At 68.4% G+C, this 53800-nt stretch carries 49 protein-coding genes, 8 tRNA genes, 1 other RNA gene and 1 pseudogene; 25 read left to right on the plus strand and 34 right to left on the minus strand.

Annotation, left to right across the window (positions count from 1 at the left end):
- The 3 genes from ABZT06_RS40205 to ABZT06_RS40215 all read right to left on the minus strand — a co-directional run.
- Window positions 1–1820, minus strand: a 1820-nt coding sequence (locus ABZT06_RS40205; RefSeq protein ID WP_355752621.1) for a DEAD/DEAH box helicase, incomplete at its 3' end; no start/stop codon positions are given.
- 233 nt (window positions 1821–2053) lie between these two features.
- Window positions 2054–2575: a hypothetical protein gene (locus tag ABZT06_RS40210; RefSeq protein WP_355752623.1), complete on the minus strand. Its 522-nt coding sequence runs from the start codon at window positions 2573–2575 to the stop codon at window positions 2054–2056.
- A gap of 90 nt (window positions 2576–2665) precedes the next feature.
- On the minus strand, window positions 2666–3016 hold the full coding sequence (locus ABZT06_RS40215) for a metallopeptidase family protein (RefSeq protein ID WP_037722149.1): 351 nt from the start codon (window positions 3014–3016) through the stop codon (window positions 2666–2668).
- An 85-nt stretch (window positions 3017–3101) separates the two neighbouring features.
- Here ABZT06_RS40215 and ABZT06_RS40220 point away from each other — a divergent pair, with 85 nt between their 5' ends.
- The 8 genes from ABZT06_RS40220 to ABZT06_RS40255 all read left to right on the plus strand — a co-directional run bounded on the left by ABZT06_RS40220 (window position 3102) and on the right by ABZT06_RS40255 (window position 10020).
- Window positions 3102–4631, plus strand: a complete 1530-nt coding sequence (locus ABZT06_RS40220; protein WP_355752625.1) for a metallophosphoesterase — start codon at window positions 3102–3104, stop codon at window positions 4629–4631.
- Between the two features lie 199 nt (window positions 4632–4830).
- Window positions 4831–4903, plus strand: a tRNA-Glu gene (locus ABZT06_RS40225).
- Between the two features lie 38 nt (window positions 4904–4941).
- Window positions 4942–5016, plus strand: a tRNA-Asp gene (locus ABZT06_RS40230).
- 24 nt (window positions 5017–5040) lie between these two features.
- Window positions 5041–5114, plus strand: a tRNA-Phe gene (locus tag ABZT06_RS40235).
- 74 nt (window positions 5115–5188) lie between these two features.
- Window positions 5189–5473 (plus strand): hypothetical protein, encoded by a 285-nt coding sequence (locus ABZT06_RS40240; RefSeq protein WP_355752627.1) that lies wholly within the window; start codon window positions 5189–5191, stop codon window positions 5471–5473.
- Between the two features lie 71 nt (window positions 5474–5544).
- Window positions 5545–9504: an ATP-dependent RNA helicase HrpA gene (hrpA, locus tag ABZT06_RS40245; RefSeq protein ID WP_355752629.1), complete on the plus strand. Its 3960-nt coding sequence runs from the start codon at window positions 5545–5547 to the stop codon at window positions 9502–9504.
- A gap of 94 nt (window positions 9505–9598) precedes the next feature.
- Window positions 9599–9673: transfer RNA gene (locus ABZT06_RS40250), tRNA-Asp, on the plus strand.
- Window positions 9674–9825: 152 nt separating this feature from the next.
- Complete coding sequence (locus ABZT06_RS40255; protein WP_355752631.1) at window positions 9826–10020, plus strand: DUF6274 family protein; 195 nt, start codon at window positions 9826–9828, stop codon at window positions 10018–10020.
- 391 nt (window positions 10021–10411) lie between these two features.
- Here ABZT06_RS40255 and bldC read toward each other — a convergent pair whose 3' ends face one another.
- Entirely contained in the window at window positions 10412–10618 is a 207-nt protein-coding gene (bldC, locus tag ABZT06_RS40260) for a developmental transcriptional regulator BldC (RefSeq protein ID WP_003949541.1), read from the minus strand.
- A gap of 515 nt (window positions 10619–11133) precedes the next feature.
- Window positions 11134–11976, minus strand: coding sequence for a hypothetical protein (locus ABZT06_RS40265; protein WP_355752633.1), 843 nt, complete (start codon window positions 11974–11976; stop codon window positions 11134–11136).
- 222 nt (window positions 11977–12198) lie between these two features.
- On the opposite strand from ABZT06_RS40265, the gene ABZT06_RS40270 reads away from it, so the two are divergent.
- Window positions 12199–13299 (plus strand): Glu/Leu/Phe/Val dehydrogenase dimerization domain-containing protein, encoded by a 1101-nt coding sequence (locus ABZT06_RS40270; RefSeq protein WP_355752635.1) that lies wholly within the window; start codon window positions 12199–12201, stop codon window positions 13297–13299.
- Window positions 13300–13580: 281 nt separating this feature from the next.
- A complete protein-coding gene (locus tag ABZT06_RS40275) occupies window positions 13581–13835 on the plus strand; it encodes a DUF3073 domain-containing protein (protein WP_123990237.1) in 255 nt (84 codons plus the stop codon).
- Between the two features lie 67 nt (window positions 13836–13902).
- Here ABZT06_RS40275 and purM read toward each other — a convergent pair whose 3' ends face one another.
- The 7 genes from purM to purS all read right to left on the minus strand — a co-directional run bounded on the left by purM (window position 13903) and on the right by purS (window position 21918).
- A complete protein-coding gene (gene purM, locus ABZT06_RS40280; protein WP_355752638.1) occupies window positions 13903–14970 on the minus strand; it encodes a phosphoribosylformylglycinamidine cyclo-ligase in 1068 nt (355 codons plus the stop codon).
- Between the two features lie 46 nt (window positions 14971–15016).
- Window positions 15017–16543, minus strand: a complete 1527-nt coding sequence (gene purF / locus ABZT06_RS40285) for an amidophosphoribosyltransferase (RefSeq protein ID WP_355752640.1) — start codon at window positions 16541–16543, stop codon at window positions 15017–15019.
- 57 nt (window positions 16544–16600) lie between these two features.
- Entirely contained in the window at window positions 16601–17410 is an 810-nt protein-coding gene (locus tag ABZT06_RS40290; protein WP_355752642.1) for an META domain-containing protein, read from the minus strand.
- 50 nt (window positions 17411–17460) lie between these two features.
- Entirely contained in the window at window positions 17461–18258 is a 798-nt protein-coding gene (locus ABZT06_RS40295; protein ID WP_355752643.1) for a sterol carrier family protein, read from the minus strand.
- A gap of 464 nt (window positions 18259–18722) precedes the next feature.
- Window positions 18723–20981 carry a phosphoribosylformylglycinamidine synthase subunit PurL gene (purL, locus tag ABZT06_RS40300; protein WP_355752645.1) on the minus strand — a complete coding sequence of 753 codons (2259 nt, stop codon included), beginning with the start codon at window positions 20979–20981 and terminating at the stop codon, window positions 18723–18725.
- A complete protein-coding gene (purQ, locus tag ABZT06_RS40305) occupies window positions 20978–21658 on the minus strand; it encodes a phosphoribosylformylglycinamidine synthase subunit PurQ (protein ID WP_062025387.1) in 681 nt (226 codons plus the stop codon). The genes purL and purQ overlap by 4 nt, the downstream gene beginning before the upstream one ends.
- On the minus strand, window positions 21655–21918 hold the full coding sequence (gene purS / locus ABZT06_RS40310; RefSeq protein ID WP_007383088.1) for a phosphoribosylformylglycinamidine synthase subunit PurS: 264 nt from the start codon (window positions 21916–21918) through the stop codon (window positions 21655–21657). The genes purQ and purS overlap by 4 nt, the downstream gene beginning before the upstream one ends.
- A gap of 269 nt (window positions 21919–22187) precedes the next feature.
- On the opposite strand from purS, the gene ABZT06_RS40315 reads away from it, so the two are divergent.
- The 8 genes from ABZT06_RS40315 (at window position 22188) to ABZT06_RS40350 (ending at window position 26623) form a co-directional block, all read left to right on the plus strand.
- Window positions 22188–22505, plus strand: a complete 318-nt coding sequence (locus ABZT06_RS40315) for an Lsr2 family protein (protein ID WP_328639513.1) — start codon at window positions 22188–22190, stop codon at window positions 22503–22505.
- 124 nt (window positions 22506–22629) lie between these two features.
- A tRNA-Gly gene (locus ABZT06_RS40320) sits at window positions 22630–22701 on the plus strand.
- Between the two features lie 80 nt (window positions 22702–22781).
- Window positions 22782–22854 (plus strand) — tRNA-Gly (locus tag ABZT06_RS40325).
- Between the two features lie 125 nt (window positions 22855–22979).
- Window positions 22980–23918: an ABC transporter ATP-binding protein gene (locus ABZT06_RS40330; RefSeq protein ID WP_355752648.1), complete on the plus strand. Its 939-nt coding sequence runs from the start codon at window positions 22980–22982 to the stop codon at window positions 23916–23918.
- Complete coding sequence (locus ABZT06_RS40335; protein ID WP_355752650.1) at window positions 23915–24688, plus strand: ABC transporter permease; 774 nt, start codon at window positions 23915–23917, stop codon at window positions 24686–24688. The genes ABZT06_RS40330 and ABZT06_RS40335 overlap by 4 nt, the downstream gene beginning before the upstream one ends.
- A 14-nt stretch (window positions 24689–24702) precedes the next feature.
- Entirely contained in the window at window positions 24703–25917 is a 1215-nt protein-coding gene (locus ABZT06_RS40340; protein WP_355752652.1) for a histidine kinase, read from the plus strand.
- A 2-nt stretch (window positions 25918–25919) separates the two neighbouring features.
- Window positions 25920–26528: a response regulator transcription factor gene (locus ABZT06_RS40345; protein WP_355752703.1), complete on the plus strand. Its 609-nt coding sequence runs from the start codon at window positions 25920–25922 to the stop codon at window positions 26526–26528.
- Window positions 26529–26550: 22 nt separating this feature from the next.
- Window positions 26551–26623, plus strand: a tRNA-Gly gene (locus ABZT06_RS40350).
- A gap of 44 nt (window positions 26624–26667) precedes the next feature.
- Here ABZT06_RS40350 and ABZT06_RS40355 read toward each other — a convergent pair.
- The 6 genes from ABZT06_RS40355 to ffs form a co-directional block, all read right to left on the minus strand.
- Window positions 26668–27567: a phosphoribosylaminoimidazolesuccinocarboxamide synthase gene (locus ABZT06_RS40355; RefSeq protein ID WP_355752654.1), complete on the minus strand. Its 900-nt coding sequence runs from the start codon at window positions 27565–27567 to the stop codon at window positions 26668–26670.
- A 93-nt stretch (window positions 27568–27660) separates the two neighbouring features.
- Window positions 27661–29205, minus strand: coding sequence for a N,N-dimethylformamidase beta subunit family domain-containing protein (locus ABZT06_RS40360; protein WP_355752656.1), 1545 nt, complete (start codon window positions 29203–29205; stop codon window positions 27661–27663).
- Between the two features lie 214 nt (window positions 29206–29419).
- On the minus strand, window positions 29420–32338 hold the full coding sequence (locus ABZT06_RS40365) for a hypothetical protein (RefSeq protein ID WP_355752657.1): 2919 nt from the start codon (window positions 32336–32338) through the stop codon (window positions 29420–29422).
- A gap of 304 nt (window positions 32339–32642) precedes the next feature.
- Complete coding sequence (gene purD / locus ABZT06_RS40370; RefSeq protein WP_355752659.1) at window positions 32643–33896, minus strand: phosphoribosylamine--glycine ligase; 1254 nt, start codon at window positions 33894–33896, stop codon at window positions 32643–32645.
- Between the two features lie 109 nt (window positions 33897–34005).
- The gene (locus tag ABZT06_RS40375; protein ID WP_355752661.1) at window positions 34006–36489 is read right to left on the minus strand and encodes a DNA polymerase III subunit gamma and tau; all 2484 of its coding nucleotides are present in this window, start codon (window positions 36487–36489) and stop codon (window positions 34006–34008) included.
- Between the two features lie 45 nt (window positions 36490–36534).
- Window positions 36535–36633: signal recognition particle sRNA small type (gene ffs, locus ABZT06_RS40380), an RNA gene on the minus strand.
- A gap of 72 nt (window positions 36634–36705) precedes the next feature.
- Between ffs and ABZT06_RS40385 the strand changes: the two genes are divergently transcribed.
- Window positions 36706–36793: transfer RNA gene (locus ABZT06_RS40385), tRNA-Ser, on the plus strand.
- Between the two features lie 79 nt (window positions 36794–36872).
- Here the strand turns inward: ABZT06_RS40385 and ABZT06_RS40390 are convergent.
- From ABZT06_RS40390 to ABZT06_RS40450, 13 genes are all read right to left on the minus strand, one after another.
- Window positions 36873–38105: a site-specific integrase gene (locus tag ABZT06_RS40390; protein ID WP_355752663.1), complete on the minus strand. Its 1233-nt coding sequence runs from the start codon at window positions 38103–38105 to the stop codon at window positions 36873–36875.
- Window positions 38105–38344, minus strand: a complete 240-nt coding sequence (locus tag ABZT06_RS40395; RefSeq protein ID WP_355752665.1) for an excisionase family DNA-binding protein — start codon at window positions 38342–38344, stop codon at window positions 38105–38107. Before ABZT06_RS40395 ends, ABZT06_RS40390 begins: the two co-directional genes overlap by 1 nt.
- A gap of 237 nt (window positions 38345–38581) precedes the next feature.
- Window positions 38582–39964, minus strand: a complete 1383-nt coding sequence (gene repSA, locus ABZT06_RS40400; RefSeq protein ID WP_355752667.1) for a replication initiator protein RepSA — start codon at window positions 39962–39964, stop codon at window positions 38582–38584.
- Window positions 39961–40167 carry a hypothetical protein gene (locus ABZT06_RS40405; protein ID WP_355752669.1) on the minus strand — a complete coding sequence of 69 codons (207 nt, stop codon included), beginning with the start codon at window positions 40165–40167 and terminating at the stop codon, window positions 39961–39963. The genes repSA and ABZT06_RS40405 overlap by 4 nt, the downstream gene beginning before the upstream one ends.
- Before the next feature lie 88 nt (window positions 40168–40255).
- Window positions 40256–40576, minus strand: coding sequence for a SpdD-like protein (locus tag ABZT06_RS40410; protein WP_355752671.1), 321 nt, complete (start codon window positions 40574–40576; stop codon window positions 40256–40258).
- Between the two features lie 12 nt (window positions 40577–40588).
- Window positions 40589–40744 carry a hypothetical protein gene (locus ABZT06_RS40415; protein ID WP_007382116.1) on the minus strand — a complete coding sequence of 52 codons (156 nt, stop codon included), beginning with the start codon at window positions 40742–40744 and terminating at the stop codon, window positions 40589–40591.
- 33 nt (window positions 40745–40777) lie between these two features.
- The gene (locus tag ABZT06_RS40420) at window positions 40778–40972 is read right to left on the minus strand and encodes a mobile element transfer protein (RefSeq protein ID WP_355752673.1); all 195 of its coding nucleotides are present in this window, start codon (window positions 40970–40972) and stop codon (window positions 40778–40780) included.
- Between the two features lie 19 nt (window positions 40973–40991).
- Window positions 40992–41651: a DUF2637 domain-containing protein gene (locus tag ABZT06_RS40425; protein ID WP_355752675.1), complete on the minus strand. Its 660-nt coding sequence runs from the start codon at window positions 41649–41651 to the stop codon at window positions 40992–40994.
- Between the two features lie 74 nt (window positions 41652–41725).
- Window positions 41726–41920 carry a hypothetical protein gene (locus ABZT06_RS40430; protein ID WP_355752707.1) on the minus strand — a complete coding sequence of 65 codons (195 nt, stop codon included), beginning with the start codon at window positions 41918–41920 and terminating at the stop codon, window positions 41726–41728.
- Complete coding sequence (locus tag ABZT06_RS40435) at window positions 41917–42153, minus strand: hypothetical protein (protein ID WP_355752677.1); 237 nt, start codon at window positions 42151–42153, stop codon at window positions 41917–41919. Before ABZT06_RS40435 ends, ABZT06_RS40430 begins: the two co-directional genes overlap by 4 nt.
- Window positions 42141–42287 carry a hypothetical protein gene (locus ABZT06_RS40440; protein ID WP_355752679.1) on the minus strand — a complete coding sequence of 49 codons (147 nt, stop codon included), beginning with the start codon at window positions 42285–42287 and terminating at the stop codon, window positions 42141–42143. The genes ABZT06_RS40435 and ABZT06_RS40440 overlap by 13 nt, the downstream gene beginning before the upstream one ends.
- Window positions 42288–42368: 81 nt before the next feature.
- Window positions 42369–43712 (minus strand): FtsK/SpoIIIE domain-containing protein, encoded by a 1344-nt coding sequence (locus ABZT06_RS40445; protein WP_355752681.1) that lies wholly within the window; start codon window positions 43710–43712, stop codon window positions 42369–42371.
- Window positions 43713–43714: 2 nt separating this feature from the next.
- A complete protein-coding gene (locus ABZT06_RS40450) occupies window positions 43715–44071 on the minus strand; it encodes a hypothetical protein (RefSeq protein ID WP_355752683.1) in 357 nt (118 codons plus the stop codon).
- Between the two features lie 134 nt (window positions 44072–44205).
- On the opposite strand from ABZT06_RS40450, the gene ABZT06_RS40455 reads away from it, so the two are divergent.
- The 5 genes from ABZT06_RS40455 (at window position 44206) to ABZT06_RS40475 (ending at window position 50885) form a co-directional block, all read left to right on the plus strand.
- Window positions 44206–44979 (plus strand): GntR family transcriptional regulator, encoded by a 774-nt coding sequence (locus ABZT06_RS40455; RefSeq protein ID WP_355752685.1) that lies wholly within the window; start codon window positions 44206–44208, stop codon window positions 44977–44979.
- Window positions 44980–44992: 13 nt separating this feature from the next.
- Window positions 44993–45502: a GNAT family N-acetyltransferase gene (locus ABZT06_RS40460; RefSeq protein ID WP_355752687.1), complete on the plus strand. Its 510-nt coding sequence runs from the start codon at window positions 44993–44995 to the stop codon at window positions 45500–45502.
- A 1117-nt stretch (window positions 45503–46619) separates the two neighbouring features.
- Complete coding sequence (locus ABZT06_RS40465; RefSeq protein WP_355752689.1) at window positions 46620–48572, plus strand: ATP-binding protein; 1953 nt, start codon at window positions 46620–46622, stop codon at window positions 48570–48572.
- Entirely contained in the window at window positions 48565–49794 is a 1230-nt protein-coding gene (locus tag ABZT06_RS40470) for a hypothetical protein (RefSeq protein ID WP_355752691.1), read from the plus strand. The genes ABZT06_RS40465 and ABZT06_RS40470 overlap by 8 nt, the downstream gene beginning before the upstream one ends.
- A gap of 449 nt (window positions 49795–50243) precedes the next feature.
- Window positions 50244–50885, plus strand: coding sequence for an HNH endonuclease signature motif containing protein (locus ABZT06_RS40475; protein ID WP_355752705.1), 642 nt, complete (start codon window positions 50244–50246; stop codon window positions 50883–50885).
- On the opposite strand, the gene ABZT06_RS40480 is transcribed toward ABZT06_RS40475, so the two are convergent.
- A complete protein-coding gene (locus ABZT06_RS40480; RefSeq protein WP_355752693.1) occupies window positions 50882–52141 on the minus strand; it encodes a DNA cytosine methyltransferase in 1260 nt (419 codons plus the stop codon). The genes ABZT06_RS40475 and ABZT06_RS40480 overlap by 4 nt on opposite strands.
- 93 nt (window positions 52142–52234) lie before the next feature.
- On the opposite strand from ABZT06_RS40480, the gene ABZT06_RS40485 reads away from it, so the two are divergent.
- Window positions 52235–52699, plus strand: a complete 465-nt coding sequence (locus tag ABZT06_RS40485) for a very short patch repair endonuclease (RefSeq protein WP_355752695.1) — start codon at window positions 52235–52237, stop codon at window positions 52697–52699.
- Here ABZT06_RS40485 and ABZT06_RS40490 read toward each other — a convergent pair.
- Both ABZT06_RS40490 and ABZT06_RS40495 read right to left on the minus strand, forming a co-directional pair.
- Window positions 52674–52844 (minus strand): hypothetical protein, encoded by a 171-nt coding sequence (locus ABZT06_RS40490; RefSeq protein WP_355752697.1) that lies wholly within the window; start codon window positions 52842–52844, stop codon window positions 52674–52676. The genes ABZT06_RS40485 and ABZT06_RS40490 overlap by 26 nt on opposite strands.
- A 613-nt stretch (window positions 52845–53457) precedes the next feature.
- Window positions 53458–53800: pseudogene (locus tag ABZT06_RS40495) on the minus strand (hypothetical protein); the annotation flags it as partial.

The following is a 53800-nucleotide window of genomic DNA, read 5'->3' on the forward strand; positions in this document are numbered from 1 at the left end:
GAGGGGCGGTCGTCACGGCGGAAGCCGCCCGAGGGACGCTCGTCACGACGGTCACGGTTGAACCCGCCACCCGAAGGACGCTCGTCACGACGGTCACGGTTGAAACCACCCGAGGAACGGTCGTCGCGGCGCTCGAAGGAACGGCCACCACGGTCGTCCCGACGGTCGTCACGGCGGAACCCGCCACGCTCGCCGTCACGACGGTCATCGCGACGGAAACCACCACGGTCGTTGTCACGACGCTCGAACGAACGACCACCACGGTCGTCACGACGCTCGTAGTTGCCCCGCTCGTCACGGCGCTGACGCGGCTGCTCGTACGCGGGGCGCTCGGCGGCCTGCTCGGCGACCACGGCCTCGGCCGAAGCCTCCGCCTCCTTCGCCACGACCGCCTCGGCAGCAGCGGCGACGGCCGTCTCCGGGTCCTCACCGCGCTCACGGGCGGCACGGGCGACCAGGCGGTCGGCCTCCTCACGGAGCTCGGTCGCGCGGCGCTGCGCCCGCTCCAGCTCCTTGGTGAGCTGGGCGACCTCACGCTCGGCCTGCTGAGCCGCGTTGGCCGCGGACTCGGACTGGACCTCGGTCATCGAACGGGCGCCGGTGATCTCGGCGACCTCGGGCTCGAAGGCCGTACCGGAGTTGATGATGTGACGCCCGGCGTCGACGCCCGCGTCCTCCATCAGCCGGAAGATCTGGCGGCGCTGGTGCGGCAGGGACAGCGACACGACCGTGCCGGTGCGGCCCGCGCGAGCGGTACGGCCCGCGCGGTGCAGGTAGTCCTTGTGGTCACCGGCGGGGTCGACGTTCAGGACGAGGTCGATGCCGTCGACGTGGATGCCGCGGGCGGCGACGTCGGTCGCGACGAGCGCGTTGACGTAACCGTCCTTGAAGTCGGCAAGGGTGCGGGTGCGCGCGCCCTGGGTCATGCCGCCGTGCAGCGCGTCGGCCTTCACACCGGCGTCGCGCAGCTGCTCGGCGATGCGGTCCGCGCCCAGCTGGGTGCGGACGAAGATGATGGTGCGGCCCTTGCGGGAGGCGATGGCCGCGGTGACCGGCGCCTTGTCCTTGGGCTTCACGATCAGGATGTGGTGCGACATGGTCGTGACGTTGCCCTGGGCGCTGTCGACCTCGTGCGTCACGGGGTTGCTCAGGTAGCGCTTGACCAGGGTGGAGATCTCGTTCTCCATCGTGGCCGAGAACAGCATCCGCTGGCCGCCGGCCGGGACCTGGTCGAGCAGCTCGGTGACCTCGGGCAGGAAGCCCAGGTCGGACATCTGGTCGGCCTCGTCGATGACGGCGACCTCGATGTCCTGCAGCGAACAGGCGCCGCGGTTGATGAGGTCGCGCAGGCGGCCCGGGGTGGCGACGAGGATGTCGACGCCGCGCTCCAGGGCGTAGATCTGGTTGCTCATGGACGTACCGCCGCAGACGACCTTCATCTTCAGGCCGAGCTGGTCGCCGTAGGGCTGCAGCGCGTCCGCGACCTGCATCGCGAGCTCACGGGTCGGGGTGAGGATGACGGCGCGCGGCCGGTGCTTCTCGGTGCGGCCGCCGGACAGGCGGGCCATGGTCGGCAGACCGAAGGAGAGGGTCTTGCCGGAGCCGGTGCGGCCACGGCCGAGGATGTCCTTGCCGGCCAGGGCGTCCGGGATGGTCGCGGCCTGGATCGGGAAGGGGGTGGTCACGCCGTTCTGCGCGAGCTTGCGCACGACGGCCTCGGGGAGACCGAGGTCCGAGAAGGTGACCTCGGGAGCTGCCACGGCCTCTTCGGTGCCCTCGTTCTCGGGCACAACGACGTGATCAGTACTGGAAATGGACATGCGTATGCGAAACCTTCCGGAGTCTCGTCGGCACGCGCCCGTCAACTCCGTGATTCGCAATACGACCGCCTCTATGCGGTCAGCCACGGTAAGGGAGAGAACGCGCCACACGGCGCTCTTCTGCTTTGGCGCCGGGCAAATGATCAAACGATCTATAACCATACGCACCCGTCGCCCCCGAAGGCAAACCAATGCCCTTGTATGTATCGGAGGTCACTCCGGGCTTTTCGCCGTCACACCGGCGACCCGGCGGTGGGCGCCGGCTCCCGCTGGCTGAGCTGCGGTCCCGTCTCCGGCTGCGCGGACGAGGAGGGCTCGGCGGGCGGCGGCGACGGAGTCGGCGAGGCGGGCGGCTCGCTCGGCGCCGGCGGCTCCGGGTCGGGCGTACGGGTGGGCGCCGGGTCGGTCTTCGTCGCCGAGGGCACCGGCCCCACCGAACTCCCCGGCTTCGCCCCCGCCGAGGCCGACGCGCCGGGCCCCGCCGAAACGGACGCCGAGGGCGAGGCCGACTCCTCGCCGTCCTTCCCCTTGCCGTGCTTCCCGTGCTTGCCGTCCGAGCCCGCCCCGCCGAATCCCACGGAACCGCCCGCGCCCCCCGACCCGCCGTCCGGTGCCTCCCCGCCCCGCTCACCGGCGGAGTGCGACGGCTTCGCGCTGCCGCCTCCGTCGTCCCCGCCCACGCTCATGCAGCCCGCGGCGGCGGCGACGGCCATGACCGTGGCGGCCAGACGGACGGGTACGTACAAGGGGCGCACGAGCAGCCACCTCCGAGGGCGGTCGTCAAAGAGTCAACCTGCCCAACTCCCGCCGCCCACAAGAGGACACGCGCCCCGTTCCAAACGGCCTCAGCCGTACCCGAGTGCGTGCAGCCGCGCGTCGTCGATCCCGAAGTGATGGGCGATCTCGTGGACGACCGTCACCTCGGTCTCCGCGACGACGTCCTCGCGGGAATCGCACATCCGCAGCGTCGGCCCCCGGTAGATCGTGATGCGGTCCGGGAGCACCCCGGCGTACCACTCGCCCCGGTCGGTCAGCGGCGTGCCCTCGTACAGCCCGAGCAGCTCGGGATCCTCCGCCGGCGGTTCGTCCTCGACGAACACCGCGACGTTGTCCATCAGCCGCGTCAACTCCGGCGGGATCCGGTCCAGCGCCTCGGCGACCAGTTCCTCGAACTCCTCGCGCGTCATCTCCAGCACATGCCCATTCTCCGGCACGACCCCGCCGTACGAGAGTCCTGAGCACGCCCGCATATCCGCGGGCGGACCTGGGCATAGGGGACCAATGGCCCGCGTCCCCGCCGCAGTCCTGAACGTCCGGAGCATCCTGAACACCCTACGAAGGCCCCCGCGAGCCCTCGTCCGCCAGTACGGCAGGCGCCGCTCCAACCCGTCCGTCGAGCTCGTCCACCAGCCGCACCCCTGGGCCCGTGCCCTGGGCCTGGTGGCCGTCGTCCTTCTGGGTGCCTGGCTCGGACTGCTGATCGTCGGCAACGTCCGGGTCCCGGTCGGCCCCATGAACACGACGATGACCCTGCGCCCCTCCCTGTCCGGTGGCACGAAGATCAACGTCTCCCCGCTCGGCGCGCTCCAACTGGACAGCCACCAGGCCCCGGTCCGCCTCGACGTCAACGTCGACCAGCTCGACCCGGAACGCTCCCAGGCCCTGGTCGACCACCCCGAGCGCCTCTCCGGCCTCCAGGACGAGGTCGCGACCGACGTCGAGCACGGCACCCTCGACCTCGCCCTGCGCTCCTGCGTCGCCGTCGTGTCGGGTGCCACCGCACTCGGCCTCGCGGTCTACCGCCGCCCCCGCAGGGCCCTCGCGGCCGGCGGCCTCGCCCTCACCCTCCTGGCGGCCTGCGGCGGCACGGCGTACGCCACCTGGAACCCGGAATCCGTCCTGGAGCCGAAGTTCTCGGGGCTGCTCTCCTCCGCCCCCTCCCTGGTCGGCAACGCGCGCAGCATCGTCACCGAGTTCGACGTCTACCAGAAGGAGCTGGCCCGCCTGGTGACGAACGTGACGAAGCTCTACGACGTCACGTCCACGCTCCCCGCCTACCAGCCGGACCCCACCACCATCCGGGTCCTGCACGTCTCCGACATCCATCTCAACCCCGCGAGCTGGAAGATCATCGCCTCGCTGGTGGAGCAGTACAAGGTCGACGTGATCGTCGACTCCGGCGACACCATGGACCACGGGACGGCCGCGGAGAACGGCTTCCTGGACCCGATCCCCGACCTCGGCGCGCCGTACGTCTGGGTCCGCGGCAACCACGACTCCCTGACCACCCAGCGCTACATAGAGGGCCTCAAGGGCGTCCACGTCCTCGACGACGGCAAGGCGGAGACGATCGCCGGACTGCGGTTCGCGGGCATGGGCGACCCCCAGTTCACCCCCGACCGCTCCACGAACCCGGGCGCCGACGAGTCCCAGGAGGCGGCGGGCGACCGTCTCGCCGCGGCCCTGCGCGAGCAGCGGGCCGCGGGCACCCCGGTCGACCTCGCGATCGCCCACGAACCCTCGGCGGCCCGCGAGGTCGACGGCGAGGTGCCGATGATCCTTTCCGGGCACCTCCACCACCAGGAGATGGAGGTCATGAAGAAGGGCACCCGGCTGCGGGTAGAGGGCTCGACGGGCGGCAGCGGCCTGCGCGCCGTCGAGGGCAAGTACCCCGACCCCATCGAGGCCTCGATCCTCTACATGGACCGTGACACCCGTCGTCTCCAGGCCTGGGACGAGATCAAACTGGGCGGCCTCGGCCTCACGACGGCGGAGGTCAGCCGTCACCTCCCGGAGGACAAGCAGCCCTGATCGGCCGCGCCCAATCAATTTGGCCCTGCTCCGAGCGGCGTAGTACAGTCTCGTCGTGCCCAAGCGCACCGGTCAGGGCTTGACCGTCCGGCTCTCCGTAAGGAGAACAGGAGAAGCGGAACCCTCCGGGGGAAAGCAGAGTCACATGCTTCTCACGTCCCCCTGGAGACGCATAGACGAAGCAGAGCAGTATCGGTTTGCCCTCATCGTCTAGTGGCCCAGGACGCCGCCCTTTCAAGGCGGTAGCACGGGTTCGAATCCCGTTGGGGGCACGCAACACCGTGTGCGACACTGTTCGTGCACAACGCTTGGTCCTGTGGAGCAGTTTGGAGTGCTCGCCACCCTGTCAAGGTGGAGGCCGCGGGTTCAAATCCCGTCAGGACCGCTGAGGTTTCCCCGGAAGCCTCGCGGCTGGGTAGCTCAGTTGGTACGAGCGACCGCCTGAAAAGCGGTAGGTCGCCGGTTCGACCCCGGCCCCAGCCACAGCACAGACCCCGATCTCCGGATCGGGGTCTTGTTGTATATGCCGTGGCTGAGGGGCGAAGAGGGCGGGGACGATGAAGCAGGACGACGGTCTGGAGCTGGCCCGGGCGAGATACGGGCTGTTCGCCGTGCTGGCCGGCAATCTGGCCATCGCGGGGGTGGCGGTGGTCGGGGTCTGGCGGCTCCACGGCGACAAGGCGGTGGCCGTCGGCGTCCTCACCGCCGCCTTCACCGCGGTCAGCAGCATGACCACCGCCTACCTGGGCATCAAGGCCGTCTCCAACACCGCGCGGTCCATCGCCCTCGGTACGAACCGCGGACAGGCACCGGCCGAGACGCCGGCCCCGCCGACACCCTGATTCCACGGATCCACCGCCGGGGACAAAAGCGTTCGCCAGTAATTTCCCCGGGATGAGATCCTGGACCGCGTATGTCTACGCACCCTGCCCCCGCCCCCGGCACCCCCGCCTTCGGGGAACTCGCCGCCCGCCTGACCGAGCTGTCCCTGCGTGACGCGCACCGGCTCGGGCGCAGGCTCGAAGGCGCGCGCAAGATCCGCAAGCCGGAGGCGCGGGCCGCCGTGCTGGCCGAGATCGAGGCGGAGGCCGCCAAGAGCGCGGAGCGGGTGGGCGCACGCCGAGCCCTCGTGCCCGCCGTGTCGTATCCCGAGCAGCTGCCGGTCAGCCAGAAGAAGGACGACATCGCGGCCGCCATCCGCGATCACCAGGTCGTGATCGTGGCCGGTGAGACCGGCTCCGGCAAGACCACCCAGATCCCGAAGATCTGCCTGGAGCTCGGCCGCGGCGTCAAGGGCATGATCGGGCACACCCAGCCCCGCCGGATCGCCGCCCGTACCGTCGCCGAGCGGGTCGCCGAGGAGCTGGACACCCCGCTGGGCGAGGCCGTCGGCTGGAAGGTGCGCTTCACCGACCAGGTGAACCAGGACGCGACCTTCGTGAAGCTGATGACGGACGGCATCCTGCTCGCCGAGATCCAGACCGACCGCGAGCTGCGCGCCTACGACACGATCATCATCGACGAGGCCCACGAGCGGTCCCTCAACATCGACTTCCTGCTCGGGTACCTGGCCCAGCTGCTGCCCAAGCGTCCCGACCTCAAGGTCGTCATCACCTCGGCGACCATCGACCCGGAGCGGTTCTCCCGGCACTTCGGGGACGCCCCGATCGTCGAGGTCAGCGGGCGTACGTATCCGGTGGAGGTGCGGTATCGGCCGCTGCTGGAAGAGGACTCGGACGACTCCGACCGCGACCAGATCACGGCGATCTGCGACGCCGTGGAAGAGCTCCAGGGCGAGGGCAAGGGCGACATCCTGGTCTTCCTCTCGGGCGAGCGGGAGATCCGGGACACCGCGGACGCGCTCACGAAGAAGGCGTACCGCTTCACGGAAGTCCTCCCCCTCTACGCCCGGCTCTCGCACGCCGAGCAGCACCGTGTGTTCCAGCCGCACACCGGGCGCAGGATCGTTCTGGCGACCAACGTCGCCGAGACCTCCCTCACCGTCCCGGGCATCAAGTACGTCATCGACCCCGGCTTCGCCCGTATCTCCCGCTACAGCCACCGCACCAAGGTCCAGCGGCTGCCGATCGAGCCGGTCTCACAGGCCAGCGCCAACCAGCGCAAGGGCCGCTGCGGCCGTACGTCGGACGGCATCTGCATCCGCCTGTACAGCGAAGAGGACTTCGACGCCCGCCCGGAGTTCACGGACGCCGAGATCCTGCGGACCAACCTCGCCTCCGTCATCCTCCAGATGACCGCGGCCGGCCTCGGCGACATCGAGAAGTTCCCCTTCATCGACCCGCCGGACCACCGCAACATCCGCGACGGCGTCCAACTCCTCCAGGAACTGGGCGCGTTGGACCCGGCGCAGAAGGACGTACGCAAGCGGCTGACCGACACCGGCCGCAAGCTCGCCCAGCTGCCCGTCGACCCGCGCCTGGCCCGCATGGTCCTGGAGGCCGACAAGAACGGCTGTGTCCGCGAGGTCATGGTCATAGCCGCCGCGCTGTCCATCCAGGACCCGCGCGAGCGCCCGGCCGACAAGCAGACCCAGGCCGACCAGCAGCACGCCCGCTTCAAGGACGAGACCAGCGACTTCCTCGCGTACCTGAATCTGTGGCGGTACGTCCGCGAGCAGCAGAAGGAGCGGGGCTCCAGCTCCTTCCGCCGGATGTGCAAGCAGGAGTACCTGAACTTCCTGCGCATCCGCGAATGGCAGGACATCTACACGCAACTGCGCACGGTCGCCAAGCAGATGGGCATCCATCTCAACGAGGAGGACGCGGCCGACCAGAGCGTCCACGTCTCCCTCCTCGCCGGCCTTCTCTCCCACATCGGGATGAAGGACGTGAAGGACGGCAACAAGAACGAGTACCTGGGCGCCCGCAGCGCCAAGTTCGCGATCTTCCCGGGCTCGGCCCTCTTCAAGAAGCAGCCGCGTTTCGTCATGTCGGCTGAGCTGGTGGAGACCTCACGTCTCTGGGCCCGCGTCAACGCGAAGATCGAGCCCGAGTGGGTCGAGCCGCTCGCCGAGCACCTGCTGAAGCGGACGTATTCCGAACCGCACTGGGAGAAGGACCAGGCCGCGGTGATGGCGTACGAGAAGGTCACGCTGTACGGCGTGCCGATCGTCGCCCAGCGGAAGGTGAACTACGGCCGGATCGACCCCGAGTCCTCCCGCGAGCTTTTCATCCGCAACGCCCTCGTCGAGGGCGACTGGCGCACGCATCACAAGTTCTTCGCCGACAACCGCAAGCTGCTGAGCGAGGTCGAGGAACTCGAACACCGGGCCCGGCGCCGGGACATCGTCGTGGACGACGACACGCTGTTCGACTTCTACGACCAGCGGGTGCCCGACCACGTCGTGTCCGGCGCCCACTTCGACTCGTGGTGGAAGCGGAAGCGGCACGAGCAGCCGGAGTTTTTGGACTTCGAGCGCGCGATGCTCATCCGGGAGTCGGCGGAGGCGGTCACCAAGGACGACTACCCGGACTCCTGGCGCCAGGGGCCGCTGAAGTTCCGGGTGACGTACCAGTTCGAGCCGGGCGCGGACGCGGACGGTGTGACGGTCCACATCCCGCTCCAGGTCCTGAACCAGGTGAAGGACGAGGGTTTCGACTGGCAGATCCCGGGCCTCAGGGCGGAGCTGGTGACGGAACTGATCCGTTCCCTCCCCAAGCCGATCCGCCGCAACTACGTCCCGGCGCCGAACTTCGCCCAGCGCTTCCTCGATACGGCCGTCCCGCTGCAGGAACCTCTGACGGTCACGATGGCCCGCGAGCTGAAGCGCATGGTCGGCGTGCCCTTCGAGGAGGCCGACTTCGACCAGTCGAGGATCCCGGACCACCTCCGCATCACCTTCCGGATCGTCGACGAGCGGCGCCGGAAGCTGGCCGAGGACAAGGACCTGGAGGCGCTGCGGCTGCGGCTGCGGCCGAAGGCACGCCAGGCGCTCTCCCAGGCCGCGGCGGCCACGGCGGAACGCCAGGGCGGCGAATCGCTGGAGCGCAAGGGCCTGACCGACTGGACGATCGGCACCCTCACCCGCGTCTTCGAGACGCGCCGGGCCGGTCAGCCGGTGAAGGCGTACCCGGCCCTGGTCGACGACGGTGACACGGTCTCCGTCCGGCTCTTCGACACGGAGGCCGAGCAGGCCGAGGCGATGTGGCAGGGCACGCGGCGGCTGATCGTGCGCAACATCCCGGTGAGCCCGGCGAAGTTCGCGTCCGAGAAGCTGACGAACCCCCAGAAGCTCGCGCTGTCGGCGAATCCGCACGGCTCGATCCAGGCCCTGTTCGAGGACTGCGCGACGGCGGCCGCGGACAAGCTGATCGGGGACTTCGGCGGGCCGGCGTGGGACGAGGAGTCGTACCGGAAGCTGTACGACAAGGTGCGCGCCGAGATCGTCGACACGACGGTCCGTACGGTCGGGCAGGTGCAGCAGGTGCTCGCCGCCTGGCAGGCGTGTGAGCGGCGTCTGAAGGCCGTACGGAGTCCGGCGCTGCTGGCGAACCTGGCGGACGTGCGCAAGCAGTTGGACGCGCTCGTGAAGCCCGGTTTCGTGACGGCGACGGGCCTGCGCCGCCTGCCCGACCTGATGCGGTACCTGGTCGCCGCCGACCGCCGACTCCAGCAGATGGCGACGAACGTCCAGCGGGACACGACGCGTATGGAGAAGGTCCACGAGATGCAGGACGAGTACGCCTGGCTCCTGGAACAGCTCCCGCAGGGCCGGCCCGTGCCCCAGCAGGTCCTGGACGTCCGCTGGATGATCGAGGAGCTCAGGGTCAGCTATTTCGCCCACGCGCTCGGCACCGCGTACCCGATCTCCGACAAGCGGATCGTGAAGGCGATCGACACCCTCGCGCCGTGACGGCTCCTGCACACACGGTGAGTTCGACCAGGACCTCCCTGCTCCTGTACAGTCCTTCTCGCAGCGCAACGCAGCAGTAAGCGCCGCGAAACCTGGTCCTGTGGAGCAGTTTGGAGTGCTCGCCACCCTGTCAAGGTGGAGGCCGCGGGTTCAAATCCCGTCAGGACCGCAGTAGAAGCAAGGCCCGCATCCCGGGAACGGGAAGCGGGCCTTCTTCGTGTGCGCGGCGGCCTGGCGGCGTCCACGCCGTCTTGACGAGACCTCAAGACCCCGGTACCCAGAAACCAGGCCCCCGTTCCCCGTGGAGCCCGGAGGTGGCGTATGACGGCAACGGTCAGGCACGAGACGCGGGCGTTGCTCCGCGCGCATCTGTCGGCCGCGTCGTCGTATCGGCATCTGACCCACCACTGCCCGATCTGCCACCGCCTGTTGCGGCTGGCGATGGACTCCGCACCGGGAAGCGCCGACACGGCCCCGGAGGAGGCCGCGGAGGACGAGAGCCCGTCCCCGGCGTAGCACCCTTTAGCGCACCGGGCTCGACGGCGACAAGGACTCTGGCATGTGACGGGAGTCACCGCATGAGTTTTTGAAACCGTGGAACTTACCCCTGTCCTACAACAGGTCAATTTAATATGTGCAATTGCACCCTGGATCGGACGCCGAACGGGGACCGCCTCACAGGAGATCCGACACCCCTCCCCAGACTCCGACAAGCCCGCTCACAGGGCCACCGACTGCCCACGATCCGCGCACAAAAAAGATCGCGCTGGACTCGGCGGAGTCCAGCGCGATCGACGACGAGGTTGAGAATGGGCCCTGTTGGGGCAGGACCCGCGTCGCTTGGAGCTAGTGTCCGGACGCCGCGGCCAGCTGGGGGGCGGGCCGTTTTGTCCGGTTATTCAGTTGTTCAGGCCTCGCTGCGCTGCTGCGGGATGCCCGCGAGCAGAGCGCGGACCTCAGCCTCGCGGTAACGGCGGTGCCCGCCGAGCGTGCGGATCGACGTGAGCTTGCCGGCCTTCGCCCACCGCGTGACCGTCTTCGGGTCCACGCGGAACATCGTGGCGACCTCAGCCGGGGTCAGCAGCGGCTCGGCATCAGGGGTGCGAGCGGTCATGAGCGGCCTCCTCGGGAGAACCGATCGTTCTCGGTTCTTTCCTCTAAATTCTGCACCTTGACCCGCGTTGCCCGAAATGGCGGATGCGGGTCGAGTCGGTTATAGGACGAACGGCTTGTCCTCGGCACTACAACTACACCATCTGTCCAGCCGCGTCGGCCAAACCGATGGAATTGCCCCCCAGGTGTTCATCGGCGACGGAAGCCGATGGACCATGCCATAGCGGACAGTCACGCCACTGTGACGATCAGTCACAGCAGCGATCAGGAGTCACCAGACCCCCCAAAGCGGAACCTCCCCCGGGCCCCTTGTCCTATTTTGGCATGAGGAGAGGCAAGAGATGCAAGAGCCGGGTACGTGCGGTCCGTCACGCTTGACACTCCGTGAGGCGTACGCCCGGATCGGGACCTACGTCCCCTGTCGGTGAGACTTCAGGGGAAGTTGAACACCTTGAGCGAGGACGAAACCCCAAAACGGGCGTCAGGTCAAACGCCTGTTCGTGACATGGGGCACATTCAGTTGGCCGAGCGACGGTCCCTGACGGTCCGCCAGCGCTCCACGAGCCGCCCGTATGCCTCGCCCGCCGCGCCCCCGTCACCCTGCCTGAGCGCCTCGATGCCCTCGGCCACGTCGGCCGCCGAGTGGTCGTCCTCCAGCTCGCCCGGCGGGAGCACATGGACCAGACCGCCGTAGTCGAGCTCGACCAGCGAGCGGGGGTGGAACTCCTCCAGCCAGCGCCCGACATCGATCAGACCGTCGATGAGCGGTCCTTCGTCGACGGCGTCCTTGAGGGCCCTCAGGGCCCGCGCCACGCGCCTCCGGGCCTGCACCATGGGCGTGCGGTAGCGCAACATCGGCGGGATCTCGCCGGAGCCCTCGTCGAAGCGCCGCTCCTCGTCGGAGACGAGCACGAACCAGTTCAGCGGCACCTGCCAGGTCGCGGTGCGGATCCAGGGCCGGGCGTCCGGGTTGCGGGCGAGCCAGCGCTCGTAGTCCTGGGTGCTCTGGCGGCGTACGACCTCGGGCAGCGCCGCGTCCAGGACCGGACCCGGCAGCTCGTCCCCGAGCTCCTCCAGGGCCAGCCAGCCGCGCAGCCGGGTGCGCCACGGGCACACGCACACCACGCCGTCCACGTCGAGCACGAACGCGTCGCTGCTCTCGTGCACCGGCACCGGGACGGGCGGGACCGGCAGCAGGTCGGCCAGGGAGCGGCGCAGTTCGTCCTGGTACGAGGGACGGTCCGGACGGCGGGCGTAGCGCGCCCAGTGGCCGCGCTCGGGCTCGGGGAAGGCGGCCAGCGGTTCGTACACGCGCAGATAGGTCGCGTACGGGACGATCACCGAGGACACCTTGGGCACGCCTGCTCTCTCCCCCGCCGCCTGCCGGGAAAACCTGCGAAACCCGCACACAAACGCGCGGGAAAACTATGCAAATCGTCGCACGCCCGTGCCTCCGGAGAGGGTGATCCTGAGCACTGCACGGTCCTGGGCCGCCACAGGCCCTAATCTCGTGCTCACAGGCCCCGCCACCCGTACGGGAGCCTGTGCCCCATCGCCGCAATTTACCCAGGAGTCACCACAGTGACCGACGTAACCGGCGCCGCTGCCGACGTGCTGCACACCCTGTTCCACTCGGACCAGGGCGGTCATGAGCAGGTCGTGCTCTGCCAGGACCGCAAGAGCGGCCTCAGGGCCGTCATCGCCCTCCACTCCACCGCGCTCGGCCCCGCTCTCGGCGGGACGCGCTTCTACCCGTACGCGAGCGAGCAGGAGGCCGTCGCCGACGCGCTGAACCTCGCGCGCGGGATGTCGTACAAGAACGCCATGGCCGGGCTCGACCACGGCGGCGGCAAGGCCGTGATCATCGGCGACCCGGAGCGCGACAAGAGCGAGGAGCTGCTCCTCGCCTACGGCCGTTTCGTGGCCTCCCTCGGCGGCCGCTACGTCACCGCGTGCGACGTCGGCACCTACGTCGCCGACATGGACGTCGTCGCCCGTGAGTGCCGCTGGACGACCGGCCGCTCCCCGGAGAACGGCGGCGCCGGCGACTCCTCCGTCCTCACCGCCTTCGGCGTCTACCAGGGCATGCGGGCCAGCGCCGCGCACCTGTGGGGCGACCCCTCGCTGCGCGGCCGCAAGGTCGGCGTCGCGGGCGTCGGCAAGGTCGGGCACCACCTGGTCGAGCACCTCCTCGAGGAGGGCGCCGAGGTCCTGATCACGGACGTGCGGCAGGAGGCCGTGGAGCGGATCACCGCCCGGCACCCCGCCGTCTCCCGGGTCGCCGACACCGACGCGCTGATCCGGACCGAGGGCCTGGACATCTACGCCCCCTGCGCGCTCGGCGGGGCCCTCGACGACGACTCCGTGCCCGTGCTGACCGCGCGGATCGTCTGCGGCGCCGCCAACAACCAGCTCGCCCACCCGGGGGTCGAGAAGGACCTCGCCGACCGCGGGATCCTCTACGCACCGGACTACGTGGTGAACGCCGGCGGGGTCATCCAGGTCGCCGACGAGCTCCACGGGTTCGACTTCGAGCGGTGCAAGGCGAAGGCCGCGAAGATCTACGACACCACGCTCGCCATATTCGCACGTGCGAAGGAAGACGGGATTCCGCCGGCCGCCGCGGCCGACCGGATCGCCGAGCAGCGGATGCATGAGGCGGCCACGGAACGGGCCCGCTGACGTTTGACCGGTACCCGTCGGCGCACTCTTAGAGAGAACTCTCACGTTCGTCGGCGGGTCGGCCGCTCAGAAGTGGTTAAAATCGCGGTTGACCAGCGGGGACGGGGCTCCCCGAGGGTCCCGGGGCCGGGCCCGTGGTGCGGGCGACGTACCGTATGGGCGTGGGCTCAGGTACCGTGGAAGCCCTACGGACCGGTCTCTCCGCGGAGAGCCCGTTCCAGATCATGAACGCGTGTCAAGACTCTGGGGCCACCGAGCCCCGTATCCGAGGGGGTCGAGCCATGGGGCGCGGCCGGGCAAAGGCCAAGCAGACGAAGGTCGCCCGCCAGCTGAAGTACAGCAGCGGCGGGACTGATCTGTCGCGTCTGGCCAATGAGCTGGGCGCTTCGACTTCGAGTCAGCCGCCGAATGGCGAGCCGTTCGAGGACGACGACGAGGAAGACGACCCGTACGCCCAGTACGCGGATCTCTACAACGACGACGAGGACGAGGACGACGAGTCCGGTCCGTCGTCCCAACACCGCCGCGGCGCTTGACGCTCTAGCTGTGCTCAACCCGGTCCGGTAGTGGTCCACACCACCGGACCGGGTTTTGCGCTGCCTGTCAGGCGCTGTAGTCGCCCACCAGCTCGGCGCCGGTCTCCTTGTCTCCGCGGTCGGTGATCTCGCCCGCGACCCAGGACTCGACCCCGCGGTCGGCCAGGGTGGCCAGGGCGACGTCCGCCGACTCCTCCGGGACGATGGCGATCATGCCGACGCCCATGTTGAGGGTCTTCTCCAGCTCCAGGCGCTCGACCTGCCCCGTCCTGCCGACGAGGTCGAAGATCGGGTCCGGGGTCCAGGTGGTGCGGTCGACGATCGCGTGCAGGCCGTCGGGGATGACACGGGCCAGGTTGGCCGCCAGGCCGCCACCGGTGACGTGCGAGAAGGCGTGCACCTCGGCCGTGCGGATCAGGGCCAGGCAGTCCAGCGAGTAGATCTTGGTGGGCTCCAGGAGCTCCTCACCGAGGGTGCGGCCGAGCTCCTCGATCCGGGCGTCCAGGGCGAGGCCCGCCTCGTTCAGAAGCACATGCCGCACGAGCGAGTACCCGTTCGAGTGAAGACCCGAGGCCGCCATGGCGATGACGGCGTCACCCTTACGGATGCGATCCGCGCCGAGCAGCCGGTCGGCCTCCACGACGCCCGTACCGGCGCCGGCGACGTCGAAGTCGTCCGGGCCGAGCAGGCCCGGGTGCTCGGCCGTCTCACCGCCCACCAGGGCGCAGCCGGCGAGCACACAGCCCTCGGCGATGCCCTTGACGATCGCGGCGACCCGCTCGGGGTGAACCTTGCCGACGCAGATGTAGTCGGTCATGAACAGCGGCTCGGCACCGCACACCACGATGTCGTCCATGACCATCGCGACCAGGTCGTGGCCGATGGTGTCGTAGACGCCCAGTTGGCGCGCGATGTCCACCTTGGTGCCGACGCCGTCGGTGGCGGAGGCGAGCAGGGGACGCTCGAAGCGCTTGAGGGCGGAGGCGTCGAAGAGTCCGGCGAAACCGCCGAGGCCGCCGAGCACCTCGGGGCGCTGCGTCTTCTTCACCCACTCCTTCATGAGCTCTACGGCGCGGTCGCCCGCCTCGATGTCGACGCCCGCGGCTGCGTAGCTGGCACCAGTTGTCTCAGACATGGCAGTAGAGAACTTTCGTGTCGTACGGCAGGTATGGCGGGGCCGGCTACGGGCGACGGATCGCGTCGGCCGCGGCCGTGGCGGCGGGCCCTGCGGCCAGCTCGGTCTCCAGGAGCTGCTTGCCCAGCAGCTCGGGGTCCGGGAGCTCCATCGGGTACTCGCCGTCGAAGCAGGCGCGGCAGAGGTTCGGCTTGGCGATGGTGGTCGCCTCGATCATGCCGTCGATGGAGATGTACGCCAGGGAGTCGGCGCCCAGCGAGGTGCCGATCTCGTCGATGGTCATGCCGTTGGCGATGAGCTCGGCGCGGGTGGCGAAGTCGATGCCGAAGAAGCAGGGCCACTTCACGGGGGGCGAGGAGATCCGGATGTGGACCTCGGCGGCGCCCGCCTCGCGGAGCATGCGGACCAGGGCGCGCTGGGTGTTGCCGCGCACGATCGAGTCGTCGACGACGACCAGGCGCTTGCCCTTGATGACTTCCTTGAGCGGGTTCAGCTTCAGGCGGATGCCGAGCTGGCGAATGGTCTGCGAGGGCTGGATGAACGTACGGCCGACGTAGGCGTTCTTCACGAGACCCGCGCCGAAGGGGATGCCGGACGCCTCGGCGTAGCCGATGGCCGCCGGGGTGCCCGATTCCGGTGTCGCTATGACCAGGTCGGCGTCGACCGGGGCTTCCTTCGCGAGCTTGCGGCCCATCTCCACGCGGGAGAGGTACACGTTCCGGCCGGCGATGTCGGTGTCGGGGCGCGCCAGGTAGACGTACTCGAAGACACAGCCCTTGGGCTTCGCTTCCGCGAATCGGGAGGTGCGCAGGCCGTTCTCGTCGATGGCGACGAACTCACCCGGCTCGATCTCGCGGACGTAGCTGGCGCCGCAGATGTCGAGGGCGGCGGACTCGGAGGCGACGACCCAGCCGCGCTCCAGGCGGCCGAGGACCAGCGGGCGGATGCCCTGCGGGTCGCGGGCGGCGAACAGGGTGTGCTCGTTCATGAAGACCAGCGAGAAGGCGCCCTGGACCTGCGGGAGGACCACGGGAGCGGCCTCCTCTATGGTCAGCGGCTTGCCGTCCTCGTCGACCTGGGCCGCGAGGAGCGCGGTGAGCAGGTCGGTGTCGTTGGTCGCGGCCACCCGGGGGCTGCGGCCCTCCTGCTTGGGCAGGTCGGCGACCATCTCGGCGAGCTGCGCCGTGTTGACCAGGTTGCCGTTGTGGCCGAGCGCGATGGAACCGTGCGCGGTGGCACGGAACGTCGGCTGGGCGTTCTCCCACACGGAGGCGCCGGTGGTCGAGTAGCGGGCGTGACCGACCGCGATGTGACCCTGGAGCGAACCGAGCGAGGTCTCGTCGAAGACCTGGGACACGAGGCCCATGTCCTTGAAGACGAGGATCTGGGAGCCGTTGCTGACCGCGATACCCGCGGATTCCTGGCCCCGATGCTGGAGGGCGTAGAGCCCGAAGTAGGAGAGCTTGGCGACCTCTTCACCCGGAGCCCAGACACCGAAGACGCCACAAGCGTCCTGGGGGCCCTTCTCACCGGGGAGCAGGTCGTGGTTGAGTCGTCCGTCACCACGTGGCACGGTTCCGAGTGTAGGCGAGATCGACCACTGGTCCGAATTCGCGGAGAGTGGGCTTTCTTACTCCGCCCGGGCCACAACGCTCCTCCCGGGGGCCTCGGTGATCTTCAGGGAATCGTGTTCCTGCTGGTAGGAGACCTTTCCGGAGAGGATTCCGGCGAGTTCGCGCTCGGTCTTCATCACCGGTCCCGAACACATCATGCGCGTGGTCGCGAGGCGCCCGAACTCGATGGTGCCGTCCTTGACCGTGCTCTTTCTGACGGTGGCCCTGCCCTGGAAGGTGTTGCAGCCGAGGCTGCCGGTGACGGTGTTGTTCTCGGTGAGGACGAGATAGGCGTTCTCGCCGAGGGACCAGCGCGTGCCCTTGAGGGCGGGGTCCTTCTCCTCGCGCAGGGTGATGGTGTCGTCCTGCGGGCTGGTCAGGGTGAGGGTCCTGGCACCCGGGCGGCCCTCCAGCTCGGCCTTGAGGTCGTTGTCGAAGACGCTGACGAACTTCTCCTCGAAGCGCCCCACGGCCCCTTGGCAGCCGATCAGTGTCATGGCGAGGTCGGAGACCTTCACGGTGTCGCCCTCGATGTCCACGTCGGCGCCGATGCTGTTGCAGCCCACGGAACCCCCGGACTCGCCGCCGTCGGTGTCCGGTTCGGCGGCGCCGGGCTTGAAGGTGATGTGGGCCTTCTTGAGAGCGCCCTGGCCGGGCAGGACGTAGTCCTTGCCGTCGACGGTGACCTTCCTCGGCACCCAGGAGGTGTCCGCGATGGCGGAGACGTCCTGGGTCCTGGTCCCCGCGGGTTCCGTGCCACAGGCGGTCAGGACGGTGGTCCCGGCCAGGGCCGCGGCCGCGTACTTGGCGTATGTCGTCCGCTTCATGGCTCTTTGACGCGTGGGACGGGAGAAGGGTTCAGCCCGTCAGCAGCTGATCAGCTCATCAGGGGAAGCAGCCCGCCCAGGTCGGCCCGCTCCCCGCTCGCGCTGACCTTGGCCGCGTCGAGCGCGCCCTTCCAGGTCAGCCGGCCGGTGGCGAGCCGGATCCAGGTCAGCGGGTCGGTCTCGACGACGTTCGGCGGGGTGCCCCGGGTGTGCCTCGGCCCCTCGACGCACTGCACGACGGCGTACGGCGGGATCCGCACCTCGGTCGAACCGCCGGGCGCCTTCGCGGCGAGGGCGTCGGCGAGGAGGCGGGTGCAGGCGCCGAGTGCCTGGCGGTCGTACGGGATGTCCAGTCCGGGCACGGCTGCGCTCAGGTCGTCGGTGTGGACGACGAGTTCGACGGCACGGGTGACGAGATAGTCGGCGAGGGGCAGCGCGCCGGCGTTGGTCTCCAGGAGCCGCGTGCCGGGGTGCGCGTCCAGCAGCTCGGCCAGGGTCCGGTCGACGTCGGTGAGGTAGGCGTCGAGGTCGGGGTGGAGCTCGGCGAGGCCGCGGGTGAAGTCGGCGATGGACGAAGAGCTGGCGGCGGTGGCGAAGGGCCAGTCGAGGAGTGTGGCGTCCTGCCGCGCGGGCGCGGGCAGATCAAGGCTCCGGTGCACGGCCGTGACCGCCATCCCGATGTGCGCGACGAGCTCCCGCACGGTCCACTCCCCCAGCCGCGTCGGCAGCGCCAGCTGCTCTTGCGTCAGGGTGCGCACGGCCGCGCGGACATTTCCGAGCTGAGCCTGCACGGCCTTGCGGATCTTCACGGGGTCGTAGCTGCGGACACGCTTCCTGGCCGTGGACATGGCGGTGAGCCTAGTCGGCCGGGGGGCGGGTGAGGAGGGGGCGGTGATCTTCGTGCAGCGGCGGCGGGTGCGGTCGTGGACGTGCTTGTGGATGACTTCGGCGAGTTCGGGCGCCGCTGGGCGGGTCCGGCCATGGACGGGGGTCGGAGCGCGGCGGAGGCGACGCGACGGGGGCTGGCCCATGGGCGGGGGCGCGATGCCCACCGGAACTCGCGCCCTGCGTACTGCCCCGGCCCGGCTCGACCCACGTGAACTCCCGCTCGTCCAGGACCCGCGCGCTCGCGGCGACCGACTCCAGACCCTGCCGCGAGGTCGGCTTCAGTGGCCCCCAGGCGTACGTCGACGCGACGAGCGTGACGTAACGGAACAGGAGTTCAGGAACTGCGGCACAGCAACCGTTGCCGACGTGACGAAGGCCCCGCCCGTCTCGGTGACGGGCGGGGCCTTCGCAGTCGTACGACTGGCTACTTCAGCAGCGCCGGAATCGTCTCCTCGTGCGCCGTCCGCAGTTCCTCCAGGGACAGTTCGAACTCGCCCTGGAGCTCGACCGAGTCGCCGTCGACGACACCGATGCGGGTGACGGGCAGGCCCCGCGCGCCGCACATGTCGTTGAAGCGGAGCTCCTCGGAGCGGGGGACCGCGACCACCGCGCGGCCGGCCGACTCCGAGAACAGCAGCGTGAACGCGTCCAGACCGTCCGGGACGATCAGGCGGGCGCCCTTGCCGCCGAGCAGCGCCGACTCCACGACCGCCTGGATCAGGCCGCCGTCGGAGAGGTCGTGCGCGGAGTCGATCATGCCGTCCCGGCTGGCGGAGATCAGGATCTCGGCCAGCAGGCGCTCGCGCTCCAGGTCGACCTTGGGCGGCAGACCGCCGAGGTGGTCGTGGATCACCTGGGACCAGGCCGAGCCGCCGAACTCCTCACGTGTGTCGCCGAGGAGGTACAGCAGCTGGCCCTCCTCCTGGAAGGCGACCGGAGTGCGGCGGGCGACGTCGTCGATGACGCCCAGGACCGCGACGACGGGGGTCGGGTGGATGGCCACCTCGCCCGTCTGGTTGTAGAGGGAGACGTTGCCGCCGGTGACCGGGGTGCCCAACTGCTGGCAGGCGTCGGCGAGTCCGCGGATGGCCTCAGCGAACTGCCACATGACGGCCGGGTCCTCGGGCGAGCCGAAGTTCAGGCAGTCGGAGACGGCGAGGGGCTTGGCGCCGGTGGTCGCCACGTTGCGGTAGGCCTCCGACAGCGCCAACTGGGCGCCCGCGTACGGGTCCAGCTTGGCGTAGCGGCCGTTGCCGTCCGTCGCGATCGCGACACCGAGGCCGGTCTCCTCGTCGATGCGGATCATGCCGGAGTCCTCCGGCTGGGCCAGCACCGTGTTGCCCTGCACGAAGTGGTCGTACTGCGAGGTGATCCACTTCTTGGACGCCTGGTTGGGGGACGACACCAGCTTCAGGACCTGGTCCTTCAGCTCCGCCGAACTCCCGGGCCGGGCAAGCTTGTTGGCGTCGTCCGCCTGCAGGGCGTCCTGCCACTCGGGGCGGGCGTACGGGCGCTCGTAGACCGGGCCGTCGTGCGCGACCGTGCGCGGGTCGACGTCGACGATCTTGCCGCCGTGCCAGTAGATCTCCAGCCGGTCGCCGTCGGTGACCTCACCGATGACGGTGGCGATGACATCCCACTTGTCGCAGATCTCCAGGAACCGGTCGACCTTCGACGGCTCGACCACCGCGCACATGCGTTCCTGCGACTCGCTCATGAGGATTTCCTCGGGCGAGAGCGTGGAGTCGCGCAGCGGTACGTCGTCCAGCGTCACCCGCATGCCGCCGGAGCCGTTGGAAGCGAGCTCGGAGGTGGCACAGGAGAGACCAGCGGCACCGAGGTCCTGGATGCCGACGACCAGCTTCTCCTTGAAGGCCTCCAGGGTGCACTCGATGAGGAGCTTCTCCTGGAAGGGGTCGCCGACCTGGACCGCGGGACGCTTGGACGGCTTGGCGTCGTCGAAGGTCTCGGACGCCAGGATGGACGCGCCACCGATGCCGTCACCGCCCGTACGGGCCCCGTACAGGATGACCTTGTTGCCCGCGCCGGACGCCTTCGCGAGGTGGATGTCCTCGTGCCGCATCACACCGATGGCACCGGCGTTGACCAGCGGGTTGCCCTGGTAGCAGGCGTCGAAGACGACCTCGCCGCCGATGTTGGGGAGCCCGAGGCAGTTGCCGTAGCCGCCGATGCCCGCCACCACACCCGGCAGCACGCGCTTGGTGTCCGGGTGGTCGGCCGCACCGAACCGCAGCGGGTCCACGACCGCCACCGGCCGGGCACCCATCGCGATGATGTCGCGGACGATGCCGCCGACACCGGTGGCCGCGCCCTGGTAGGGCTCGACGTACGACGGGTGGTTGTGCGACTCGACCTTGAAGGTCACGGCGTAACCCTGGCCGACGTCCACCACGCCCGCGTTCTCACCGATGCCGACGAGAAGGGCGTCCGACTGGGGAGCCTTCTCGCCGAACTGGCGCAGGTGCACCTTCGACGACTTGTACGAGCAGTGCTCGGACCACATGACCGAGTACATGGCGAGCTCGGCACCGGTGGGCCGGCGGCCGAGGATCTCCACGACCCGCTCGTACTCGTCCTTCTTCAGGCCCAGCTCGGCCCAGGGCAGCTCGACGTCGGGGGTCGCGGCCGCGTGCTCGACCGTGTCCAGAGGCGTCCGGCTCATGCGTTGACCAGCTTCTTGAGGATCGACGTGAAGAACGGGAGGCCGTCGGTACGGCCGGTGCCGATCAGCGGCTCGGTGGCGTGCTCCGGGTGCGGCATGAGGCCTACGACGTTCCCGGCCTCGTTGGTGATGCCGGCGATGTCACGGAGGGAGCCGTTGGGGTTGAAGTCGAGGTAACGGAAGACCACCCGCCCCTCGGCCTCCAGCTTGTCCAGCGTGTACTCGTCGGCGACGTACCGGCCGTCCATGTTCTTCAGCGGAATGTGGATCTCCTGGCCGGACGCGTAGTCGACGGTCCAGGCGGTGTCCGCGTTCTCCACCCGCAGCTTCTGGTCGCGGCAGATGAAGTGGAGGTGGTCGTTGCCGAGCATCCCGCCCGGGAGGAGGTGGGCCTCGGTGAGGATCTGGAAGCCGTTGCAGATACCGAGGACCGGAAGTCCTGCCTTGGCCTGCTCGATGACCGTCTCCATCACCGGCGAGAAGCGGGAGATGGCGCCGGCCCGCAGATAGTCGCCGTAGGAGAAACCACCGGGGAGGACGACCGCGTCGACCTGGTGGAGGTCCTTGTCCTTGTGCCAGAGGGCGACCGGCTCGGCGCCCGCGAGGCGGATCGCACGCTGGGTGTCCCGGTCGTCGAGGCTGCCGGGGAAAGTGACGACGCCAATACGAGCGGTCACTTCGCGGCCTCCGCGACTTCCTCCACCTTGACGGTGAAGTCCTCGATCACGGTGTTGGCGAGGAAGGATTCCGCAAGATCGTGGATGCGGGCGAGCGCGGCCTCGTCGACCGGTCCGTCAACTTCCAGTTCGAATCGCTTTCCCTGACGTACGTCGGAGATGCCGTCGAAACCCAGTCGCGGCAGTGCGCGCTGCACCGCCTGGCCCTGGGGGTCGAGGATCTCCGGCTTGAGCATGACGTCGACTACGACGCGTGCCACTGGCACTCCCGGTGGTGTGGTGCTGAGCAGGTTCCTTCAGACTACCCGCACAAAATTTCTACGCGCGTTGAGTTGGAGGAATCTACGTGACGGCCATCACCAGGCACCAGGGAGGCGGCTGTTCGCGAAAATTTCCGGGAAAGATCTCAGATCGACACCCGATACCTATTGCGCTCGGACACGCGGAAGGATTTAGTCGAGCTTCACAATGCATTGTCGGGCACTGTACAAATGAATTGGCAACGTGCCGTACGAAGGGACCGATATTCGTGGCGCAGAAGGTCGTGGTCACTCTCTTTGACGACATCGACGGCTCGGAAGCGGCGGAAACGATCGCCTTCGGACTCGACGGCAAGTCGTACGAGATCGACCTGAATCAAGCCAATGCCAAGAAACTGCGTAAGGCGCTCGAGCCGTACGTGGAGGCCGGCCGCAAGCGGTCCAGGTCGGGCAAGGCGTACCGGCAGACCGAGGTCGCTCCCGACCCGGCAGCGGTCCGGGCCTGGGCCCAGGCCAACAAGATGGACGTCCCCGCCCGCGGACGGATCCCCAAGAAGGTCTACGAGGCGTTCACCGAGGCCCAGTGAGGTCCTGTCGACGCCGGGTCACCCGCCCCTCGGGACAACCGACTTGCGTTGCACCCCACCTGGTCAGCTAGAGTCGGGAGCACGCCGAGGGGCGAGGCCGAAAGGCCCAGCTCACGGAGTACACGCGGGTGTAGTTCAGTAGTAGAACGTCCCCCTTCCAGGGGGAAGGCGCAGTGTGCAATTCCTGTCACCCGCTCTGCACCGTCGTACTTGCCACTGTTGTGGATCAGGTAGACTGGTGCTCGCACCGACCAGTGAGAGCTGGTCGGAGGCAGTGCGAACGTAGCTCAGTTGGTAGAGCGCAACCTTGCCAAGGTTGAGGTCGCGAGTTCGAACCTCGTCGTTCGCTCTGAATCAAGCCCCCCGGCTTCTGTCGGGGGGCTTTTTCGTGTCCCGCGCGCTTCTGACATTTGTCATACGGAGTGGTGACAGCGCGCACTGCTGTCGCGTCCGGTCCGCCGGGACGCTGGTTTCATGAACACCGACGAACAGGAACACGTGATTGAGGTCACCGACCTGCGACGTGTGTACGGGGGCGGGTTCGAGGCGGTGCGGGGGATCAGTTTCTCCGTGCGCCGCGGAGAGGTCTTCGCCCTGCTCGGCACCAACGGCGCCGGCAAGACCTCCACCGTCGAACTGCTGGAGGGTCTCGCCAGGCCGACCGAGGGCCGGATCCGCGTCCTCGGACACGATCCGTACGCCGAGCGTGCCGCCGTACGCCCGCGGACCGGGGTGATGCTCCAGGAGGGCGGCTTCCCGTCCGAGCTGACCGTCGACGAGACCGCGCGGATGTGGGCCGGCTGCGTCAGCGGGGCCCGGCCACCGCAGGACGTGCTGGAACTCGTCGGGCTCGCCCGGCGGACCGGCGTACGGGTCAAGCAGTTGTCCGGAGGCGAGCGGCGGCGCCTCGACCTGGCGCTCGCGCTGCTCGGCGACCCCGAGGTGCTGTTCCTCGACGAGCCGACGACCGGCCTCGACGCCGAAGGACGCCGGGACACCTGGGAGTTGGTACGGGCCCTCCGCGACCGCGGGACGACCGTGCTGCTCACCACCCACTACCTGGAGGAGGCCGAGGATCTCGCCGGCCGGCTGGCGATCCTCCACGAGGGGCGGATCGCGGTCACGGGGACACCGGCCGAGGTGACCGCCTCCCAGCCGGCCCGGATCTCCTTCGAGCTGCCGGACGGGTACTTCGTGGGAGACCTGCCGCCGCTCGGGGAGCTGGGGGTGTGCGGGCACGAGGTCGACGGGAGCGTCGTACGGCTGCGGACGCAGGAGTTGCAGCGGGCGGCCACCGGGCTGCTGGTGTGGGCCGAGCGGGCCGGCGTCGAACTGCGACGGCTCGATGTACGGTCGGCCTCGCTGGAGGAGGCGTTCCTGGGGATCGCGGCGCGCGCGGAGGTCTCGGCATGAGCACGGTCACCACTCCCGCGAGCAGGCTGGGCGCCCTCGCCCGCGCCGAGTTCACGCTGCTCTCACGTAGCAGGGCCACGCTCGTCGCGGCCGTGCTGGTGCCGCTCGCGCTGCCGTTCACCCTGCGGTCCGTCGTGGACGACATGGACGTCCAGGAGGTCGGCCTCAGTGTCGGCCTGGTGCTGCTGCCGGCCTCGATCGGATTCGCCCTGCTGTTCGGTGTGTACAGCGCCCTCGTCGGGATCTACACCGCCCGGCGCGAGGAGCTGGTGCTGAAGCGGCTGCGCACCGGGGAGCTGCGGGACGTCGAGATCCTCTGCGGGACCGCGCTGCCGATCGGCGCGACCGGGCTCACCCAGTCCCTGGTGCTGGTCGCCGCGAGCACGGCCCTGCTCGACGTGCCCGCGCCGCACGCGCCCCAACTGGCCGTTGCCGGGCTGCTGTTGGGACTGGTGATGTGCGCGGCGCTCGCGGCCGTGACGGCGGCCGTGACCCGGACCGTGGAGAGCGCCCAGGTCACCACACTGCCATTCGTACTGATCTCGATGACCCTCTCGGGCGTCACCGTCCCCCTGGAGATGCTGCCCGACTGGCTCGCGTCGATGTGCGAGCTGCTGCCCATGTCACCCGTGATCACCCTCGTCCGCGGCGGCTGGACCGGCACCCTCTCCACCCACGACACCCTGGGTGCCGTCGGAACCGCTCTGGCCTGGACCGTGCTGGCCGTGTTTGCTGTACGGCGGTGGTTCCGGTGGGAGCCGAGGCGCTGACGTACGGGGAGAGCATGCGGAAGCCGGGGGGCTGGTGGCGGCGCAAGAGCACGCCCGCGAAGGTGGAGACGTACACGCGGTGGTCGTTCCACTTCTTCGCGGTGATCTACGTCGCCTCGGTCGGGCTGCCGGTCTTCGGGCAGGTGACGGGGGAGCTCGCGGTCTGGCTGGTGCTGCTGGTGTGCGTGCACGCCGTGATGTGCGCGGTGACCGCGTCGCGGGCGCTCGACTGGACGCGTGGGCGGCGCGAGCAGCCTGTGCGGACGCTGTGGGTGCTCGGAGCGGTCACTCTCGCCATCGCCGTTGCGGTGATCGGCATCGCCGAGCGGGGCCCGCACGACGACGGTCTCGACATGGCGACGGGCGCGGTCCTCGCGGGCGTGCTGACCTTCGCGGCGGGCATCGGCGCGCTCGGTGTCCGCAGGCGCCGCCGCGTGCTCGCGCTGGTGTGCGGTTTCGCCGCGGGCGCCGCGCTCGGCGGCTTTCCGCTGGGACACGCCCTCCCGGAGTCCTTGGTCACCGGGGTCGTGGTGCTGGTCGCCGCCGGATTCCTCGCCTTCACCTCCGTCTTCTCCGTCTGGCTCCTGAACGCCGTCTACGAACTCGACACGGCCCGCGAGACCCGCGCCCGGCTCGCCGTCGCCGAGGAACGGCTGCGGTTCGGGAGGGACCTGCACGACGTGATGGGGCGGAACCTGGCCGTGATCGCGCTCAAGAGCGAACTGGCCGTGCAGCTGGCGCGCCGGGGACGCGAGGAGGCCCTGGACCAGATGACCGAGGTGCAGCGCATCGCGCAGGAGACACAGCGCGAGGTGCGGGACGTCGTACGGGGATACCGGGAGGCCGACCTCGGGATCGAACTCACGGGAGCGCGAGGGGTGTTGACCGCCGCCGGCATCGACTGCGAGGTCACCGGGGAGCCGGACGGGCTGCCCGCCGAGGTGCAGTCGGCGCTGGGCTGGGTGGTCCGGGAGGCCACCACGAACGTGCTGCGGCACGGGGACGCGAAGCGGTGCGTGGTGGCCGTGCTGAGGGAGGAGGAGCGTGTGGTGCTGACCGTGGAGAACGACGGGGTGCTGAGCTCGCCGGGCGCCGGCGGGTCGGGGCTCGCCGGGCTGCGGGAGCGGCTCGCGGCGGTGGCCGGGACGCTGGAGGCGGGACCTGTCCGCGAGGGCGTGTTCCGGCTGGTGGCCCGGGTGCCGCTGGTGGCCGGGGAGGGAATCGCGTGAGCGTGAGCGTGCGGGTACTGCTCGCCGATGACGAGCATCTGATCCGGGGCGCGCTCGCCGCGCTGCTCTCGATGGAGGACGACCTGGCGATCGTCGCGGAGGCGGCCACCGGGCCCGAGGCGCTGGCGATGGCCCTGGCGCACGGGCCCGACGTCGCCGTACTGGATCTTCAGATGCCCGGCGCGGACGGTGTGAAGGTCGCCACATCGCTGCGGACCGAACTGCCCTCGTGCAAGGTGCTGATCGTCACCAGCCACGGTCGGCCGGGGCATCTCAAGCGAGCCCTGGAGGCAGGGGTGCGGGGGTTCGTCCCGAAGACCGTGAGCGCGCAGCGGCTCGCGGAGATCATCCGCACGGTGCACGCGGGAAACCGTTACGTCGACCCCGAGTTGGCGGCCGACGCGATCTCCGCCGGGGACTCGCCGCTGACCGCCCGCGAGGCCGAGGTGCTGGAGTTCGCCGCCGACGGGGCGCCCGTCGCGGAGATCGCCGAACGGGCCGCCCTGTCCCAGGGGACCGTACGGAACTACCTGTCCTCGGCCGTCTCCAAGCTCGGGGCCGAAAACCGTCACGCGGCCGTGCGGCTCGCACGCGAGCGAGGTTGGGTATAGTGGTTCTCGCGCCACGGCGCATGCGAACGTAGCTCAGTTGGTAGAGCGCAACCTTGCCAAGGTTGAGGTCGCGAGTTCGAACCTCGTCGTTCGCTCTGTTTCGGCAAAGGCCCCCGGTTCTCACCGGGGGCCTTTCGCGTTACGACCAGCTCGTGCCCGTCAGGCGCTCGTACGCCTCGATGTACTTGGCGCGGGTGCGGTCCACGACCTCCTGCGGCAGCGGCGGTGGGGGCTGCTCGCTCTTCCTGTCCCAGCCGGACTCCGCCGAGGTCAGCCAGTCGCGCACGAACTGCTTGTCGTACGACGGCTGCGCGTGCCCCGGCTCCCACTGGTCGGCCGGCCAGAAGCGGGAGGAGTCCGGGGTGAGGACCTCGTCCGCGATGACGAGGGTCTCTCCGTCGAAGCCGAACTCGAACTTGGTGTCCGCGAGGATGATCCCGCGGTCCCGGGCGATGTCCCGGCCGCGGCTGTAGACGGCAAGGGTCGCCTGGCGCAGCTGGGCGGCGGTGTCCGCACCGACCTGGCGGGCCACCTCCTCGTAGGAGACGTTCTCGTCGTGCTCACCTACGGCGGCCTTGGTGGCCGGGGTGAAGATCGGGGCGGGGAGCTCGCTGCCGTCGGTGAGTCCCTCGGGGAGGGCGAGGCCGCAGACCGTGCGGGACTCGTTGTACTCCACCAGGCCCGATCCGGTGAGATAGCCGCGGGCGACGGCCTCCACGGGGACCATCTGGAGCGACTTGCAGACCAGGGTGCGGCCGGCCCAGTCGGCGGGGGCGCCTTCCGGAACGTCCGTGCTCAGGACGTGGTTCGGCAGCAGGTCGGCGATCTGGTCGAACCACCACAGTGACAGCTGGGTGAGGACGCGGCCCTTGTCGGGGATCTCCGTCGGCAGCACCCAGTCGAAGGCGGAGATACGGTCACTGGCGACCATCACGAGGTCGCCCGCCTCGTTCTGGTACAGCTCGCGCACCTTGCCGGTGTGCAGGTGCACCAGGCCCGGAACCTGGAGCGGCTCGGGCTTTTCTACGAATCCGGACACGGTTCCTCCCCGTGGGTATGTCCAACGCGTCAATTGTCCCGCACAGGCGGCTGACCTTGGACTTGGGGTGTGCCGCGAGAGTTCTGCGTGAGCTCAGTCACGCTTGCAGATGCGGTCCAGGAGGTTGGCGGTGGCGCGCTGGACGCGGGGGTCGACGTGGCCAGGGCGGTCCAGTGCCGGGGACCAGGCGAAGGTGCCGGCAGCGAAGACCAGCGCGCCGGAGGGGGCTCGGTAGAGCGACGTCTCCTGGTGGCGGAGGGTGCCCTCGCTGTCGGCGTAGGGCGAGTGGGCGAGCAGGATGCGGTCGTCGTGCTCCGGGAGCGGGGTGCGCGGGAAGTAGCGGTCGGCCTCGCCCGCGACCAGACCGGCCAGTTCGCCGCCCTCCTGGGTGCCGGTCGCCTCCCACAGCCAGTGCTCGGCGTTGCGGACGATCAGGGGATGGGGTTCGGGCACCCTTCCCGCGTACTGGATGCCTACCAACTGCTGTTCGGGGCGGTCGACTTCACGCCAGAGCGCCGGTTTCCCCGGCCCCCTGCGTTTTCGGCAGGTGAGCAGGCGGTCGGGGACACCGGACGGCGAGGGGCCCAACTCGACCTGCCAGTACATGGTGTTGGCGGACAGGAACACCAGGGAGGTGCCGCTGTCCCGGGCACGCTCGACCGTGCGGCGCATGGCCGACGACCAGTACTCGTCGTGGCCGGGGAAGACCAGGCCCCGGTAGCGGGTGGGGTCGAGGTGGCCGGCGTGCAGGTCGCGGGCGTCGGCGTAGGCGAGGTCGTAGCCGTAGCGCTCGGCGAAGCGGATGAAGTCGTAGGCGTGGCCCACGTGCAGGGGCAGGCCCGCGCCCGCGTACGGCCGGTCGAAGGAGACCGTGGTCGCGGCCTCGGACTCGCCGAGGAGCCGGCCCTGTTCGTCCCAGGCGTGGTAGAGGCTGGCGCCGGTGCGGCCGTCCTCCGGGTAGAGGTTGTACGCCTGCCAGGTCACGTCGGGCAGCAGGAGCAGTAAGTCCGCGGGGTGGTTGTCCCGGACCGTGAAGGGGATGTGCGAACGGTAGCCGTCGGCGGTGGTCAGGACGGCGACATACGCCCCGATGCTCCAGTACGACGGGATCTGCAGCCTCCAGGACAGCCACCAGTGGTGGCAGGAGACCGTGCGGTCCGCGGTCAGCGGCGGGGGCTGGACGATGCCGGAGAGGCGGGGGCTGGTGGTGATCTTCGCCGCGCCGTCGCCGCCGTAGTGGCCGATGCGGTAGATATCGACGCCGAACTCCTGCGGCGGGTCGACCGTGATGTGGAAGTCGACGGCCTCGCCGGGGGCCACCGCCCCGGTCGAGGTGAAGCCCTTGATCTGCCGGCGGACGTCGTCGGCGGAGCGGGGGCCGCCGCCGGAGGCTGTGTGCGGGGCGGTTCGGGGGGCTGTTCGGGGGGAGGGGACCAGGGGGGCGCCCTCCTTCGGGGTGTGGGCGGGGTCCGTCTCCACGTACCAGGGGACCACCTGGCCGGTGTCGTCGAAGTACGTCTCACTGCCGCGCAGCCAGGGGACGGGGCCCTGGCCGAAGGGGTCCGTCACGGCGTGTGCGAGCGCTCCCGACTCCCAGCGGCGGATGTGCTCCGGTCCTGGCCGTGGCCCTGGCCCCATGGTCGCTCCCCTCCCTCGTGCCCCCGTCGGTCGTCCTGCGCGGTGCGGTGTGCTTGATGTGCGGTGTGCTTGATGTGCGTGCGGGTCGTGCGCCTGTCCTATGGCTCTCGCCCTTGCCATGTGCGCGATCGGTCCCAGCACATCACATTCCGCGCTCATGCTGTCACTATTCGTTGCGAATTGGCCGAAAGTGGAAGAGCCCATTCCGTCTCTGTCAGACGAGGCGGACCGGCTTCTCGGGCCGTATCCCCGACTTGACCAGCCAGGCGCGCAGAGGGGCGGGGTCGCCGTCCTCCACGAGGCTCAGGACGCGCGGGGCGAGGTCCGCGGCGCGTTCGCCGTTGATGAGAAGGGACGGGCCGTCGAGCCAGTCCAGCCCAGGGGCGGCGCCGGCGGTGTCGATTGCGGCACAGCAGACCATCGCGGTGACGTGGTCGGTGAGCAGTTCCCGGGCACTGCGAGGGGGCTGGAGCGGGAAGAGAGGGAGGGCCGTGTCGTCCCACGGGGTGGCGTCGGGAGCGGTACCGGAGTGGGGGGCGGCGGCTTCCTCACGGGCGAGCTCGGCGGAGAGCGCGGCGGCGAGGGCCTCGGCTTCGCCTTCTTCGCCTTCTCTGTGTCCGGTTACGGGATCGGCTGCGGATTCGGGATCGGCTCCGGCTCCGGCTCCGGCTCCGGCTCCGGCTCCGGCTCCGGCTCCGGCTCCGGCTCCGAGATCAGCTTCGCCTTCGGCTTCGGCTTCGGCTTCGGCTTCGGCTCCGGGATCGGCTTCGGCTCCGGGGTCGGCTGCGGTTTCGGCAACGTCACCGGTGCCACTTTCGTCGTCGGGTGCGGGCGGCCCCTGCGGGGCGGTCTCGCCGTCGGCGACTGCAGGTTCGTCGGGCGCGGGCGGTTCGCTCTGTGCGGCGGCGCTGTCGTCCGGCGGGGGCGGGGTGCTCTGTGCGGCTGCGCGGTCGACCGGCGGGGGCGGGGTGCTCTGTGCGGCCGGGCGGTCGTCGGGTGGAGCTGGTTCGCTCTGTGCGGCTGCGCGGTCGACCGGCGGGGGCGGGGTGCTCTGTGCGGCCGGGCGGTCGTCGGGTGGAGCTGGTTCGCTCTGTGCGGCGGCGCGGGCGTCCGGCGAGGCCGGTTCGCTCTCCACGGCAGGGCGGTCGTCAGGCCGGGCCGGGTTATGGTCCGCCGCCATGGCGTCGTCCGGCGGAACCGGTACGGAGTCGGCGGGGGTCGCGTCACGCAGGGGGAGCGGGGGATCGGTGGCCGCGGGCGCCTGCACCGGAGCGAGCTCGTGCTGTCCCGCATCGCGGTCTGCCGGCGCGGTCGGGGTCGGTGCGCGGTCCGTCGCCTCGTCGCCGGGCGGCGGAGCCGGTGCGAGGCCAGCGGAGGCGGAGGCGGCGGACGGGGCCTGCGGGTGGGCGGGCTGGTCGGCGGAGGCGGGCTGTGGCGTCGGGTCGGCGGACCCGTCGGCGGCCGTGAATGGTGAACCCGGACCGGTGAGTTCGTCGGCGGCCGTGGACTGGGACGTCGGGCGGGCGGCCGTAGGGCGTGAAGCCGGGTCGGATGTCGGGTCGGCGGTTCGGTCCGCGGCCGTGGACGGCGAAGCCGCACCGGCAGGTCGCTTGGCGGCCGGGGACGGCGAAGCCGCACTGGCAGGTCGCTTGGCGGCCGGGGACGGCGAAGCCGCACCGGCAGGTCGCTTGGCGGCCGGGGACGGTGAGACCTGGGCTGCGGGCCCCTCGGTGGCCATGGGCCGGGTTGCCGAAGCGGCGGGCCCGACGGCGGCCGCGGGCTGTGGCGTCGGGTCGGCGGCCGTGAGCGGTGAACCCGGACCGGTGAGCTCGTCGGCGGCCGTGGGCTGGGGTGAGGACAGGTGGGCCAGGACTCGGGAGAGGGTGGGGGCGTCGGACTCCGGTGGGGTGGTTCCCGGGGTGCGGCGGACGCCCTGGGCGTCGAGGACTCGGTGGAGGCGGGCCGCGTCGAGGCGCCACTTTCGGTCCACGACCTCTTCCGGGTACTCCTGCCAGTCCACCGGGGACCAGTCAGGGCCGGTCTCCGCGGGGCCGCCGTGGAAGAGGCGGGCGGCGAGGAGGGAGGCGGCCTCGTCGATCGCGCCGGGCTCCTCCAGCAGGTCACACGCGGGCCGCTCACCCAGGCGGGAGGCGAAGCCCTCGGCCAGACGGTCGCGGCGCGACAGCTCGGTGAGGGCGGCCACCACACCCGCGTCCAGACGGGAGGGCCAGCGGCCCATCCGCCAGGCGGGGAGCGCGACCCGGGTGAGGAGGCGGTCCCAGCCCGCGTAGGCCAGACCCACCTGCTCCTGGGCCACGATCCTGAGGCCGTAGTCCACAGCCTGTGCACGCTCGGCGGCCGCCGCGGCGACCCCGCGCTCCATCTGGGTCGCGTGCTCCCGGCAGCTGCGCAGCAGGAGGCGGGCCACCCAGGCCACGCCCGCGCACACCACGCGGGTCAGCGGGCAGCGGCCGGGGACGGACCCGACGGCCACCGCCGCGTCCAGACCTCGTACGAAACGGCGGGCCCCCGCTATGTCGGGGTGGGCCGAGGGGCCCGTACCGGCGACGACCGGGGCGAGGACCGCGCGCAGTTCGCCGACGCGCATCCACCACAGGAACGGCGAGCCGATGACCAGCACCGGTGCGGCCGGGACACCGCGGTGGGAGCCGCGGACGCCCGCGATCTCGTCGTCCCGGCCCTCCTGCGGGGGCGGGCCGTGGGCAGGGTGGGTGCGGTCCTCCAGCCAGCTGTCGCAGTCCGGGGTGAGCGCTATCGCGGAGGGGGCGGGGACGTCCAGGCGGTCGGCGAGGTCGCGCACCATCCGGTACAGGTCGGGCGCGGACTCCTCGGCGATCGCGACGGTCGGGCTGACGGCGGGACGGGCGCGGGCGACGACCAGGGCAACGGCCCCGGCGGCAAGCAGCACGACGGCCGCGAGCACGCTCATGGCAAGCCGGGAGCTGTCCCAGAACCCGCCCACCAGATGGCCGGTGGAACCTCCGGCGAGCAGCACCACGGCCACCGCCGCGGGCAGCAGCGCCACGGCCAGCGCACGGCTGCGGATCCGCAGCACGGCGAGGGCACGGGAGCGCGCGGCCTGCGCGCCCACCTCCACACCGATACCGGTCATGACCGGACCTCACCCCCTTGCCGCCGTCCTGAATGCCGGGCTGTCCTGGCGTTGCTCACTCCCCCACTGTGGCACCCGCCACTGACACCGCAATGCCGGTGGGCCAAGTGCCGGACCGCTTGCGCCGCACCCTAGTTGGGCCCCGGGCCCCCGTCAGCCGTATGCGGGCCCGGTCACTCGATGGAATGGCTTTGGGGAAAGGTGGATGACGTACAGCAAAGATCAGGCCCCGAATCCTTAGACGGATCCGGGGCCTGTCGGGTTGTTCGGGGGCGGTGGTTCACCCCGGTGTATTGCAGACTTCTCAGGCTTCGGACGCTGCCTTCGCCGCGATGTCCGTCCGGTGCTGGGAACCGTCGAGCCGGATACGGCCCACGGCCCGGTACGCGCGCTCGCGGGCCTCGGTGAGGTCCTTGCCGGACGCCGTGACCGACAGGACGCGGCCGCCGGCGCTGACGACGTCGTCGCCGTCCCGCCTGGTGCCGGCGTGCAGGACGTACGCATGCGGGGCGTCCTGCTCGGCCACCTCGTCGAGGCCGGTGATCGGGTCACCGGTGCGCGGGGTGGCGGGGTAGTTGTGGGAGGCGACGACCACGGTGACCGCGGCGTCCTCGCTCCAGCGCAGCGGCGGCAGGTCCTCGAGGTTGCCGCTCGCGGCGGCGAGCAGGACACCGGCCAGCGGGGTCTTCAGGCGGGCCAGGACGACCTGGGTCTCGGGGTCGCCGAAGCGGGCGTTGAACTCGATGACCCGCACGCCTCGGGACGTGATCGCGAGACCGGCGTACAGCAGACCGGAGAAGGGCGTGCCGCGCCGGCGCATCTCGTCGACCGTGGGCTGCAGAACCGTCTGCATGACCTCGTCCACCAGCTTGGGGTCGGCCCAGGGCAGCGGGGAGTACGCGCCCATGCCGCCGGTGTTCGGGCCCTCGTCGCCGTCCAGGGCGCGCTTGAAGTCCTGGGCGGGCTGGAGCGGGAGGACGGTGTCGCCGTCGGTGATGGCGAAGAGGGAGACCTCGGGGCCGTCGAGGAACTCCTCGATGACGACCCGCTCACAGGCGTTCGCGTGGGCCGTCGCGACCTCGATGTCGCTGGTCACGACCACGCCCTTGCCTGCCGCCAGACCGTCGTCCTTGACGACGTACGGGGCGCCGAAGGCGTCGAGGGCCTCGGCGACCTCCTCGGGGGTCGTGCAGACGTAGGAGCGGGCGGTCGGTACTCCGGCCGCGGCCATGACGTCCTTGGCGAAGGCCTTCGAGCCCTCGAGCTGCGCGGCCTCCCCGGACGGGCCGAAGACGGGAATGCCCACCTCGCGGACGGCGTCGGCGACCCCCGCGACCAGCGGGGCCTCCGGGCCTACGACGACCAGGCCGGCGTCGAGTCGCTGCGCGAGCGCGGACACCGCCTCGCCGTCGAGGGCGTCGACCGGGTGCAGCTCGGCGACCTCGGCGATGCCGGCGTTGCCGGGTGCGCAGTGCAGTGCGCTGACGTCGGGGTCGAGGGACAGGGAGCGGCACAGGGCGTGTTCGCGGGCGCCGTTACCGATGACGAGGACCTTCACGGGGTCAGCCTAACGGGGTTTTTGTGGGGGGTTCCTACGGGGTGGAGCGATCGGAGTCGTAGGTTCCACCAAGGGGCAGGTCTTTGTCCGCTCCGCCTTTGGGCCGCCTCTACTCGTTCGTGATCTCCTCCACCACCGTCGCCCCGAGCTCCCGCACGATCAGTTCGCGGCCCGAGAGGGCCGACTCGTTGAGGTCGGGATCGTCATCCTCGGGGATGTCGTCCTCGATGGAGACCGGCGGGGGTTCCGGCGCGGACCGCTGTGGGGCGGGGGCCGCTGCGGGTGCGGGCGCCGGTCTCGGCCGGCTCGCCGGGGCGGACGTCGACTGGGGGGACGGCGGGGCCTGGGGGGCCGGCGCGCCGTAGCCTCCCGTGCTCCCGGTGCCGTAGCCGCCCGCGTTGCCGCCTCCGCCGTAGCCACCGCCGCCGCCGTTGAAGCCGCCGGGTGCCGGGGGTGCCGCGCCGCCGCCCGACGGGTCGACGACGGCCTCGATCTTCCACTGGACGCTGAACTGCTCGGAGAGCGCCTGGCGCAGCACCTCCTCGCTGCCGCTGCTGGCGAAGTTGTCGCGGGCGCCGACGTTGACGAAGCCGAGCTGGAGGGTGGTGCCGTCAAAGCCGGCCACCTGGGCGTTCTGGCTGAGCAGGATCCAGGTGAAACGGCGGCGGTTCTTGACCGCTTCCAGGATGTTGGGCCAGAGCTGGCGGGGGTCGAGGCCACCGGTCGGCGGCGCGTAGGCGGCCGGAGCGGGTGCGGAGGCCGCGGGGGCCGGCTGTGCCGGTGCCGGGGCGGCCGCGGGTCGGTGCGCTGCGGGCGTCTGTGACGGGCCGCTGCCCGCCGGGGTCGCGGTGGGCCAGCCACCGGGACGCCGACCGCCGCCGGCGGGGGCCGCGGTGGGCCAGGCGCCGGGGGCCGCGGCAGGGGTGGACGGCGGCTGGTGGGGCTGGTCCGGGTGGGCGGCGGGGGATTGGCCGGAGCTTGGGTCGGCCGGAGGGGCGGGCGGTGCAGCGGGGGCCTGGCCCGCGGGAGAACCGTGCGCCGGGCCGGCGGACGGGCCCGAGGGCGCACCTGCGGGGGCGTCCGGGGCGGGTGGCGCACCGGCGGGGACGGGGGGCGCACCGGCGGGGGTGGTTGGCGCACCGGCGGGGACGGGGGGCGCCGAGTCTGCCGTAGCGCCCGGGTATCCGCCCGGGCCACCCGCTCCCCCGGGAACCCCGCCCGCGATGCCGCTGCCGGACTCCGGGCCGCCGGGCGGTGCACCCGCACCCGAAGCCCGGACGGCGGCCCGGGCCGCGGCGGGACCGCCGCCGGGCGCAACCGGGGCCGCTGGTGTGGGCGGTACGGCGGCCATGGAGGGAGCCGGGGCTACTCCCCCGTGTGCCTGCGGCCCCGGCACGTATCCCATCGCGGGGGCGCCCGCGCCGGCCGAGAAGTTCACTCCCCGCTCGATGCGGTCGAGGCGGGCCATGACCGAGCGCTCGTCCCCGTAGGCGGCGGGGAGCAGTACGCGCGCGCAGATGAGTTCCAGCTGGAGGCGGGGCGAGTTGGCGCCGCGCATCTCGGTCAGGCCTTCGTTGACGAGGTCGGCGGCGCGGCTGAGCTCGGCGGCGCCGAAGGTGCCGGCCTGGGCCTGCATGCGCTCGATGACGTCGGCGGGGGCGTCGATGAGCCCCTTCTCGGCGGCATCGGGAACGGCGGCCAGGATGACCAGGTCCCGCAGCCGCTCCAGCAGGTCGGCGACGAAACGGCGCGGGTCGTTGCCCCCCTCGATGATCCGGTCGACGACCTCGAAGGCGGCAGCCCCGTCACCGGTGGCGAAGGCCTCGACGACGGAGTCGAGGAGTGAGCCGTCGGTGTAGCCGAGGAGAGAGGTCGCCATGGCATACGTCACACCCTCCTCCCGCGCTCCGGCGAGGAGCTGGTCCATGACGGACATGGAGTCACGCACGGAGCCCTGCCCGGCCCGCACCACGAGCGGCAGCACCCCGTCCTCGACGGGGATGTTCTCCTTGCCGCACACCTCGCCGAGGTACTCCCGCAGGGTGCCGGGCGGTACGAGCCGGAAGGGATAGTGATGGGTCCGCGACCGGATCGTCCCGATGACCTTCTCGGGTTCGGTGGTGGCGAAGATGAACTTGAGGTGCTCCGGGGGCTCCTCGACGACCTTCAGCAGCGCGTTGAACCCGGCCGACGTGACCATGTGGGCCTCGTCGATGATGTAGATCTTGTACCGGCTGCTCGCCGGGCCGAAAAAGGCCTTTTCGCGCAGCTCACGGGCGTCGTCCACGCCACCGTGGGAGGCGGCGTCGATCTCGATGACGTCGATGGACCCCGGGCCGTTCCTGGCCAGGTCCTGACAGGACTGGCACTCGCCGCAGGGGGTGGGTGTGGGCCCCTGCGCGCAGTTCAGGCACCTGGCGAGGATGCGCGCGCTGGTCGTCTTGCCGCATCCGCGCGGACCGCTGAACAGGTACGCGTGATTGACCCGGTTGTTCCGCAGCGCCTGCTGCAGCGGGTCGGTGACATGCTCCTGCCCGATGACCTCGGCGAACGACTCCGGGCGATAGCGGCGGTACAGCGCGAGAGACGACACGCATACGAGGTTATAGGCGCCCACTGACAACCCGACCCACGCGGAAACGCGAACGCCCCCCACGCACCCGCCAGAGCCGACCTACCCTTGCTGCCTTCCGGCCCTGGGGGAGTTCAGTCAGATAGCGCCGCGTGAGGGGCTGCCCAAACAGTACCCGATGGCGAGGGGTGGGAACGAGTTCGCGAGCACTCCTCAACGTCTTGTATTGTTTGCCGCGGAGGATTCGCCTAGAGGCCTAGGGCGCACGCTTGGAAAGCGTGTTGGGGGCAACCCCTCACGAGTTCGAATCTCGTATCCTCCGCCAGTGCCTCACCGGGCACGATGTCGAAGGGCCCCACCGTTCGCGGTGGGGCCCTTCGTCGTGCGTGGTCTCATTTTTGGTCTCATTGGGACCCAGCAGGACCCCACAGCTTCTCGCCGACCTGGTCCGCGACCTTCCGGAGCATAGGACCGGTGACGTGCATGTACCGGGCCCGCATCCGCGCGGCGCCACCCGGCTCCCAGCCCATGATTGCGTCCACGATCACATCCGGGACGCCAAGCAGGAGTAGAACGGTAGCCGCCGTGTGGCGAGCGTCATGAAGACGCCCGTCCCGCACGCCCGCATCCCGAAGCAGCCGCTTCCACACGTGGTAGTCGGTATTCGGGCTCAGCGGCCCGCCCGTAGGCGTAGCGAAGACATAGCCCTTGTCCTCCCAATCAGCACCGGCTTCCGCACGTTGACGGTCCTGCTCCTCCTTGTGCTTGCGGAGCAGTTTGATCAGGGGGGCAGGCAGGCCGACCGTACGGCGGCCGGAGCGCGATTTCGTGGTCTTGTGCTCGCGCCGGGTCTGCTCACGCTTTGGGCAGTAGCCAGGTTTTCTGCCGCACGGCTCACCGTCGCAGCCGTGCCGGTACCTGGGCCGGAGCCGATTTCGCCGGATACGGACGTACCCAGCGTCTAGGTCAACGTCCTCCCACTGGAGCGCGAGCGCTTCCCCTTGACGGAGGCCGATCGCGAGGGCGACGACCCACCGTGCGCTGTTGCGGAGCCTGGCGGCCTCCAGGAGCAGGCTTTGCACCTCCTCGATCGTGTACGGCTCCACCTCCTCCTCTTCGATCCGAGGCGCCCGGGCGATCTCCGCGACGTTGCGGGAGACATGCCCACGCCGCCTGGCCTCGGCTAGCGCCACACGCACTGTGCGGTGCACGTGATGCGCCGTCCCGGCCTTACTGCCTTCGCGTTGCATCTTGGCGTAGAAGGCCTCCAAGTGCTCCGGCTCCAGGCGGTCGAGCCGGTGCGCCCCGAGGCCCGGGACCAGATGCACGCGCACGTCCACCTCGTAACCGGCGTAAGTGTTCTCGGCGGCGTACTTCTCTGCGATCTCGTGCACCCAGTGCTCCAGCCAACTGCCAAGCGTCCACTTCTGACCCGGCTTGCTGAGGCTTCCTGAGTCGCGCTTCCGCTCGATCTCCCGGACTGCCTTGAGGACTTCAGCCTTGGTCTTGCGGCCGACATGCCGCCGGTCTGGTTGCCCGTCCGGGCCGACACCGACCGTCACGCGTCCGTGCCACCGTCCATCGGCCCCTTTGTAGATCGAGGCTGCCCCGTTCGGCTCACGGCTTCGCTTCGCCATCACGCGCACCTCATGGAGGAGGCAGAGCCGCCGCGCAGGCGGCCGACATACGCGGTAAGGGCATCCGCGGGTATCCGCCGCAGGCTGCCGACCTTGACCGACTCCAATTCACCCGAGGCTATGAGGCCGAAGCACGTCGTCCGGCCGATGCGCAGTCGCCGAGCAGCTTCCTCGACAGTAAGGAGGAGAAGCGTCGGATCGGCGGTTGTCGGGGCAAGTGTGGCTGCGGCTGTGGTCACTTCTCCTCCTTGATTTCGAGGCCGAGCAAGATCAAGACGTCACGGGCCGGCACGAGCGTGGAACCGCCGCAGACAGGGCATGGGAAGCGGGGCTCAGTCGAGTGACGGCCGAACCCGCCGCACTCCAAGCAGGCCGTCCACTCGTTGGCCACGAAGGCAGCCCAGCAGGCGGCACAGTCGGGGCAAGGCAATTCGCGGCACACCGGGCAGTCCGAGCCCGGCACGTTCCACAGACGCTCACGCATGATCGGATCCCTCCCTAGTGGCCAGTTCTTCGCGTGCGGTTTCGCGGTTGTGCTGGATGTCCCGGGCGATGGTGGCGGCGAGGGCGGATTCGCCGGGGGTGTGGCCGTGCCCGGCGTACTGCCAATCGGCGAGCACGAGGACGGTGTCGGGGGCGGTGTCGTCGAGGCCGCGGCCTTGGCGTTCCTGTGCTGCGCGATAGTCGGCTCGGGTCTGGCGGAGGGCGCCGAGGGTGGTGGAGTAGCGGCGGGACTTGGAGCTGAAGTGGCCGCGGAAGCCGAGCATGTGGGCCCAGTCGCGCAGCTTTCGGTCGGGGTAGAGGGCGTGCAGGTCCAGGCAGGCTTCGATCAGGCGGCGGGGGTGGCCCGGGATGCCAAGCAGTGCCAGGACTTCCTTGTTGCCGACCCGGCGATCAACCGTTCCGGTCGTCTCAGCGGCTTTGGTGGCGTACTTGGCGACGTAGGAGGCGACGGCCTGTTCAGTGAGCTCTGAGCCGTCCCCAAAGGCTTTGACTGGCCGTACGTCGAGCTGTCGGCCCCACGTGAAGGTGCGGGCGGGCTGGTCGCCGGAGGCGGGCACGCTCACCGTTGTGTAGCCGTGCCGGACGGCGGCGCGCACCGAGTCGGTGAGCAGGTCGACCGAAGCCCAGGAGGGCGGCGGGGAGTCAGGTCCATTGGGGCCGTCGAGGCGGATGACCGCATGGAAGTGGACCGCGCCGCGCTTCTGGAACTCAGCCACCTTGCCGTAGGAGACCCGGCAGGCCTCGGCGAGTTCGCGTTGGGTGAGTCCGGCCCGACGTGCGATCTCGCGGCGCAGCCGGTTGGCGAAGCGCATCCACAGCTCGCTCGCATGGTTGTTGAAGAGCACCGCGCCCGCGTAGTCGTAGGCCGCCGGGTCCAGGGCGGTGCCGAGGGCGGGATCGTCGGGGGCGTGGCGGGTCCCGCAGCCACAGCCGCCCTTGGGCCGGTTGTGGACCGGGCCGAACGAGGGCGCGGTGAGAGTGGCGAAGACCCGGGGGTGATCCCGGACGGTGGCGGGGATGTCGCGCTGGTCGTCGCCGACGAGCCCGGCACGTATCAGGTGATAGGTGTCCCCCGCGTACGTCCAGGCGCAGGCCGGGCAGCGGGAAGCACGCCGATTGCCGCATGCGATGCGCAGCCGTCCGCCAGGCTCTTGCTCGGTGCTGTAGCGGTGCAGGAGTTCGCCGGTCGTCTTGTCCTTGTGCAGGACCCAGCCGCGCAGGTGGATCGGGTCGGAGCAGCCGCCCGTGCGCTTGATCTGGTCCTGCCAGCGGTCGAAGTCCGGGGACCCGGCCACCCTGAGTGTGTCGGCGAGGGTGGCCGGGTCCAGGCCCGCGAAGGTCGCAGTGTCGGTCATGCGGCGGCCTCCACGTCCGCGGCCTTGAGACGCGGGCGGAGAGGCACGGTTCCGGTGCCGTGGCAGGTGCCGCAGTTGACGCGGAGCAGAACGCGAGAGCCGTCGCGGTGGCGGGTGCCGGAGGCTACGGCGGCAGTGGCGAAGCCGTCGCAGTTCGGGCAGATCCGCGCCGGATTGTGCGAGGCCGGGGTGTGGCCGGTCATGATGAAGGTTCCTTCCGGTTGAGAGATTCGGACAGGGGTGGCGCCCGGGCGGCGGATACTTGGCGGTGTCAGGCCGCCCGGGGGCCGGTCAGCGTCGGATGTCGGTGCTGAGGATTGAGCGGATGACCAGGGCGCACACGGCGACCGAGGCGCCCGTGATGGCGACCGCGAGCAGCATCGAGACCAGGACGGCGCCGACCACGAGCACAACCGCGGTGCCCATACCAGCCACGGCGACGACGGCGCCGGGGGTGAGCTGGACCGTGGGCCGCGAGGAAACCGGAGCCGGAGCCATCGGCGCGGGCGGCGGGGTCGGGGCGCCGAAGGTGATGCTGGTCGGTTGGATGACGGCGGGCGGGGTGCTGAGCCCGGTCGGCGTCGGGTTGACCGGGATCTTGGGTCGGATCATGGCGGGGGCTCCTTACTTGGTTGCGGTGTCGATGGCGGGGGCGAGGAAGCTGTCGGCGAGGAGGTAGCCGCCGATCAGCAGGACGATCACGAGCCACCAGGGCGGGCGGACGAGCTTGACGCCGACCAGGCCCAGGCAGGCGATGAAGAACCACAGCGGCACGGACATGAGCGATCTCCCTTCGGTGGGTCAGCGGATGGGTCAACGGACGGGGCAGCGGTGGCCGCGGGCGGCGACCATGGCGGCCTCGTAGGAGTCGTAGGCGGACGACCATCCGCAGTCCTCGGCCTCGCAGGCGGCGACGTACTTCATCTCGCCGGTGCGTCGGTCGGGTCCGCCGCCGATCGCGGTGGTGCCCACCCGGTGCATCTCGCTCCAGATCTGGTACAGGCCCATGGGTGAAGTTCCTTTCTCCTCAGGTGATTTGGGCGGCGATGGCGTCGACCATGGGGGCGGGGACGCCGAGGCGGGCACGCAGGGTGTCGGTGTCGATCGGCGATCCGGTCCGGGCCTGGTGGTCGTCGGCGACCTTCCGGGCGTGAGCCACCAAGGCGGCAGGCACGGCCGGGGCCGGGTCGGCAGCGGGCAGGGCCGGGGTGTCCTCGCCCGCGACGAGGGGAACAGGCGACGCGGCAGGGTCGGAGACCGGCTCGGGGGCAGGTGCGGGGGCCGGGGCGGCGGGCGCCGACGGAACCGGCACCCGGTCCCCGGCCGTGGTCGGCGAGTGAGCGAGCAAGGTGCCGCCGAGGAAGGCGAGCGCGGGCCACCCGGCGACGCCGAAGCGCAGCCAGGCCGGAGGGTGGGCGAGGTCGAGGAATCCGGCCGTGGCGACGTTGGCGCCGAGCGAGGCGATCAGGGCGATGAGGAACCAGCACCAGGCCAGCCGGGACGAACCAACGGCGCGCAGCCGACGCCATGCGGCCACCAGCAGCAGATCAACGCTGATCGGGTAGGCCCAGGCCTTCCAGCCGGATTGCCCGGCCGCAGCGGCTAGGTCGTGCAGGTGGGCGAAGGACAAGGCTCCGGCAATCACGGCCTGCACCAGCACGGCATCCGGGCGAAGCTGTCGGGTCATGTCTTCACCTCCTTCAGAGGAGTTGGGCCAGGGCGGGGCGGGGATCAGGTGTCCGGACGCCCCGCCCGGGCGGTTCAGTCGGTGGCTTCGCCGGAGCCGAGGCAGGCCAGGCACAGGCCGGTCTGCTGGCCGACCGCGCGCTGTTTGCGGCCGACGCGGACCGTGCGGGAGACCTCACCCGAGCCCTTGCACGTCGAGCACTTCACCGGCTCCGGCTTCGGGGCCGCAGGCTTACGGCGGCGGGTGGTCGGCTTCTGCGCGGCACTCACGGCATCCACCCCTCGCCGGGGTAGTCGGGGCCGTCGGTGGGGTCGTAGCCGGGCGGGAACAGGCCGGGCGGCGGCTCCGGCAGCGACGCGGCCAGGCACGGGCCCACGGCGTCGATGAACGTCTGGTCGGCCTCGGGGCCGAGGGTGTCGGCGTACACGGCCAGGGCGCCGAGCAGGATCACGGTGCGGTGGAAGTCCTCGCAGTTGTCGCACATGCCGGTCACCAGCTCCACTCAGAGTCGCTGTCTGGCGTGTCCTCGTCGCGGTAGTCGTCCATCACGTCCGGTGAGTTGTTCCACGCGGAGAGCAGGGCGGATTCCAGCGGGTCCGGCTCCGGGGTGCGTTCCGGGAACGGGATCACGGTCATGACGATCACCTCTGTTTCGGGCATGGGAGGGGTAGGGACCCGGCGCGAAGGCGGTCGCGCCGACCGTGGAACAGGGAGGGGCTAGGCGGCTTCGATCACCGCGGGCGTCTCAACCGGCGCGAGGTCATGCAGCGGGCGAAAGCGGGCCAACTCCGGCAGATCTGGGGCCAGGTTCGCGTGCTTGTTGCAGGCGGCGACGGCTTGACGCATGGTCGTGTGCGGGGTGCGGATGCGGACCCATTCACCCGTGGAGTAGCCGACCACGGCCATCCCGCGCCGGTCGTTGGGGATCTGCGTGGCGGCGAACACCGCGTGCGGGGAGATGTCCCCGAACGCCATCTTGGCCGTCGATTCGTCGTTGACGCGGTGCACCATCCGACCCGTGAGCTGGGCACGGAGCATGGTGATCCCGTCGCCGAGTTCGGAGCCGAAGCGCTGCCCGTAGATGTCCAGGAAGATCCCGGCTGCGCGGCCGAGCTGGGCGAGGCGGACCAGGGCCTTGACGATCCGGTCCCGGCGCGGGTCGTTCTTCTTCGTGCTCAGCGCGAGTTCGGCGATCTCGTCGATGGTGACCACGATCGGCACCGGCCGCAGGTCCTCGGGCAGGTCCCAGATGTTCGCGGCGATCTCCGCATGCGGAGTGTCCGCGCTGATCCTCTGTGTGCGGCGGATCGTGTCGTAGGTGACCTCCATCCGCGCCACGAGGGCTTCCAGCAGCTCCATGGCGTCATCCGGGTTGTCGGCGATCGCGGAGAAGCGGCGGGCGAACGGGCCGAGTTCCACACCCTTCTTGCAGTCGATGCCGACCAGCGCGACCGGCTGCGAGGCGAGCTCTTTGATCACGGTGCGCTGGGTGACCGACTTCCCGGACTGCGTCACGCCGACCGTGATCGCGTGCGGGACCTCGCGGTAGTCGCGGTAGTGCACCGAGCCGTCTTCGACCAGGGCGAGCGGGATCTTCAGCAGGCCGCGGTCGGTGTCGGCGGGCATCTGCACCCGCTTGAGGACGTCGTAGCCGGTCAGCGCGATCTCGATGACTCCGGGCTTGATCTCGCGGGAGGTGACCTGATGGACCGCGAAGGAGTGGCGCAGCCGGTCGGAGGCGGCGGCGAACTCGAACGCGTCCTGTCCGGGCCAGAGCCGGATCCGTAGCCGGAGGCCGGTACGGGTCGGGCGGATCCACACCAGACGCGGAACCCGCTGCTGCGGAACCGGCTTCTTCATCCAGCGGGCCAGTGCCCGGCGCATCCGCGAGGCGGGAACGGTCAGGCGGCAGGCTTCCATGACGGCCGCGTAGCGGAACAGCACCCGCAGGATCGCGAGGGTGACGCCGAAGCTCAGCCAGTACCAGACCGGGCGGCGCCACTTCAGCAGCAGCGCCACAACGGCCAGGACCGCGAGCGCGATCCCTATCCACGTCGTCATGCTCAGGCCGCCTTCGGCTTCGACGCAGCGGCGACAAGCGAGGTGACGGCGACCGCGCGGAAGGCGATGCCGTGCCGCTTCTGGCCGTTGAACTCGTTCTCCCACGGCCGCGCGATCAGCCCCGTGAGCGCGACCGGGGTACCCATGGCGAGGTCGCCGGAGATGCCGGTCTCGGGGACCGTGATCGTGAGGATCTCCACGTCGCCGTTGGCCGCGAACATCACGTTCACGGTCATCAGCGTCGCGCCGGTCTCGGTGTCGGTGGCGATCTCGCCGGTACGCCGGTCCTTGATCTTCGGCTCGGGGGCCTGGGCCACCATCACGGTGGCGGCGGAGGTGTCTACAGGAATCTGACGCACAGCGCATCACTCCTTGTTCGTGGCACACCTCAAGTGCGCCAACTGGCTTGAGCCACTTACTGGCTTAAGCCAGTTGAGCACACGCCGCCGTCTGGGTCAACAAGGTGGCTTGAGCCAGTTGCTAGACTCCGGTCATGACGTCCGCCCGCCCCTCGACTTCGCAGCCACCAAGCCGACGCATCGCTGAAGACCTCCGTCGTCAGATCGAGGTCGGCGAGCTGCGTCCCGGTGACAAGCTGCCGTCCGAGCGAGCGTTGGCCGAGACGTACGGGGCGGCTCGAAACACCGCGCGCGAGGCGATTCGGATCCTTGCTGAGCAGGGACTCGTCACCGCGAAGCATGGGAGCGGTGTCTTCGTCAGGGAGCCGCAGCGGCTGTTTCGCTTTGGCAGCGACCGCTACTCGCTCAAGAACCGCGAGACGGGGCTGACGCCGTTCCGGTTGGAGGCGAAGCGGCAGGGCAAGACCGCGAGGATTGAGGTCCCGTCCATCGCTCGCGAGAGGCCGCCGACGGACGTCGCGGAGCGCCTCAAAGTGCCAGTCGGCGAAGAGAGCGTTATCCATCGGGAGAACTACTACTTCGCGGATGACGAGCCTGTGCAGATCGTCTCCACCTACCTTCGGTGGGACGAGGCTCAGGGGACGCTGCTCATGCAGCCCAAGACCGGGAAGGACGGCATCTACGGCCGTCTAGAGGAGTTGGGCCACGTCATGACGCGCGTCCGTGACGAGATCAGCGCGAGGATGCCCACCCCAGAGGAAGCCGCGATCCTCGAACTCCTGCCGGGTGTGCCCGTCTTGGAGGTGCTGCACACGAGCTTGGATCAAGACGGGGTCCCCTTCGAGGTCTCGCGGTACGTACACCGAGCCGACCAGACCGGATTGCTCTACGAACTGCCAGTCGAGTGACGAGGAGCCGCACGTGAAGTCTGTGATCGTCCGACCCTTCGAGGACAGTGATCTGGCTGATGCCGCAGCGGCGTTGATCGATGTACACGCCACCGACGGGTATCCGGTCGAAGGAGTTGAGCAGCCCGAGACTTGGTTGCAATCCGCTGACGTGATCACCGCGTGGGTGGGAGAGCTGGACGGAGCCGTAGTCGGGCACGTGGCGATCATGCGCCCTCACGACGAGGATGCGGTCTCCCTCTGGATGCAGCAGAGCAGCGACAAGAAGGATCAAATTGCCGTACTGGCCAGGTTGTTCGTCGTCCAGTCAGCCAGGAAGCATGCTCTCGGCGAGCGCCTGATGCAGGCCGCCATGAGCTACGCCGAAGAGCACGGGCTTCGCCTTGTCTTGGACGTGATGACCAAGGACACCGCCGCTATGCGGCTGTACGAACGACTCGGATGGCGCGAGATCGGACGAGCCCCGCACCGGTACGGAAGTGGCCAGAGCATCGACGCAGTGTGCTACGTCGCCCCAAGCTGATCCCGGCGCGGTGGGAGTTTCCCTACTTCATCAAGGCTCGCTCCGCTCGCGGCCGTCCTGCTCCGGCCGCGAGCACCAACCGCCCTATGACCTGGGGATCTTCCTCCGGTGACGCAGGGCACGCCCGCGGGGAACCGCCGCCACGATCCGGCCTAGAGATGGAAGACCCAGCAGCACCCGTAGGGCCCATAAGGCGCACGAGCACGAGACACCCCATCAAGACCATGAGACCCGAGCCGCCCAACGAAGTCGGGATCGATCCAAGAGGACCGAGGGGCCGCGCACGCGCGGCGGCGCCGGTCGGTCGCCGCCGCGCCGCCTCTATGTCTCCGCCACCGGCCGCGCACCGTCGCCCGCCCGTCGCCACCAGCAGCGGCCAAGAACCCAGCACCGGGCCATGAGGTACAGGGGATTGCCGCACACCAGGCCAAAGACGCGTTGGGTTACCGACAAGGCCGGATCGCGGCGGCGGTTCCCCGCGGGCTACCTCGCTACCGGGGTCGTTGCCCCGTGGCTGGGGCGGTCGGCTCCGCGACTTTAGCCAGCCACTTTGGGGGGAGCCTCGAAGATCATGGCCCCAACGTCGTGCTTTAACGGGCAGGTCCACAGACTGCCCGACGCGCCGGAAGCTTACGGGGCCATGATCACTCCCCCCAAAGCAGCTCCCGGCCAAAGTCGCTACACCGACCTGACGGTACCTGAGGCTTTAGACACTGTTCACACCCGAGAAAGCTAGCGTGACGATGGCACGCTCCGGGCAGCATCCCTCATCGCGCCGTTCGAGCTTCGGCACCGGAGCGTCATGTGTGAGCGCGCCGCGCCTGACAACGACACTTGAACCACGAAGGCGGAGGGAAGCCAACCGTACTCGAGCTGAGACCAAGACAAATGCGATACAAGTGCACTGCTTCTGACGTTTCTCATCGCCCGATGGCACAAGTACCTACACTGAGTGGGCGATGCCCAGACGTCTCGACCCTTGAACGTTTGATCGAGGCGAAGGAACTGCTGAGGACTGACCCGGTTAGACGCAGGAGGTTGTCATAAATCGAAATGTGCGAACTGAGGCGAAGGTTCAAAGCACTGACTCCGCGGAGAGGAAGGCAAGTAACCGGCGATGAGTCCGTTGCACAATGAGCTAGACCAGCAGTTCGCCAACGAGCTTCGAAACAAGGTCGGACACTCCCATCCGGTCGAACATGTGCTGACTACCAATGACCGTGTCATCGCCCGGGTTACTGATGGAATCTACCGTCAACCTGGATCGGCAGTCAGGGAACTCATCGCAAACGCCTACGACGCAGATGCTACCTGGGTTTCAGTCAAAACTGATGCCCCGCGGTTCAGTCGTATCACGGTAGAAGACAACGGAACAGGGATGACTCCTGAATCCGTTATCCACTTGCTTCACAACATCGGGGGAAGCGCTAAACGAACAGATGAAGGTCAAGAACTCGGAATCACGTCCGAGGATGACTCAAATACCAGTCCGGGGGGCCGCAAGCTCATCGGAAAGTTGGGAATTGGCATATTCTCAGTATCCCAACTTACTCACAGTTTTCAAATCATCACGAAAACAGCGAACGATCGATACCGCACGGTGGTACTCGTAAATCTACGCCAGTTCGCCGATGGCCCTATTGACACTGAAGGAAGCAACTTCAAGGCGGGTAGCTATCAGGCTTGGAGGGAGCCGACTGATGACATCGATGCCCATGGCACGACGATTGTTCTAACTTCCATTCGCCCTCAAACCAGAGACAGTCTTCGCAGTGAGCAGCTATGGGGCACCTTCACTAACGCTCTGAGCGAAGTAGGCGAGGCGAAGGCTCGTTCATCTATTCCCAAATATCATATTGGCCATCTTGACGCCCACGGCCTCCATATTGAAGACCCCAAAAATCAGCAGCGGAGCCTTCCTTGGGATGATCGAGACGACTCGCAGGAAGCATTCGCGAAGATGGTGCAGAGCGTCTGGTCGTCCGCGCAGGGACGCACCGCTGTCAAACTCTCAGATATGTTTGACACCTATCTCCAGATGCTATGGAACCTTGCTCTAGCGCTACCACTCCCTTACGTCGAAAAAAATATCCTCGACGAGAGGGTCGCGGATGATTGGGCATATTTCTACAAGCTTGCAAATGACTCCAAAGGAGCGGCACAGGAGCTAAAAAGCGGCGACCCCAGTATCACCGTTCGGCAACTCGCCGGCCTAGCTCCCACTGAAGCTTCTCCCACTGATTTCAAAGTTATCATTGACGGCGTACAAATTAGTCGGCCGATCAAATTCCGTAACCTGCCAACCACGCAACACGTACTTAAGAAGCCGATAGTTTTCGTCGGGTCACTACTCCAAGAGTTCAAAGGCTACGACCGAGACGTCACTGCCGGACCGTTGGAATTTGAAGGCTACCTTGTCTGGACTCCCAAAGTAGCGCCCACTGATCATCAAGGCGTCCTCGTTCGTATCCACGGGGCGAGTGGCACTCTATTCGACTCAACTTTTTTCAACTATCAGGTCGCAGAATTGACTCGCCTGCGACAAATCACGTGCGAGATTTTCGTCAAACAGGGGCTAGAAGCTGCACTTAACATCGACCGCGAGAGCTTCAATACTGCTCACCCACATACGGTCGTTCTCACGCGATGGCTACACAACGCACTGCGTCAACTAGCAACAACTCAGAAGCGTCAGGCTCAGCAACTCCGGCTGGAAGCCAGAGGGTCAGCAGAACGCGACGCGGAAGACCGGATCAGTCGCATCGTAACGTCCGCTAATTCACTACGCACCGACGGTGAAGGCGTGGTCCCGGAGATTCGCTTCGCACGTTCTCATCAAGAACCGGCAACAAAGAGCGTGGGAATCTCTCAAACTTTCGATCTTGACCGGATCGTCAACGAGATTCCGGATAGGCCCCCCGCGGAAGTGAATTCCAACAGCATTCGAAAGCTGGAGGCTATCACTAAAGTGCTGTCCGTATACGGGGTTCTCGAACAGCTAACCCCGAAGGAACAAGACAACCTGCTTGGGTCGATCCTCGGTATCATGGAAGCTGAAAACCTTGGCTGAAGAAGTGACAGGCTCCAGTGAGCCAGATGACCTCCGTGACATTCTTGGTGACGGTCCGCCTCCTTTTCCAGCAAAGATAGAACGTGAGTTCAAGCCGTGGCACCGCCCACGCAAACAATATGTGCGCAATTCTCAATGGTCTCGCGAAATTGGGATCCTAGCACGCGACCTTAACCTCAGAGGTAGCGAGCTCCGTTACCTTACCCTGCCGGGCAACGATTTGCTCGATATACGCCATATCGCGGAGACCGTTTGCTCGCCGCGTGAGGTTACGCTTCGATATCTGGGATTTAATTCTGCCGCAGCTCCGTTGGCGGTTCAGCAATCGGACCTCAATTCCGCTGAATTCTCCATTATTAGAATGGGCTGCATTCACCCTCAATCCGAGGTCTATTCGGCCGACTTTCGCTCAGTAGGGCAGAGTCGTTCGCCAGAATGGCACCGCGTGAAGCGAGACGCGCCCTTCCATGCCATCAATATTGACCTCTGTGGCGGGTTCGCAGGAGTAGAGAAGGCCGGAGGTGTGCCCAACTATTTCGCGGCCCTGCAAGCCATACTCCAGCACCAGATGCATTCCGATGAAGATTTTCTACTTTTCATCACAACCCGAATGGATGATAGCAACGTAGACGTCAGAGTAAAGGAAACTCTGATTGGAATGGCCCAAGACATCCACGATACGTGTCAAGCGTATGCGTCCGAGTTTGCGGCTTCCTGGGGGTTGCAGGAGAATGTCTCGCCCGTACATGTAGCTGACTTTACCGATGCAGGTGAAGCATTCATGCTCGGGCTCACGCAGTGGATCATCTCACGCGGAGTAGATCTCGGACTTAAAGCTTCAGTGAAGAGCTTTATGACATATCGAACAGGTAATGGCCAAGGTGTGGATGATATCGTCTCTCTCGCTATTCGTTTCAAGCCCGATCCGGTCATTCAGCCCGATCCACACGATCTCATTAGGGTAGTTAACCCCCCGGCATCTCCCACAGATAAAATGTGCGCTCAGTCAAGCACTGTCCCTGGGCGGGTTAGCAATCGAACTAGAGTAGATGAGATGCTTCGAGCTCAAGCCGATGAATTTGAAAGATGTATTCGAGAGTCCTCTGAGCTTCTCGGCGCCGCTGGATACGATGCAAGCCGCTATCGCGAGTGGGTCATGCAGGAAGACGGCCAGAGCGAGGCCCCTCGTGGGGAGAGCGCAGAAGCGCAACCTGGAGCGTGAGCGGACGGTTCGCAGTTAGACGACCCACAGGCTGCCTAGTCATGCTAACCGAGCGCCCGAGCCCGGCTCGGCAGCCCGGCAGTGTCCGGGTTGCGACGTAGGAAGGCGCCTCATGTCATGTGGCTCCGACCCTGCCGCTCTACCACGTGCACCTCTGATTCCCTGGGCTACAAGTGGCTACAGCATCTAGACGAGCCTGCCTCGACGGTCGCCGAGACCAGCTGAGGCAGGGCAGAAGCGGAGTCTCTGGGCAAAGATCGACTGAGCCGGCAATAATCCCTGCCATGCTTCCGATCGATATGGACGAACCAGAAGACCCAAGAAGGGCGCCGGACGGCACTCTGTGGTGGGAACTTTCGTTCTGGCCTGGTACCAAAAGGGATTTTGGCCAGGAACCGCGGTTGGGCGCATGGCTCTGGTTCCACAAGGAAGTCGGCGAGACTTTCACAATGCGGGAACTGCGCCTCGCCCTAGGTCCTGACGTTGCAGACAACTCAGAGCATCTAAATCGCCGCCTTCGTAAGTTGCGAGAATTCGACTGGATCATTCCATCGTATAAGGATGATCGCACTCTCCCCCAGGATACTTACCGGCTAGAGGCAAAAGGTCGGCGACTTTGGCTAGCAACCGAGAGGAAGCGCGCCAATGCGGGCCCTAAGTTTTCGCAACGAACCCGTCGAATAGTTCTAGACCGAGACGGCCACAGGTGCAAGGTCTGCGGTGTTGGAGCGGGCGAATCCTATCCAGGCGAGCCTGGCAGTAAGGCGAAACTCACCATTGGTCATCGAGTTCCACAGGAGCGACTGCGAGCAAGAGGAGCTGCCGACGACATCGACAACTGGCGGACGGAATGCGCCCGCTGCAATGAAACAGTACGGAACGAGTTGCCTGATCCGGAGCAGTACGACGAGGTAACTGCCGAGATCAAGCAGCTACGCAAGGCCGATCTCACGCTTCTTCTGAATTGGCTTCGTACCGGCGAGCGTTCACGCTCGAAGCTTGATCGAGCATATGACCGTGCACGGCAACTATCCCACGCCGAGCACGCAACGCTAATTGCGTATGTCGAGAAACTACTCGGCTACAGTTAGCTGATACGGGACCGCTGCTCAGCGAAACGCACGTGCCGCTCGTGGCCTTCCTGCCCTATAAAGCCCTTGAAGCCCACGAGCCGGTACGCGCGGCCGCCAAGTTGGTCGTCCTCGTCGATGACAAAGTCCCTTGCCAATGTGGCCATACGGCGCTCAAAGGTCGCAGAGTCGATCTTCTCGCCCGACAGCTTCACCAGCTCTTTCTCCGTCAGCGCAGCTGGAGCACTTTTCAAAGCCAGGTAGAGCCGGTCGTGCATGACCTCGTCCTCCACCTCAGACAAGTCCTTCGGCTGACCCTTGCGGTTCAGCGCATTGGCGATTGAAGTGCCCACTGCCCTGGCTACCGGTGGCGGGAAAGCGTTGCCGATTTGCCGATACTTCGTCGTCTTTCGGCCTGTGAACTCCCAGGCGTACTCCGGTTCACGCCCCCAGCCTTGCAGACGTGCAACCATTTCCGTCGTGAGCTTAGGCCTGAAGTCAGAGGGGACCGAATCATCCGGCGGGAAATCGGCAACACCCATCGCGTCTACCCAGAGGTCACGCCAAGCCGCCTTAGCACGTGTCGGTCCAAGATCGGCCCCTCCGTGCTTCTTGGAACCGCCCACGATAGTGGGAGCAATATCGTTTGCCTTTTTCCTCCATGCCTTGGCGCCTGGCCAGCCGTTCGCCTTCATCAAGTCAAAAAGTGCGTCCCCGACCGTGCCCTCGTAAGGCGTTTTTTCCGGCCACTCGAACCAGGGAGCATCTTCATTACGCAGCGCGACTAGAACGAATCGGGGGCGTAGTTGCGGAACGCCGTAGTCGCTAGCGTGGAGAAGCTTCCAGTCCGACCAGTAGCCAAGGTCTTTCAGCCGATCCTTCACGTGTTGGCGATACGCGGAGAAGCGGGGCATTGAAAGCCCACGCACGTTCTCCAAGAGGACAGCCCTCGGCTGCATCCTTCCCGCGAGTTCAACGGCCCACGCGAAAAGATCACGCTCGTCGGTAGCGCCAAGCTGCTTGCCAGCAATGGAAAATGGGGGACAGGGGACTCCGCCAGCGAGCAGGTCAACGTCGCAAAACTCCTTGGGGTTCCAGACTGCCTCGTCCGCCACGTCACCATGCCGTACGTCCCAGTGTGGGCGGTTCTTCCGGAGCGTGTTCACCGCGTTCTCGTCGAGTTCAACGGCCAACGCATGGTCGAAACCGGCCAGCTCAAGGCCGAGCGACTGGCCCCCAGCGCCCGCGCAGATTTCCACGGCCGTCAGATCAGCCACGCTCGTACCTCCACATCAGCATTGCTCAGGTCTACCATCCTGACGCATCAAACACCGAGGGTCTGACACTGGCTCTTGGCTACGCTGTAGCCGATGGCCCACGACAGTGACCCCGCATACCCGACGCCGCCGACTCCTGGCCGCTCGCGCAACATGGCTGCCATCAAGCGGCGGGACACCAAGCCCGAACGCACCATCCGGTCCATGCTTCACGCTGCAGGCAAGCGGTACCGCGTGGATCTGCGACTGCAGCTTGAGGGTGCACGGCCACGGCCGGACATCGTCTTCACCCGGGCGCGCGTCGCTGTCTTCGTGGACGGGTGCTTCTGGCACTGCTGCCCTGAGCACGGCCGAAAGCCCGGCGTTAACAGCGGCTACTGGGGGCCGAAGCTGGAGCGCAACATCGCGAGAGACAGAGCCGCCAACGAGGCCCTGACAGCCGCAGAATGGACAGTCATCCGTGTGTGGGAACACGAGGCCCCAGAGGAGGCCGTAGAGCGCATCCTCGGCGTACTCGACGCCTCTGCCTCAGCTAGTCGAGACGCCCGAACTCGATGAGGTCCTGTTCCGCATCCTCTTCGCGACGCAACACGATCCGGCCGTCGCCGTTGCTGTAGGCCAGGACGGAGCTCCCGGGCGATAGACCTGCCTCGGCCAGCACCCCGAGGGGAAGGACTACCGAGCCGTCTTCTGCGATCGTCAACTGACTAGGTTCCCTGAGCACAGGACAGAGCCTCCTATGCTGCAACCTCAGTCGCAAGCGACGGGCGATGTGGCTGCTTAAGGCACCTGGTCAGGTTGCAGTGCTCTCCCGGCGGCCAGGCACAGCCGGTCCGGGCCGTGGTCTCACTTCTGGTCTCATTCACAGGCGTACCGTCGCGTCCGGACCAGTACCAGAGCGCCTCAAGCTTCAAGACGGCGAGCCTTCGCAGACGCAGGTGAACGGCCTCGTACGGCCCTCCCAGGGACACGAGCACCCTTGGAAAGCGTGTTGGGGGCAACCCCTCACGAGTTCGAATCTCGTATCCTCCGCAGCCGCCTGACCAGGCGAAATGAAGAGCTGGACCGCTCATTGCGGTCCAGCTCTTCGGCATGCTCTGGTTGCAGTTTCGGTTGCATTTATAGCCGACATTTGGAACAAATCATCAAGCGGGAAGAGCGCACGCTCACGTCCTCATAGGGCGACCGGCGCAGTGCAGCCACACCATCTGCCGGGACACGTCACGACGGTTCCCGGCAGCCAGGTCCCACTGCGGCGACTCTGGTTCTCGGCGGATCCACGCGGATCTGTCCACGGTCCCGGGACGAGATCGCGGTCAGAGCCCGATCACCAGAACCTTGCTGCCGCACAGCCGGGTCATGTCATCGACATCCGACGTGAGGACGGCGACCGGACCAGGCTGACGCAAGGCTGCTTCCGCGACGGTGGCGTCGATCGCGTACTTGTGTCCGTGCAGACCGGCGCCCTTGAGCAGTTGTGCCGCCGCTTTGGCCGCTGCCTCCGTGACCGGCTCCACCTTGACCCGGGAGAGCGCCCAATGCAGTCGGGGCAGATTCACCCTGGTGAAGTTCCCCCCGCGAACTGGACAGCGGGTGTTTACGCTGCCGGGACGAGGTTCTGCCTGAGCAAGGATCTCGTTTCGAGCGGGGTGACGTACC

Source organism: Streptomyces sp. NPDC005483 (genome assembly GCF_040606035.1).
GTDB lineage: Bacteria > Actinomycetota > Actinomycetes > Streptomycetales > Streptomycetaceae > Streptomyces.

Bases quoted from the DNA above. Each gene is read 5' to 3' on its own strand.
- ABZT06_RS40390 (WP_355752663.1), bottom strand. From the start codon at position 38,105: ATGGCGAAGCGAAGCCGTGAGCCGAACGGGGCAGCCTCGATCTACAAA.
- ABZT06_RS40365 (WP_355752657.1), bottom strand. From the start codon at position 32,338: ATGACCGGTATCGGTGTGGAGGTGGGCGCGCAGGCCGCGCGCTCCCGT.
- purM (WP_355752638.1), bottom strand. From the start codon at position 14,970: ATGTCTGAGACAACTGGTGCCAGCTACGCAGCCGCGGGCGTCGACATC.
- ABZT06_RS40290 (WP_355752642.1), bottom strand. From the start codon at position 17,410: ATGAAGCGGACGACATACGCCAAGTACGCGGCCGCGGCCCTGGCCGGG.
- ABZT06_RS40485 (WP_355752695.1), top strand. From the start codon at position 52,235: ATGGCCCACGACAGTGACCCCGCATACCCGACGCCGCCGACTCCTGGC.
- purL (WP_355752645.1), bottom strand. From the start codon at position 20,981: ATGAGCCGGACGCCTCTGGACACGGTCGAGCACGCGGCCGCGACCCCC.
- ABZT06_RS40425 (WP_355752675.1), bottom strand. From the start codon at position 41,651: ATGACCCGACAGCTTCGCCCGGATGCCGTGCTGGTGCAGGCCGTGATT.
- ABZT06_RS40360 (WP_355752656.1), bottom strand. From the start codon at position 29,205: ATGGGGCCAGGGCCACGGCCAGGACCGGAGCACATCCGCCGCTGGGAG.
- ABZT06_RS40415 (WP_007382116.1), bottom strand. From the start codon at position 40,744: ATGTCCGTGCCGCTGTGGTTCTTCATCGCCTGCCTGGGCCTGGTCGGC.
- ABZT06_RS40275 (WP_123990237.1), top strand. From the start codon at position 13,581: ATGGGGCGCGGCCGGGCAAAGGCCAAGCAGACGAAGGTCGCCCGCCAG.
- ABZT06_RS40420 (WP_355752673.1), bottom strand. From the start codon at position 40,972: ATGGGCCTGTACCAGATCTGGAGCGAGATGCACCGGGTGGGCACCACC.
- ABZT06_RS40455 (WP_355752685.1), top strand. From the start codon at position 44,206: ATGACGTCCGCCCGCCCCTCGACTTCGCAGCCACCAAGCCGACGCATC.
- ABZT06_RS40335 (WP_355752650.1), top strand. From the start codon at position 23,915: ATGAGCACGGTCACCACTCCCGCGAGCAGGCTGGGCGCCCTCGCCCGC.
- ABZT06_RS40340 (WP_355752652.1), top strand. From the start codon at position 24,703: ATGCGGAAGCCGGGGGGCTGGTGGCGGCGCAAGAGCACGCCCGCGAAG.
- ABZT06_RS40220 (WP_355752625.1), top strand. From the start codon at position 3,102: ATGGCCCGCGTCCCCGCCGCAGTCCTGAACGTCCGGAGCATCCTGAAC.
- hrpA (WP_355752629.1), top strand. From the start codon at position 5,545: ATGTCTACGCACCCTGCCCCCGCCCCCGGCACCCCCGCCTTCGGGGAA.
- repSA (WP_355752667.1), bottom strand. From the start codon at position 39,964: ATGACCGACACTGCGACCTTCGCGGGCCTGGACCCGGCCACCCTCGCC.
- ABZT06_RS40440 (WP_355752679.1), bottom strand. From the start codon at position 42,287: ATGACCGTGATCCCGTTCCCGGAACGCACCCCGGAGCCGGACCCGCTG.
- ABZT06_RS40255 (WP_355752631.1), top strand. From the start codon at position 9,826: ATGACGGCAACGGTCAGGCACGAGACGCGGGCGTTGCTCCGCGCGCAT.
- ABZT06_RS40295 (WP_355752643.1), bottom strand. From the start codon at position 18,258: ATGTCCACGGCCAGGAAGCGTGTCCGCAGCTACGACCCCGTGAAGATC.
- ABZT06_RS40240 (WP_355752627.1), top strand. From the start codon at position 5,189: ATGAAGCAGGACGACGGTCTGGAGCTGGCCCGGGCGAGATACGGGCTG.
- ABZT06_RS40410 (WP_355752671.1), bottom strand. From the start codon at position 40,576: ATGATCCGACCCAAGATCCCGGTCAACCCGACGCCGACCGGGCTCAGC.
- bldC (WP_003949541.1), bottom strand. From the start codon at position 10,618: ATGACCGCTCGCACCCCTGATGCCGAGCCGCTGCTGACCCCGGCTGAG.
- ABZT06_RS40475 (WP_355752705.1), top strand. From the start codon at position 50,244: ATGCGGGAACTGCGCCTCGCCCTAGGTCCTGACGTTGCAGACAACTCA.
- ABZT06_RS40330 (WP_355752648.1), top strand. From the start codon at position 22,980: ATGAACACCGACGAACAGGAACACGTGATTGAGGTCACCGACCTGCGA.
- ABZT06_RS40465 (WP_355752689.1), top strand. From the start codon at position 46,620: ATGAGTCCGTTGCACAATGAGCTAGACCAGCAGTTCGCCAACGAGCTT.
- ABZT06_RS40445 (WP_355752681.1), bottom strand. From the start codon at position 43,712: ATGACGACGTGGATAGGGATCGCGCTCGCGGTCCTGGCCGTTGTGGCG.
- ABZT06_RS40405 (WP_355752669.1), bottom strand. From the start codon at position 40,167: ATGACCGGCCACACCCCGGCCTCGCACAATCCGGCGCGGATCTGCCCG.